This window comes from Nitrococcus mobilis Nb-231 (genome assembly GCF_000153205.1).
Taxonomy (GTDB): domain Bacteria; phylum Pseudomonadota; class Gammaproteobacteria; order Nitrococcales; family Nitrococcaceae; genus Nitrococcus; species Nitrococcus mobilis.
Map to the genome: position 1 here is coordinate 1,706,326 of NZ_CH672427.1, position 57,671 is coordinate 1,763,996.

The 57,671-nt window shown below is 58.9% G+C and carries 42 protein-coding genes and 3 pseudogenes; 14 read left to right on the forward strand and 31 right to left on the reverse strand.

Translation table 11 applies throughout. The features are described 5' to 3' along the window. Positions 1–221: 221 nt before the first annotated feature. From NB231_RS16795 to NB231_RS17610, 4 genes are all read right to left on the reverse strand, one after another. Positions 222–998, reverse strand: coding sequence for a group II intron maturase-specific domain-containing protein (locus tag NB231_RS16795; RefSeq protein WP_005001408.1), 777 nt, complete (start codon positions 996–998; stop codon positions 222–224). A gap of 43 nt (positions 999–1,041) precedes the next feature. Beyond that, positions 1,042–1,485 (reverse strand): reverse transcriptase domain-containing protein, encoded by a 444-nt coding sequence (locus NB231_RS16800; RefSeq protein ID WP_005001410.1) that lies wholly within the window; start codon positions 1,483–1,485, stop codon positions 1,042–1,044. A gap of 1,067 nt (positions 1,486–2,552) precedes the next feature. Then, the gene (locus tag NB231_RS17605; protein ID WP_005001415.1) at positions 2,553–3,344 is read right to left on the reverse strand and encodes an IS66 family transposase; all 792 of its coding nucleotides are present in this window, start codon (positions 3,342–3,344) and stop codon (positions 2,553–2,555) included. Between the two features lie 264 nt (positions 3,345–3,608). Beyond that, complete coding sequence (locus NB231_RS17610) at positions 3,609–4,181, reverse strand: hypothetical protein (RefSeq protein WP_005001416.1); 573 nt, start codon at positions 4,179–4,181, stop codon at positions 3,609–3,611. 189 nt (positions 4,182–4,370) lie between these two features. Between NB231_RS17610 and NB231_RS07910 the strand changes: the two genes are divergently transcribed. Next, positions 4,371–5,591, forward strand: coding sequence for an IS4 family transposase (locus tag NB231_RS07910; RefSeq protein WP_005001418.1), 1,221 nt, complete (start codon positions 4,371–4,373; stop codon positions 5,589–5,591). Positions 5,592–6,213: 622 nt separating this feature from the next. Further along, positions 6,214–6,990 (forward strand): reverse transcriptase N-terminal domain-containing protein, encoded by a 777-nt coding sequence (locus NB231_RS07915; protein WP_005001420.1) that lies wholly within the window; start codon positions 6,214–6,216, stop codon positions 6,988–6,990. Here NB231_RS07915 and NB231_RS17615 read toward each other — a convergent pair. Continuing rightward, positions 6,969–8,046 (reverse strand): IS630 family transposase gene (locus NB231_RS17615; protein ID WP_232210525.1). Its coding sequence is split into 2 segments (ribosomal slippage): positions 6,969–7,668 and positions 7,667–8,046, totalling 1,080 coding nucleotides; the frame shifts between segments, so codons are not numbered across the junction. The genes NB231_RS07915 and NB231_RS17615 overlap by 22 nt on opposite strands. Positions 8,047–8,198: 152 nt before the next feature. On the opposite strand from NB231_RS17615, the gene NB231_RS07930 reads away from it, so the two are divergent. Both NB231_RS07930 and NB231_RS16805 read left to right on the forward strand, forming a co-directional pair. Next, positions 8,199–8,888, forward strand: coding sequence for a group II intron maturase-specific domain-containing protein (locus NB231_RS07930; RefSeq protein WP_269593433.1), 690 nt, complete (start codon positions 8,199–8,201; stop codon positions 8,886–8,888). A gap of 364 nt (positions 8,889–9,252) precedes the next feature. Next, positions 9,253–11,115 carry an IS4/Tn5 family transposase DNA-binding protein gene (locus NB231_RS16805; protein WP_005001444.1) on the forward strand — a complete coding sequence of 621 codons (1,863 nt, stop codon included), beginning with the start codon at positions 9,253–9,255 and terminating at the stop codon, positions 11,113–11,115. 138 nt (positions 11,116–11,253) lie between these two features. Here NB231_RS16805 and NB231_RS19550 read toward each other — a convergent pair. Next, positions 11,254–13,092, reverse strand: a pseudogene (locus NB231_RS19550) (IS1634 family transposase). A gap of 182 nt (positions 13,093–13,274) precedes the next feature. On the opposite strand from NB231_RS19550, the pseudogene NB231_RS17620 reads away from it, so the two are divergent. The 3 genes and pseudogenes from NB231_RS17620 to NB231_RS07950 all read left to right on the forward strand — a co-directional run. Then, positions 13,275–13,403, forward strand: a pseudogene (locus NB231_RS17620) (IS4 family transposase); the annotation flags it as partial. 598 nt (positions 13,404–14,001) lie between these two features. Continuing rightward, positions 14,002–14,844, forward strand: a complete 843-nt coding sequence (locus NB231_RS07945) for a polysaccharide deacetylase family protein (RefSeq protein WP_005001448.1) — start codon at positions 14,002–14,004, stop codon at positions 14,842–14,844. A gap of 126 nt (positions 14,845–14,970) precedes the next feature. Then, positions 14,971–16,122: a carboxylate--amine ligase gene (locus NB231_RS07950; protein WP_050756074.1), complete on the forward strand. Its 1,152-nt coding sequence runs from the start codon at positions 14,971–14,973 to the stop codon at positions 16,120–16,122. Here the strand turns inward: NB231_RS07950 and NB231_RS20260 are convergent. Next, a complete protein-coding gene (locus NB231_RS20260; protein WP_084766273.1) occupies positions 16,066–16,713 on the reverse strand; it encodes an arsenate reductase/protein-tyrosine-phosphatase family protein in 648 nt (215 codons plus the stop codon). The two genes, NB231_RS07950 and NB231_RS20260, sit on opposite strands and share 57 nt — an antisense overlap. 428 nt (positions 16,714–17,141) lie before the next feature. On the opposite strand from NB231_RS20260, the gene NB231_RS07955 reads away from it, so the two are divergent. After that, positions 17,142–19,550, forward strand: coding sequence for a kelch repeat-containing protein (locus NB231_RS07955; protein WP_198007260.1), 2,409 nt, complete (start codon positions 17,142–17,144; stop codon positions 19,548–19,550). A gap of 70 nt (positions 19,551–19,620) precedes the next feature. Here NB231_RS07955 and NB231_RS07960 read toward each other — a convergent pair whose 3' ends face one another. The 22 genes from NB231_RS07960 to NB231_RS08060 form a co-directional block, all read right to left on the reverse strand. Further along, the gene (locus NB231_RS07960; protein WP_005001451.1) at positions 19,621–20,493 is read right to left on the reverse strand and encodes a sulfotransferase family protein; all 873 of its coding nucleotides are present in this window, start codon (positions 20,491–20,493) and stop codon (positions 19,621–19,623) included. Between the two features lie 42 nt (positions 20,494–20,535). Further along, positions 20,536–21,495, reverse strand: a complete 960-nt coding sequence (locus NB231_RS07965; RefSeq protein WP_005001452.1) for a polysaccharide deacetylase family protein — start codon at positions 21,493–21,495, stop codon at positions 20,536–20,538. Between the two features lie 7 nt (positions 21,496–21,502). After that, on the reverse strand, positions 21,503–22,888 hold the full coding sequence (locus NB231_RS07970) for a phenylacetate--CoA ligase family protein (RefSeq protein ID WP_005001453.1): 1,386 nt from the start codon (positions 22,886–22,888) through the stop codon (positions 21,503–21,505). Continuing rightward, entirely contained in the window at positions 22,885–24,054 is a 1,170-nt protein-coding gene (locus NB231_RS07975; protein WP_005001455.1) for a glycosyltransferase family 4 protein, read from the reverse strand. The genes NB231_RS07970 and NB231_RS07975 overlap by 4 nt, the downstream gene beginning before the upstream one ends. Then, entirely contained in the window at positions 24,047–25,279 is a 1,233-nt protein-coding gene (locus NB231_RS07980) for a TIGR04063 family PEP-CTERM/XrtA system glycosyltransferase (RefSeq protein WP_040663547.1), read from the reverse strand. Before NB231_RS07980 ends, NB231_RS07975 begins: the two co-directional genes overlap by 8 nt. 2 nt (positions 25,280–25,281) lie before the next feature. Beyond that, the gene (locus NB231_RS07985) at positions 25,282–27,222 is read right to left on the reverse strand and encodes an XrtA/PEP-CTERM system amidotransferase (RefSeq protein WP_005001457.1); all 1,941 of its coding nucleotides are present in this window, start codon (positions 27,220–27,222) and stop codon (positions 25,282–25,284) included. Positions 27,223–27,266: 44 nt separating this feature from the next. Next, the gene (locus NB231_RS07990) at positions 27,267–28,439 is read right to left on the reverse strand and encodes a TIGR03088 family PEP-CTERM/XrtA system glycosyltransferase (protein WP_050756157.1); all 1,173 of its coding nucleotides are present in this window, start codon (positions 28,437–28,439) and stop codon (positions 27,267–27,269) included. 43 nt (positions 28,440–28,482) lie between these two features. Then, the gene (gene xrtA, locus NB231_RS07995) at positions 28,483–30,105 is read right to left on the reverse strand and encodes an exosortase A (protein ID WP_005001459.1); all 1,623 of its coding nucleotides are present in this window, start codon (positions 30,103–30,105) and stop codon (positions 28,483–28,485) included. Continuing rightward, complete coding sequence (locus NB231_RS08000) at positions 30,102–31,436, reverse strand: TIGR03087 family PEP-CTERM/XrtA system glycosyltransferase (protein WP_005001460.1); 1,335 nt, start codon at positions 31,434–31,436, stop codon at positions 30,102–30,104. Before NB231_RS08000 ends, xrtA begins: the two co-directional genes overlap by 4 nt. A 4-nt stretch (positions 31,437–31,440) precedes the next feature. Then, positions 31,441–32,502 carry a FemAB family XrtA/PEP-CTERM system-associated protein gene (locus tag NB231_RS08005; protein ID WP_005001461.1) on the reverse strand — a complete coding sequence of 354 codons (1,062 nt, stop codon included), beginning with the start codon at positions 32,500–32,502 and terminating at the stop codon, positions 31,441–31,443. A 2-nt stretch (positions 32,503–32,504) separates the two neighbouring features. Further along, complete coding sequence (locus NB231_RS08010) at positions 32,505–33,323, reverse strand: XrtA system polysaccharide deacetylase (RefSeq protein WP_408634402.1); 819 nt, start codon at positions 33,321–33,323, stop codon at positions 32,505–32,507. 73 nt (positions 33,324–33,396) lie between these two features. Then, positions 33,397–34,569 (reverse strand): non-hydrolyzing UDP-N-acetylglucosamine 2-epimerase, encoded by a 1,173-nt coding sequence (gene wecB / locus NB231_RS08015; protein ID WP_005001463.1) that lies wholly within the window; start codon positions 34,567–34,569, stop codon positions 33,397–33,399. 10 nt (positions 34,570–34,579) lie between these two features. Then, entirely contained in the window at positions 34,580–36,238 is a 1,659-nt protein-coding gene (locus NB231_RS08020; protein WP_084766274.1) for a TIGR03016 family PEP-CTERM system-associated outer membrane protein, read from the reverse strand. Then, the gene (locus NB231_RS08025) at positions 36,169–37,068 is read right to left on the reverse strand and encodes an XrtA-associated tyrosine autokinase (protein WP_005001466.1); all 900 of its coding nucleotides are present in this window, start codon (positions 37,066–37,068) and stop codon (positions 36,169–36,171) included. The genes NB231_RS08020 and NB231_RS08025 overlap by 70 nt, the downstream gene beginning before the upstream one ends. A 21-nt stretch (positions 37,069–37,089) precedes the next feature. After that, positions 37,090–38,646 carry an XrtA system polysaccharide chain length determinant gene (locus NB231_RS08030; protein ID WP_005001467.1) on the reverse strand — a complete coding sequence of 519 codons (1,557 nt, stop codon included), beginning with the start codon at positions 38,644–38,646 and terminating at the stop codon, positions 37,090–37,092. Positions 38,647–38,718: 72 nt separating this feature from the next. Next, positions 38,719–39,318, reverse strand: a complete 600-nt coding sequence (locus NB231_RS08035) for an XrtA/PEP-CTERM system exopolysaccharide export protein (RefSeq protein WP_005001469.1) — start codon at positions 39,316–39,318, stop codon at positions 38,719–38,721. A gap of 320 nt (positions 39,319–39,638) precedes the next feature. Then, the gene (gene prsT, locus NB231_RS08040; protein ID WP_040662063.1) at positions 39,639–42,446 is read right to left on the reverse strand and encodes an XrtA/PEP-CTERM system TPR-repeat protein PrsT; all 2,808 of its coding nucleotides are present in this window, start codon (positions 42,444–42,446) and stop codon (positions 39,639–39,641) included. 58 nt (positions 42,447–42,504) lie between these two features. Further along, entirely contained in the window at positions 42,505–43,872 is a 1,368-nt protein-coding gene (gene prsR / locus NB231_RS08045) for a PEP-CTERM-box response regulator transcription factor (protein ID WP_005001471.1), read from the reverse strand. After that, positions 43,865–45,973 carry an XrtA/PEP-CTERM system histidine kinase PrsK gene (prsK, locus tag NB231_RS08050; RefSeq protein ID WP_005001473.1) on the reverse strand — a complete coding sequence of 703 codons (2,109 nt, stop codon included), beginning with the start codon at positions 45,971–45,973 and terminating at the stop codon, positions 43,865–43,867. Before prsK ends, prsR begins: the two co-directional genes overlap by 8 nt. 367 nt (positions 45,974–46,340) lie before the next feature. Next, the gene (locus NB231_RS16810) at positions 46,341–47,813 is read right to left on the reverse strand and encodes an ExeA family protein (protein ID WP_005001475.1); all 1,473 of its coding nucleotides are present in this window, start codon (positions 47,811–47,813) and stop codon (positions 46,341–46,343) included. A 98-nt stretch (positions 47,814–47,911) separates the two neighbouring features. Beyond that, a complete protein-coding gene (locus tag NB231_RS20020; RefSeq protein ID WP_005001476.1) occupies positions 47,912–48,178 on the reverse strand; it encodes a sugar transferase in 267 nt (88 codons plus the stop codon). A 37-nt stretch (positions 48,179–48,215) separates the two neighbouring features. Next, positions 48,216–49,322, reverse strand: coding sequence for a sugar transferase (locus NB231_RS08060; RefSeq protein WP_005001477.1), 1,107 nt, complete (start codon positions 49,320–49,322; stop codon positions 48,216–48,218). A gap of 385 nt (positions 49,323–49,707) precedes the next feature. Here NB231_RS08060 and NB231_RS16820 point away from each other — a divergent pair, with 385 nt between their 5' ends. The 3 genes from NB231_RS16820 (at position 49,708) to NB231_RS08070 (ending at position 52,014) form a co-directional block, all read left to right on the forward strand. Beyond that, positions 49,708–50,499 carry an acyl-homoserine-lactone synthase gene (locus NB231_RS16820; RefSeq protein WP_005001478.1) on the forward strand — a complete coding sequence of 264 codons (792 nt, stop codon included), beginning with the start codon at positions 49,708–49,710 and terminating at the stop codon, positions 50,497–50,499. Between the two features lie 296 nt (positions 50,500–50,795). Then, positions 50,796–50,969: a hypothetical protein gene (locus tag NB231_RS18485; RefSeq protein ID WP_156776943.1), complete on the forward strand. Its 174-nt coding sequence runs from the start codon at positions 50,796–50,798 to the stop codon at positions 50,967–50,969. A 58-nt stretch (positions 50,970–51,027) separates the two neighbouring features. Then, positions 51,028–52,014, forward strand: a complete 987-nt coding sequence (locus NB231_RS08070) for a fatty acid desaturase (protein ID WP_005001479.1) — start codon at positions 51,028–51,030, stop codon at positions 52,012–52,014. A gap of 36 nt (positions 52,015–52,050) precedes the next feature. Here the strand turns inward: NB231_RS08070 and NB231_RS08075 are convergent, their stop codons facing one another. Then, positions 52,051–52,851, reverse strand: coding sequence for a PEP-CTERM/exosortase system-associated acyltransferase (locus NB231_RS08075; protein ID WP_005001480.1), 801 nt, complete (start codon positions 52,849–52,851; stop codon positions 52,051–52,053). A gap of 272 nt (positions 52,852–53,123) precedes the next feature. On the opposite strand from NB231_RS08075, the gene NB231_RS16825 reads away from it, so the two are divergent. Both NB231_RS16825 and NB231_RS16830 read left to right on the forward strand, forming a co-directional pair. Then, positions 53,124–53,693: a hypothetical protein gene (locus tag NB231_RS16825; protein ID WP_005001482.1), complete on the forward strand. Its 570-nt coding sequence runs from the start codon at positions 53,124–53,126 to the stop codon at positions 53,691–53,693. Between the two features lie 264 nt (positions 53,694–53,957). Continuing rightward, positions 53,958–54,746 (forward strand): IS66 family transposase, encoded by a 789-nt coding sequence (locus NB231_RS16830; protein WP_005001486.1) that lies wholly within the window; start codon positions 53,958–53,960, stop codon positions 54,744–54,746. A gap of 266 nt (positions 54,747–55,012) precedes the next feature. Here the strand turns inward: NB231_RS16830 and NB231_RS08085 are convergent, their stop codons facing one another. Further along, on the reverse strand, positions 55,013–55,468 hold the full coding sequence (locus tag NB231_RS08085) for a hypothetical protein (RefSeq protein WP_232210422.1): 456 nt from the start codon (positions 55,466–55,468) through the stop codon (positions 55,013–55,015). 208 nt (positions 55,469–55,676) lie between these two features. On the opposite strand from NB231_RS08085, the pseudogene NB231_RS20145 reads away from it, so the two are divergent. Next, positions 55,677–56,549 (forward strand): annotated as a pseudogene (locus tag NB231_RS20145) (ThiF family adenylyltransferase); the annotation flags it as partial. Between the last annotated feature and the right edge of the window lie 1,122 nt (positions 56,550–57,671).

Consider the following 57,671-nt stretch of genomic DNA (forward strand, 5'->3'; position numbering starts at 1 on the left):
ACGGTCATCCAAGAGCTGATGCTACTCGCCGCCGCGGTGAGCCAGCACGCTCGGCAGCGCTTTCTCGTCTTCGGCGCCCACTGCCGAGCGCTCGCCTGTTTTCAGTGTCTGCACCGAATGGCACTTAAAATCTGGTAGGAGATAGCCCGTAGGCTACCCCCTCCCTACGGAACGGCACGTACCGGCCAGGTATACCGCTCTTCGATCAGCAATCGAGCCCATCAGGCTCGGGAGAAAGCCGTTGTAAAGTCATGCAGGAAAACTAATCCCTGCTGCCTGAACCAGCCCAGGTCCAGCACAAACCGCACCGGCGGTCGCATTACCGATTGCCATCGGTTCATCTTGATCCAGACACGGTTCGCCTCTTTCGGGTCGAAACCCGCCCTGATCATGACCCGTTGGAACTTTCCGGGCTTCTTCCATTTCTTCAGCTGCGTCGACCTCAACCGGCTTCGAATCCAGGCATCAAGGTTGCGAAACAGATATTTGAACTCCTGAATCCCGAAATATCCTACCCAGCCTCGCAAGTATTTGTTCAGCTCGTGGATCACTTGGTACATCGGGAGCGGGTTGTTCCGGCGCGTCATCTCCCGCACGCGCGCTTTGAATCGCCCTTGGGCCTGGGTACTGACTCGGATCCTACCCCGGAGGAGTTGAAACCCCAGAAAGATCACATCCTTGATCGGGGCCACCTGGCTCTTGTCCCGGCTCACCTTCACTCCAAGCCCGCCTTCCAGGTAGGCGACCGTTATCTCCATGACCCGCTGCGCGGCTCTATGCGATCGCACGACGATCACGAAATCGTCCGCCCAGCGGCAGTACCCGAGGTTTCTCGCCTCCAGTGGGTGGTCCAACTCGTTCAAGACAATGTTGGACAGTATCGGCGAGAGCGGTGAGCCTTGCGGACAACCTTTGGTCGTCTTTTCAAACACCCCTTTCACCACAACGCCTGCTTTCAAGAGGCGGGCCAGCAAGGTCACAAATTGCTCATCAGCCACCTTGCGGCGGATCAGTTGCAGGATGCGCCCATGGGGAATCTCGTCAAAAAAACGATTCGAGATCGACCGCTACCGCCCAGTCTCTCCCCTCTTTCGCCAGCCTCTGTAGATGCCGTATGGCCTGATGCTGGCTTCTGCCCCGGCGGAAGCCGAAATTGGACTCGGTGAATTCCGAATCGAAAATCTCTTCCAGTACGCTGTGCATACTGGTGCCCACCACCCGATCCATCACCACCGGAATGCCCAGCTTCCGCTTCTTGAAGATCCCAGGTTTGGGTATCAGTACCCGCCTGGCCGGTTGGAAGCGGTAGCTCCCTGACTTGAGCTTGTCATGAATCAGCGCCAGGAAGTGTGCTTCCCGTTGCGCAAATTCCTCTACCGTCATCCGGTCGATCCCCGCTGCTCCGGCATTTACTCTGACCTGTTGCCATGCCGCCTGCAGGCGTCCCGGTTCACAGACCTTCACCAGCACGTCGCTGACTTTCACCTCGCTTCCTCCGTGATCTGCCCTGACACCGAGGATTGCCGGGCGGGCGGGGGCTTTTCGCCGGGACCGGACTGCCTGTTTGACCCCGGTGCGTTCGCACCCGGGTATCGCTGCGCGATTCGGCCGCCCCTTGTCGTTTTCTGGTCCTGCTCCGTCACAGCTCTAAATCGGCTCCTCAGTGCGATCACCGCTGCCTTTCGTCCACGGCTTCCCCTATCCCGATGACGCCCTCGGGATAGCCAGGCGGCGGCATACTGATTGTTACTAGCATGTTCATCCCCCTCTGCCTGGTCTCCAGGGTTTTGCCCTCCACACCGTTACCAATGCTTCATCGGCCCTGAGTCTTCGGTACTGCCCGCGGATCTGCCACCCTCTGCCCCTCCTCGCTTCGGGGCCTCCTCGTCGATTCGGTTTTCTGCCGTCTCTGGCAACATCAACGACAGGACAGGAGGGCTTCCCTGGGTAAGACGCACCACCTCCCCGTATCCCGTCCGGCTTCATGTCGGTTCAGTTCTCCGGATATCAGGCCTCGCCTAGTCACGTCGGCTCGACCTCATCCCCAACACCATATAGCCGGTTCGCTGTTCGCTACGTACACGGGTTCTGCCTCATGCTTCCTTCAGACACTCCGTTTCCGGTCATGCCCTTGCCTTGTCGGCGTCGTCCTTCCGTCCGGTAACGGCGGACCCTCTTGTCCCAGGTTGCCCCTGGAACGCCGGCCTGTGCGTCATGCCAGGCACACGTTAGTCACACCGCCATAGGCGGTGGCTTACGCTGGTCGAGTTAGTAACTTCTCATTAACCCCGGGCGTGCCGACGCTTAGGTACTGAGCTCCACTGCGCACATGATGCACCGGAACTCGCGCCGTAGGGGATAGACCCAGACGGCTTTCTTAGGTATTTAGTCTTGGCATTTGATGGACGTCGAGCTTGCCCTGATCCTGGGGTCCCACCGACTCGATGCCAGTTCGCGGCTTGCTCGGCGGTGCCGCGCAAGCGCGGCCGCTCGACGAAGGTCTCTAGGCGCGCGGACCGATAACCGTAACGCGGCTGGGCAAGCGCACGGCTTCAGGGGCCGGCCGAGGGATGTGCGTAGTTGATCGCAGCAGGCTCGCTGTGTGCGCCGAAGATCGCGCTCGGCAGCCACGGGATTGTGCTGGCGCCGGCGAGCCGGTCGAGCAGATAGGCCCAGAACGAGAGGCCATGCTTGCGGCAGGTCTTTTTGAGACTGGCGAGGGTATCGCGGCAGCGCCGGCCGGCGGCGCTGCGGGTCGAGCCGCTGATCTTACGCCTTTTGACGTACTCGCGGATGTCGCGCTCGGCGAGATTGTTGTGCAGCGCGAGCTCGGGGCTATCGAGGGCGCGCAGCAACTCGGCACCACTGTTATGCAAGCGCTCGAGCGCGCGGTTAAGACTCTCGAAGCAGGTCTTGGTGGTGCACAGCGCCTCGAACCGGGCCTCGATCGCACCACGTGCCGCGGCGTTCGACTCGGCCTTATAGGCTTTGAGCGCCTGATAGATCGTCCAGGGCTCGCTACGTGCCCAGGCGAGTGCGGCGCGCTGATCGGCGTTGAAGCCGAGCAGTTTCTGGATGCCGCGCTCAACATGGATCCAGCACAGCGCGTGAGTCAGGACATTGAACTGTCCGGCGTCGTCGCTGACGATGACCCGCTCGGGGTTGATCCCGGTGGCGATCACCGTGCCGAGCAGCGCGCCCTCGGTGACGATGCGCACATGGCGTTCGTTGCTGATCCCAAGGCGCTTGAGCGTGGCCTGCCACGCGGCGTAATCCTCGATCGCACTCGGCTCGAGCGCCGCGAGCCTCGCCAACGGGGCTTGTGGCAGCCCTTGGTCACGCATGTAAGCATGCGCCTTATCGTTGATAAGGTAACGTTCGTCGCCGGCACGCAGCAGCTCGAGGAAGTTGATACGGCTCTTGGAGGCCGTGCTCGCGAAGAAGGCGAACAGCTCATTGCCGATGTGGGTGCAGAAGCTGTTGCGACCCTGGTGACGGGCGCCGGTGTCGTCGACATGGACGAACTTGCTGCATTGCAGGGCGACGCGCAGCAGCGCCTCCTTCTCGGTGTGAAAGGCCGCGTGCGGCTCGGTGATGAGCCAATTGAGCTAGCCGGCGGAAATCTCGATGCCCCATTCGCCGAGCTGCTCGCGCAGCAGCGGCTGGGTGACGTGGGCGTGGTGGTACTGATAGAGGATGAACGCGCGCAGCCGCGGCCCGAAGTGTCCGCCACCGAGCTGCACCGGCAGCGGCCCACGCAGCATCTCGCCCTGTGGCGTCACCCAACGTTCGAGCCGATAGCGGGTGTTGTGTGCGCCGATGTGCAGATCCTGGACGGTGAACTCATCGTAGCCCTTGAACCGGCTGCCCGCAGGCGGTGCCGGCACGGGCGCGACCACGATCTCATCGTGGATCTCGAGGCGCTGGGTCTTGCTGCGTTTGTGCTTACCTCGGCGTTTGTCCTTGTGCCTCTCGGCATCTTGTTCCGCGCTCTCCAGCTTCGAGGGCTTAATCGGCGGCTTCGGGTTGCCGCCTTTCAAGCGCGCGATCTCATCGCGCAGCGCCTGGTTCTCCTCATGCAGCTGATAGCAGATCTCCAGTAGCAGCAGGACCGCCGGGGTGACCTCCTGCGGCGGAAAGTCGCTGATCTGAGGAAGCTTGCGAGAACCGCTCGTGCTCATGCTTCGCAGTCACGCACGATCGGCGAAGTATGTCCAGCCCCCGGAACCCCTTTTTGACACTTCTGTGCCAGGGGTTAATGAGAAGTTACCTTAGTTAAGCACAAGCAATTGAACTATTTATAAAAAAGACCGGTCCAGTGGTAGATGGCAAATCGCCAGGCTCACCCCTACCACCGGTAGCCGATCTTCATGCAGGCTACCCCTACTACCGCCCCTTGGCAACGCAACCGCATCAACGCCCATCGTGCCAACTGCGGCAGCTATAGCTTCTTCAAGCTACTCACCAGCGAGGCGCTGCTCGATAGGGTTGAACAGGGGTTGCCACGGGGACACCGAAAGCGTCTGTATCCGCCGACAAGAGCACTCTCGCTGTTTCTTGCGCAAGCCCTAACCGCGGATCGCTCCTGCCAGAATATTGTCAATCAAGCCGCCGTCGAGCGCCTGGCGGGAGGGCTTGCTACCGGCAGCACCCACACCGGAGGCTACTGCCTGGCCAGGCAGCGTGGCCAATCACCCGGATTGGGCTTTCCGATCGGCCGGCTGGTGGGAATCACCTACCTGGCCAGCGGTGCGCTGCTCAATGCTGCGATCGGGCGTTTTCAGGGCAAAGGCGGTAATGAGCAGACCTTGTTGCGATCGATGCAGGAGAGTTTCGCTCCCGGCGATATCCTCATAGGGGATGCCTTCTTTGCCACCTATTTCTTCATTGCGGCGATGCAGGCCAAGGGCGTTGATATTCTCATGGAGCAGCACGGTTCGAGAAAACGCTCCACCGACTTCCGCCATGGACAGCACCTGGGGCCGCGCGACCATGTGATCGTCATCCACAAACCAAAAAAGCGCCCGCAGTGGATGAGCGAAACCGAGTATGCCGCCGCGCCGGCCACCTTGACACTGCGTGAACTCAAGGCGGGTGGTAAGCTCCTGGTCACCACCTTGCGGTGTCCAAACACGGCTCCGAAAGGGGCGTTGAAAGCCCTTTACCAGAGCCGCTGGCACGTGGAGCTGGACATTCGCCACATCAAGGAAACCCTGGGTATGGATGTCCTGAGCTGCAAAACGCCCGATATGACCAGGAAGGAAATCTGGGTGTATCTGCTCGCCTACAACCTGATCCGCCTGATGATGGTGCAATCGGCCCGGTTGGCGGACATTGCACCACGAACCATCAGCTTCAAACACTGCCTCCAGCTGTGGCTGATATCAGCCCAGCAGCTCGACACAGCGGACGATGGGCAACTGCGTACGCTATTGTCATTGCTGGCTCAGCAGCGCGTGGGAAACCGCCCCGGGCGCATCGAGCCGCGTGCGGTAAAACGAAGGCCGAAACCTTTTCCCCTGCTGACTAAACCACGACATGCCGCAAGGGAAGAAATCAGAGAAAAAGGCATCCAAAAAAAGCTTAACTAAGTGCTATTCGTGCGACACGAAGTCGCACGCGTATTTATCAAGGAGTATGAGATCCGGTGTTCTGCCACCGGTACCCTACCGGGCCATGCGTCGGGAGTAATCCCGGGGTGCGAAGCGTCCGGGACACTGTGGCCTCCGCCTGATACGCGGGCAACTGAACCGCGAGGGGACGTTGTGACTGCCAGCCTCAGGGCGGTCGGGAGCTGGGGTTGAAGGGTATGGCCAACACAGGTGAACCACTGTTGAGGCGTCGTTACTTACAACATGCCAAAAGAGGCTGTCAGGCATGGACCAAAAGGTAGGCAGCCAAGCCGGGGTGTCGGATGGTCACCCCGCGCAGATGCCGCGCTGCCGGCGCACAGGTGGAGCCTAACCCCTTCAGGATGGTACGCGTGTGGAACGTGATAAGCCCAATCGCTCCCACAAGGATGGTGGAAAGTCACCCGCAAGGGTGCACCGATGGGCGAGGGGGTAGAGGATGTCGGAACAAGCGAAGGCCGGTCTGTAACGGATCGGATAAGGGTTCCAGCTTTGCCCTACCTCGAAAGGGGGCTGACTTCCGACGGGTCTTGGATCACGAAAAAAGGTACGGAAAGGCTCAACCCGTGAGGTTACTTGGACGATGAACGCCCTGGGCGTCATTGAAGGCCCGCAGGATGCGGCGGCACTCTGGTCAACCATCGATTGGACCAGAATAAATCGTCATGTCAGCCGATTACAAGCCCGGATCGTGAAGGCGATCAAGGCAGGTCAGTGGCACCGCGTGCGGTCGCTGCAACGCCTGCTGGTCAACTCGTTCGCCGCCAAGCTATTGGCGGTCAAGCGGGTGTGCTCCAACCGGGGCAAACGGACCGCGGGGGTCGATGGCGTTGTGCTCGACACCCCCGAGGCCCGATGGCGACAAGCCCAACGGTTGAATGCGAAGGACTATGTGCCACAACCGCTCAGACGGAGCTATGTTCCCAAGAAGAATGGCAAACGCAGGCCGTTAGGCATCCCCACCCAAGCGGACCGGGCCGAACAAGCCCTGGAACTGCTGGCATTGGATCCGGTGGCGGAACACTTGGCCGATACCTGCTCTCATGGCTTTCGCAAGGAACGCTCCACACAGGATGCCATGGCAGGGTGCTTTCTCTCACTGTGCCGACGGCACAGCGCCGAATGGATTCTGGAAGGGGATATCCGGGGCTGCTTCGACGAGCTTCCCCACGACTGGCTCCTCGATCATGTCCCTACTCACAAGGGAAAACTGCGGGCGTGGCTCAAGGTCGGGTTCATGGAACGAGGGGTGTTTCATCCCATCACGGGCGGAACGCCGCAAGGCGGCATCATCTCTCCGACGGCGGCCAATAGGGCGCTGGATGGACTAGTGTCATGTCACTCATTAAAGGTCGGATAAAGGCGCTTCAGTTTGATGCGTGCGTCTTGCGCGGTGAACTGCCAGTTCACCTTCGCCTGGAGTTGATCGCGATGCGCCTGCCAGGCTGAGATCTGCTCGCGCAACTGCGCAATGGTGTCGATTCGTCGATTCAGGCATTGGCTGATCATCACATTGAGCTCGATTTCGGCGACATTGAGCCAACTGCCGTGCTTCGGTGTGTAGACGAACTCAAAACGGTCCCAGAGGGCTTTGGCCTGATCCGGGGGAAAGGCTTCGTATAGCGCTCCCGGTCTGTGGGTATTCAAGTTGTCCATGATCAGCGTGATCCGCTCGGCATCAGTGTAACGCTCGGCAATGTCCTGAAGGAACTGCGCCCAGTCGATCTTCGTCTTGCGATCCGTCACCTTGGTCATCCGGGTTCCGGCCAACGGTTCAGTGGCCATGAACACGTTGCACACACCGCATCGCTCATACTCATAGTCATGGCGTTGCACACGCCCAGGGCCGGGTAGGAGCGGCGAGCGTGTCTCTCGGATGAGCTGTCGCGGCGTCTCGTCCATGCACACAACCGGATTCGCACCATCGTAAGGGCGTCGATACACGTCCAAAACCCGCTCCATCGCGGCGACAAACTCGGCGCTGCCCCCCGGTGGAATCACCCAACCGATCCGCCGCCAGGGTTTGATTTCGTTTTTTTAAAACCCGACGGACCGTCTCGTAGGATAGGCTGTCGACGTACTCGAGTTCGACAGCACGATCGGCGAGTAACCGAAGCGACCACTGAGAGTAACCCTTCGGCGGCTCACTACAACTCAGCGCGACCAGGCGCGCTTCCAGATCACCGTCGGCCTTGCGCTCGTACTGCCGCTGGCGCGGCCGACCGCCCAAAGCCGTCTCCAGTCCCTCTTCGACAAATCGTTTTTTGACCCGATCGAATCTGCGCAGGCTGACCTTCAGCACCTCGGCCACATCCTCGCCCCGCAAGCGCCGCTGATTGAATTCGCCTTCATCGCAGTTCAGCAAGATCAATGCGTTGATGACCTTCCGAGATTGATGCGAGCCCTTCTGCGTCATCGCCTCGAGCGACTGCCTCTCCTCCGCCTGTAACGTCACTTTGTATTTCTTGACCAAGGGTCTCTCTCCGTCTGTTCAGACGGAAAAACAGCCTATCACACCATAAGCACATACGACGCTTTACGAGTGATGCGACACTAGAGCGACTTCTGCTGGCGCGTTTCAAAAGGCGCCATAAGGTCAATCTGATCCGCTACTGCGATGACTTCGTCGTCACCGGGGCATCTCGTGTGCTCCTGGAAGAAGAAGTCAAACCCCTGGTGGTGCAGTTCCTTAAGGAACGAGACCTGGAGTTGTCCGAGGAAAAGACCCGTATCGTCCACATCGACGTGGGGTTCGACTTCCTTGGCTTCAACTTCCGAAAATACCACGGAAAACTGCTCATCAAACCGTCCAAGACCAGTATCGCGGCCGTGAAAGGAAAGATCCGGGCGATCATCAAAGCGGGCGGTTCGCTGCCCCAGGACGCCTTGATCCGCCGGCTCAACCCCATCATCCGGGGCTGGGGCAGCTACTATCGGCATGTCGTGAGCAAGCAAGTCTTCAGCGACATCGATCACGCGATCTGGCGCATGACATGGAATTGGGCCAAACGGCGGCATCCCCAGAAAGGTCAACGATGGATCAAAGATCGTTACTTCGCCCACAGGGATGGACGCGACTGGGTGTTTACCGATGGATCGGACACGCTCTTTCAGATGGCGAGCATTCCGATCCGACGCCATGTGAAAATTCGGGGCCAAGCCAATCCCTATGATCCGGATTGGGCCGCTTACTTCCGGCGACGCTATGTCCGGCAAGGTAAGCCAACCCCATACCTAGCACATTGGTTGTCAACGTGACCCGCCGTCGCCACACTTCAACAAATCGCCGGGTGCTTCGCGGTGCCTTATCGAGGCTTGAGCCGAGTGCGGTGAAAGTCGCACGCTCGGTTCTCAGGGGGCGGGGTGACGGTAACGTCACCTCGCTACCCGACGTGTCTGCACCGGCAATGGGCCGGTGCCCCATAAGTCGGTAACCAATAACGCTCGGAGGGGTTCTGACCGATGCTAACCGTTGTCGGCAGGGATTCGCTCGCGCCGCTCCGCCTGCAATGGACGAATTGCGGTTGCTATGAGCGCAGCAAACCGGGGATAGACGTCTCAAACCTGACATTATCCCACATCCTGGCTGAATATTGCCGTCGCGCTCGGGTAGTCTGCGGCCATGGTCGTGGACAGGTACAGCGTTGGGCGAGTACACGGCGCGCGGTGGCGCACCCTCGGCGCCGGTCTGGGTGTTGGCGTCGTACCCGGCGAGCCGAGCGTCACGCTGGCCGATCTCGGGCGCATCGAGTGCGTACCGGTAGTGGATTCCGAGCCGGCGCGGCGCTGGCAGGCGCTGATGACCGCCGAGCGTTTCCTCGGGGCCGGACCGTTGGTGGGCGCACGGCTGTGCTATTTGGTAGAGAGCGAGCACTTTGGCGAGATTGGTGCGCTGGCCTTCAGTGCCGCGGCCTGGCGACTCGCCGCGCGGGATCGGTTAATCGGCTGGGACGAGCCGGCACGCCGTACGCAGCTGGGGCGCATTGTGTGCAACAGCCGTTTTCTCATCCGCCCCACGTTGCGCATCCCGCAGCTTGCCTCGCATGTGCTCGGGCGCTGCCTGCGCCGATTGCCTGGCGACTGGCAGGCCCGCTACGGCGAGGCACCGGTGCTGGTGGAGACCTTCATCGACCGTTGCCGCCACCGCGGTGGGTGTTATCGGGCGGCGAACTGGCAGTATGTCGGTGACACCCGTGGGCGCGGGCGCAATGATACCGAGCATGCTCGTGCGCGCTCGATCAAGGCGATCTATGTCTATCCGCTGTGCCGGGACTGGCGCCGACGGCTCGGTGTGGCACAGACACCGACGATTGCGCCCGGTGTCGATGACTGGGCGCGCCACGCGTTCGCCCATGCGCTACCCTGGGATCGGCGCCTGCGCGAGCGGGCGATCACCATGAACCGGGACTTCGCCGGCGCATCCACCGTGCCGCTGCCGCAGGCCTGTGGCAGCCGGGCGAAGGCCAAGGCGGCCTATCGGTTCTTCGACAACCCGAAGGTCACCATGCAGGCGCTACTGAGCTCCCACCACCAAGCCACCGCCGGGCGTTGCCGGAGGCAGGGCGTGGTGCTCGCCGTGCAGGACACCACGAGTCTTAACTACACCGCGCATCCGGCCACCGAGGATCTGGGGCCGATTGGCACCACGCGCGTGCAGGCCCAGGGGCTGATCGTCCACGATACGATGGCCTTCACCCCGCAGGGCGCGCCGCTGGGGTTGATCGACGTGCAGTGCTGGGCACGCGCGATCCCGAGACCCTCGGCCAGCGCCATCGGGGCGGCGATACCCGCCGCCTCGATGAGAAGGAAAGCGGCAAGTGGTTGGACAGCCATGCCGCGGCCACCGCGCTCCAGCAGCAGTGCCAGGGTCCGCGCGTGGTCAGCCTCGCCGACCGCGAGGGTGACCTCTACGAGCTGCTGCTCGCCGCAAAGCGGCTGGGTGCTGCCGATGTGCTGGTGCGTGTCAAGCACAACTGCGGCCTCGCCGTCGGCCAGGGGCGGCGGCTGGTGGCCCACCTCGATGCCCAGGGCGGCGCCGGCGTGCGCGAGCTCGCCATCCCGCGCCGTGGCAAAGTGGCCGCGCGTAGCGCGCCTGGCCGTACGCTATGCCTCGGTAACCCTCAAACCACCGCGCGAGAAGCACACGCGGCCCGATGTGGCGCTCTATGCCGTGCGCGCCACCGAGATCGACCCACCGTCTGGCGTCAAGCCGCTCGCCTGGACGCTGCTGACCACGGTGGCCACCGAGATCTTCGCCGATGCCTGCGAGCGGCTTGACTGGTACGCCACGCGCTGGCAGATCGAGGTTTACCACCGCACGCTCAAATCCGGCTGCCGCATCGAAGATACGCCAGCTTGGCAGTGCGCAGCGCCTGGAGAGCTGTCTTGCGATCGATCTGGTGGTCGCCTGGCGGGTCTTCCATCTGACCAAGCAGGGTTGCGAGTAGGCCAACGCCTCGGCCAGCGTGTACTTCGAGGACGATGAGTGGAAGGCGCTGCTGATCCGCACCGGCGCTAACCCAAGTTTAACGTCCCCAAAAATAACTTCGCGATACTCAGAGAGTTAAGATCGGCCGCGGCGGCGAGTGGCACTACATTACGTTCATTTTATAAATCAGCGGGCTCACACGATTGTTTTCTGCACGCCGCCCGGGGCGGGATCGGCCCCGAGGGCCTGATAGATTCGCGCCTGATCGGGCTCGGCGCGGGTGGCCTTGCGCACGTGCAGGGTGCGGCCATCGCCGCGGTTGAACGTGGCGGTGACCCGGCACTGGCCGGCGAGGGTATCGCGTAGCGTGCTCCAACGCTCGCAGATGCCGTGGGCGGCGAGGCAGTGGCGGATGAGCTGGACGAACTGATAGGCGAGCACGGTGATGAACAGGTGCCCCTCGGCGCGCTCTTCCTTGTGATGGAAGATCGGGCGCAGGCCGAGCTCCGATTTCAGGCTTCGGAAGACCGCCTCAAGGTCGGTGAGCATGATGTAGGTGCGCCACATTGTCTTCTCGTCCCAGCCGGTCTCGTTGCTGCGCAGGCAATAGACGCCCGGCTCGGTGACCAGAGAGCCTTTCACGGGCAGGCGCTGCCAGTGGATCGCACGGGCGCGCTCGCCGCTGTCACCGGCGATCACTTCAATGTGGTAGTGCTGGCCGAGGCCGCGGCTTTTCTCCTTGAGCCGCCCGATGCGCTCCCAGAGCTTGTCGATGCGCTTGGTGGTGCCCCGCCGGCTGAGTCCGGTCGCAAGCTTGTCGAGCCCAGCCTCGAAGCGGTCCATCAGGCGCCCGGCGATCGCTTGCTCCTTGCGCACGCGGCCCTCGGAGCGACAATACAGGCGCACCTCCTGGCCATCAGCCGAGGGCACTTTGAGTAGCTCCACGGCCTGCCCGCCGGCGTTGTCGAGGGTGATGGCCTCTTTAAAATCGACCGCGCGGCGGCGCTCGCGCTGACCACCAGATAGCGGTAGCCCTGCTCGGCCAGCCAGGCGAGGTTGGCCTCGGTGGCCACCCCGCGGTCCATGACCACAAGCGCGCCGGCGGGCGCCGCGAGGCCGGTGAGCATACCCCTGGAGGGTCTGCGCCTCGGCCGCATTGCCAGCGAAGACCCGCGAGCGGCGCACAAAGCCGCAGGCATCGAGCACCAGCGCCAGGGTGAGCAGCGGGCAGTCGCTGCGCCGCTCCTTGGAGTGGCCGTGGCGCGCGGCCGGATTGACCGGTGCCTCGCCCTCGAAGTAAGTGTTGGTCAGATCGTAGAGCGTGATTGTCGGGGCGAGCGCGAACAGATCGCTCACCCGGGCGAACAGATGCCCTTCGAGGGCCGCGCGGTGGCGCAGCAGGATATCGGAGGTACGGTAGAGCTGCATCGGGCTCATCGCCTCGAAGTCCACCTCCAGCAGCTCGCCGAGGCCGCTGCGCCGGGCGAGCCACTGATACGTCGCCCGCTCCGAGCCCGGGGCGGCCATGCGGGCAACGATCAGCCCCAGCGCCGCCGCACGTTGCGGGCCGGTCAGCCCCAGCGCTTGGAGCTGCTCCTCCAAGCCCGCCTGGCGCAGCGCCCACAGGGCGAGCTGCTCGACGCCCACCGAGCGCGGGCGCACCAGTGAGAGCGAGTCCACGTCCACCGACTGCACGTCACCCCCACCGCCGGGTACACCGCCAGCATCGGCCGGTGCCGGCGTACCGCCCTGCTCGGCGAGCAGCCGCGCCGCAATACGCTCGGCCTGGCGCTCGACGGCGAGCGGGAGGCCCTTCCCCTCCTCGTCGAACAGCGCCGCCTGGCCGCTGAGCCGTTGCTCGATGCGCGCACACAACGCCGACCAGTGTGCCTGCGCCACTGGGAAGTGCCGCCCCAGGTTCAACAGGGTGCGCTGGCGGACCTTACCGGCGCGCCGCTCGGAGCGCACCAGACGATACGTGACATACGACTCGCCGGTGGCCGTGCTGCGGGTCTGGGTGCGGCGGATGAACATGCCCGCGAGGCTAGCGTGGGCGGGCGCTCCGCACAAGGGATAACAACAAATATTATGGCACTACATCCAGCGCGCCACCCTCGCCACTATACGAATCAATAACTTCTCTTCGCATACACGCCCAAATCAGCCCGAAATCAGGCAGAGAGCGTTAAAGATGGGCTAAGGCCGACCCCCAGCCCGGCGATGAGCCCACCTTGCGCGAGGCTATGCGCTTGGTTGCTCAGCTCGGCGGCTTTCTCGGGCGTAAGGGCGACGGCGAGCCCGGCACCCAGACCATCTGGCGTAGCCTGCAGCGACTCGATGACCTTACGGTGATGTACCGGGAGCTGACTCGGATCCTCACGGCCCGCCAACGTCCGCCCTGATGTCAGCGAACTTATGGGTAAGGGTCAGGTCTCAAACCGTGGCAGACGACCGGTTCCGGTCTAATGGAGGGCGCGGAGTCCAGCGTAGACTGCTTTGTTGCACTGCCGCACGTTCGGCCGTCACGGATTTAGGTATATAGCCTACTGATTATAAAATGCTTATGACAATCACCGGGAATTGCTGTACAACGAGCACTTGCCGCAACGCGCACTGAAACACCAGACCCCGTTGCAGGCATTGCACTCTTGGCGTACTGTGCACTCAGAGTTGTTTGTCAGAAAACTAAAGAATCAGACGGGACTTTACACATTAAGCACCAGCGTCGTACACCGCGAACTCATGGCACATTGAATGCTGTAGATTGTATGGATGGTTTAAGCATTGCGTCCCAGAATGAGTGACTCCGCCCGCACGGAAGTATTTCTAACAATTGATACCGAAATCTGGTGTGAGAGCTGGTCGCGACTCGAAGAGTCGTTTCCTGATGCTTTCAGGCGGTATGTATACGGGCCAACCTCCCGAGGTAACTTTTCCATACCCATGATCCTGGATACGTTTCAGGACCATGGCCTAGCCGCCACCTTTTTCGTCGAACCGCTCTTCTCATTTCGGTTCGGACTGCCGGCTCTGGAAGAAATCATTGGCTTGATTCTTGAAAGACATCAGGATATTCAATTACACGCTCATACTGAATGGCTAGACGAAGCAAAGCCAGCTATTTTGCCTAGGGTCCGGGAAAAAACTGCCCGTATTTGCGACTTCTCCGAGGATGAACAGGCCAAAATATTGCAAATGAGCATTGCGCGACTCCACGAGGCGGGTGCCCCGAGAGCCAAAGCCTTTCGTGCGGGAAGCTATGCGTTTGACCGTAATACCCTTCGCGCCTTGCAAAAATCGGGAATAACCATCGATACAAGCTACAATGCCGCATCCCTGGCCGGTACAGCGGACGTTGAGCCGCATCGTCTACTGTCACAACCCACGCGCTGCGACAGCGTCTACCTTTACCCAGTGACCACTTTTCATGACGGAAGTCGCAGAAACATCCGCCCCCTAGCCCTTACAGCAATTTCCTCAAAGGAAATAGAATACGTTCTGACGTATGCCGCCGATCATCAATGGAAAACGGTTGTCATCGTGCTACACAATTTCGAGCTGCTTACGCCGGACAAGACCCGTCCAGATCCAATAGTAGTCAACAGATTTCGACGGTTGTGCCGTTTTCTCGAACGCAATAGCGACCGATTCAACGTCTCCACTTTTGGATCGACATCGCCCAGCGAGAGCGCCTCTCAGCCGCCACTGCCCGTCACTTCACGATTTCAAACGGCGCTAAGAACTTTAGAGCAGGTTCAGCGACGCATTCTGTTCAAAGGCGTATAGGTGAGTCGTCGACTCATGAAGTCCGCAGACTCATCACACTCATGCGAGTTACGCACCCTCGTGCTAGGCATTGACACACAAATTGGGCTGACCGTCATTCGCGAACTTTGTAAGCATGGAGTCACCGTGCACGGTATCGCTTCCGATGCTACCGGAGTCGGCCTTTATTCACGGTATTTGGCTACTGGACACATCCGCAGCGAAACAGAAGATGGCATCATTCAGCAAATCAACACGCTGGCTCGACAGACTGGCACAACTTGGCTGCTGGCCGTGGGAGAGTCGGACATCCTTCTGATCAATCGACGACGGGACGAGCTTATCGGCATCACTCCACTGATTCCGGAAGCCGATGAATTCGCCAAAGTTCTGGACAAGCAAACAACCCTTGCGGCCGCCCGATCCGTCGGAATCATCACACCACAATCTTGGGCCTTAGATAATCTAAACGATTTCGAGAAAATCAAGCCGCAGCTGCGGTTTCCAGTGGTAATCAAGTGGCGCAACCCGCATCGAGTCGTGCGTCGTTTGGGTAAATCGGGCAAGACGCTGCAGAAATACCGGTACGCTTACGATCCGGACGAGTTAATCGAATATCTTGGTAAATTCGAGATAATCGGCGAACTTCCTTTGATCCAGGAATATTGCCCCGGATACGGGGTGGGGCAGATGCTTTTCCTGCACGAAGGGAAGACGGTGCTGCGCTTCCAGCATCGTCGGATCGCGGAATGGCCGCCGGAAGGTGGCGCATCCGCCGTATGCGAGAGTCTGCCGATAGAAGCGCACAATGAGATGATGGCGAAGTCGGAGGCGTTACTCAGGCTGCTTGGCTGGAGCGGACCGGCCATGGTCGAGTACCGCTATGACCCGGAGACGCAAAAAGCAATGCTCATGGAAGTCAACGGGCGCTTCTGGGGAAGCCTGCCCTTGGCACACCATGCCGGCGCCCATTTCGTCTGGCTCACGCTCGCGATAGCCGCATTCGGGCAGGTACCGGAGATGCGCCCGTATACCCCTGCGGTTCGCTGTCGATCAATAGTCCCCGAACTTAAGCGACTTCTTCGGGTTACCTTCCATCCTGAAATGATTCAAGACAAAATGCTGCGGCCGAGTTGGCCGCACGAGTGGCTGCTATTTCTGGTCCGCTACCTCGTTCCGAGGACGTATTATTATGTTTTCTCCTTTGATGATCCGCGCCCGTTCATTATGGACAGCTGGCTCTCAGTTCGAAGGGTAGTCACCCGCCGGTTCGCTGGGGGAGCGCGTTACTTCGGCTGAATCACCTGCTCTCGCCGCCCACGAGGGCCGTGCCCGTTGCCACGCCGCGACCAGATTATCAACGGCAGACTCTACAACGCGAAAGCAGGTATTAAAATATTCCAGCGACAGTCCCGCAGGATCGTGAATGTGAGGCCGCCGCGGTGTCGCCCATAGGCCCAGAAGAACAACCTGAGCACCCGCCGCGCGCGCCACGGGTTCGATGCGCCGAGCTTGACGGACTTCCATCACAAGCAGAAGGTCTCCCTCCTCGATATTGAAATCGCTCTGATCCGTGGAGCGATGCTCGCCAAGATCATATCCCCGCGTGTGCGCGGTGGAGATCGCATCCACATTCGCACACATGCCTGTCGATGCCGAGAGACCAAACGAAAGCCCCTGAACGCCCTTTCGCCGCACAACGGCCTCTGCATAGGCACTGCGGCAGACGTTACCAAGGCAGACAAAAACGAGCCTCTTCACGCATGCAAGATCCGTGTTACTAAAACGCTCCAACCGACCCACCGCCAGTTCGAACCATGCCAGGCAGAGGCGAATAAAGCCTCTGTGAGTTCCGAAAGGAGTTCGAACCCAACGCTTCCATAGCTCCATAATGCCTTACTTCCTAAACGTTTAAATTGAATCGACGGATTTGCATCACTCGCATGGTGAACGGGTCAGCTAGCAACCGTCCGATCACCGCTTGTGCCAATTATAGCGTCAAGCATTTACGGTGGCGCGGCTCCTGGCAACACTCGCAGACAAAATTAGCTTAGCAGTGCGAAAAAACCACCGGAGCAACGCGCAACGGCCTGTTTCGCAGGCGATGATTCGGTTAGAGTATTCAACTGATACCTCGTTTGCGACTCAGGCAAACAGAAGCACTTCACCGACGTATGTGCCCAAAGGCTGGAGTCAGGAACAATTGCTTAAGGGATCGCGCAGCGAAATCGCTCATAGAACCTTCGGGGTGTTCCAAGGAAGCCCTCTGTTTTGGCAAGAGCTGGAGCGCCGATATGCAATTCTTTAGGGCTGCCTTGATGACTGTTTTTTTCCTGGCCATGGCTAGCGAGGCCAGCGCGAGTATTCAGACAAAAGGACCTTTCCAAGATCCCGCACGTTATGGTGCGGGCTGGACAAGCGCTCATTACGATGACGTGGACGGCTGCATCGTTTATCTGCAAGGCCACGTCTCCTCCGGAAACCCTGACAACTCCGTGCGGTGTTTTTACCCAAAGACGGAGAAGTTTGTCTTTTTTCAAGAAGACACGGAAAGCGGAGCGAATGAAATTGATGGGGACGGAATTAACAGCAGGGACAATCAGCTATCCCTGGGAATACCTGGCCACGGCATTTTCATCACTGGTGGAGCGTACTTAAAAGATAAGCCCTACAATTGGGGTTTTTTCGATTACAGCAAAAAAAAGTGGACCCATCGCGGTCCAAGCTCGAACATTGGCGAAGGCATTATAGGGTGGGGTAATTATCAGACCTTTAACGCCGCGTCTGCCTGGAGCAAGAAACGAAATATCGGATTAATATTCAACGGTGAATCGAGCGGGAACACTAAACGGCAAATGGTTGAAGTGCGTCCCAATGGCAATGGAACCTTCCGCACGAAGGAACTGAGAGACGTTGCGGGCACACCAAACTGCTTGCGTGCTCGCAACTCAGCGATTGCCCTCGGAGACTGGGTCTATTTCTATGGTGGGATCTGCAAGGCAAGCGGGAAAATGGTCGATACGAACTCATTCTATCGGTTCAACCTGATTTCCCATTCATGGCACAGACTGCCCGATGCCCCTTACGCCCGGCGTATGCCGCAGATTACTTATGATCAGTCCACCCATGACATCGTTGTATACGGCGGAGGCAAGAACAAATTTACGCCCTCAAATACGGTAATGACATGGAACGTGGACTCACAGGGTCCGTGGCGAGATCGCACGGACGAGGCGAAGATGCCGGCCGTCAAGATGCCCAATGGCGCGTACGATCCGAAAACAGGGTTTCATTGCTACCGAGGCGGTCTGTATCGCGATGGGACGAGCGGCCACGTATGGTGCATGCGCTTTGCGCAAGGGCCAGGCAGCGTAGCGAAGAAGGCACCACCGCCCCCCGTCCCACCGTTAGCGAATACCACCGCTTACTCACTGCCTCGGTACGGCAGTGATCCAGGTATTTCTACCGATAACGTGAGCACCCCGCCCCCGGCCAAAACCGACAGGGTTTCGCTACCGCCGCCGGGCGCTATTGCGAATTTTTCTGCCCGCCGCGAGAGTGCGCCGCGCGCCCCTGAAACTGACACCGTATCATTGCCGCCACCCAGCGTAATCTCGACCTCGCCGACCGGTGAGCGAATACCAACGCCCCCAAAAAAATCGACGGCCAAGCCCAATAGCAGCAATTCTATCAGCAGCACAGCCGCTACGGCGATGGGTACAACACAGCCGAAAGTTATTGTTCGAGACATCCCTCCAGTAAGCAATCGGGTATCGCCGGTCAACGTGGCAAAGCACATGCGTTTTACGGAGGCGACGACCGGCGATAGACGGCTGTATGTTGTGAGTGGCGACTGGGGATTTGCCGATCATTGGCCACAAAGCGGTCGCCAGGATACATTTGCCTACGACATTTTCTCTGATAAATGGGAGCGCGTTGTTCCCTACTGCACTCCGAATGAACAGCAACCGAGACATACCGATGAGGTAGTACAGGCTTGGGACACCAAGCGCAATGTGTTATGGATCGGACCCGGTGTCTATTACGGCCCGAAGGATGCCTGTTCCGGTTTGGCCCCCATGATGAGGTTAGACCCAAAGACTAAGAGGTGGTCACGCCCAGAGCAGCCAAAGCTACCTACATTGCTGCGCTCCTATCGTACTGCGACCCAGGGGCTTTACGATCCGTCCACCGACGCGGTAATCCTCATCCACGACCGACACACGGTTGAGTGGTCGGTATCAGGTCGGGCCTGGAGGGTGCTTAATCATTCCCCAGGCGGCATGTTCTCTGAGAGCCCGACGGTGCGCATTGGCCGATGGATCTACGTGATTAACGAGCGAAACTACACTCTATTTCGGTGGAATATCGACACGCATATCTTTGAAGGGTTAGGGGGGTTGCCGAACGCGCTGAGGGACGGCGATCACGACGATCATGGTCGCGTGTATATCAGTTCGCTGGGTCCGTATATAGCCATGTATCAGGAAGTAGACAAGGATATGAAAATTCAGTCCGACATGTACGTCCTGGACACTCGCGATATGGCTTACACGCGCGTTAAGCTCCCAGACGGCGTGCGTGGCAATGTTTTCACATGGCACAGCAGCGGCTGGGGGTTTTTGTTCGGTGGAACCATCGGCTTTGACTGCTGCAAAAATCCCATGAGGCACTTTTACCTGATCGACCTGCGCCAATTCGGCGGCACGGGAGAGTCGTTGAAATAAGCCCTCAAGATACGAAAAGGCCAAACGCCGCCGCGTCGCGCAGGTCAAACTCGATTATCAAGACGTACTGTCAGCTTTCCTTACTGCCGCATAGCCGGCGCCACTCGGGAAAGTCACGGCCTAGCATCTGCGAAAGCCGGGAAACCTCGCCAGCAAGGATTGGCCGGAGATAGGCTTCGACTTGTTCCACCGGCTGTACCGGTCGGTCTTCCCGCCTTAGGGCGAGCCGCGTTGCTGCCTGCCGAATCATCGGCGGTACGCTCGGTGCGACCTGCTCCCAAAGACGGGAGTAACGAAATCGATTGAGCAGGCCGCCACCTCTTGCCCTCTGGAGTTTCTGGGGGGTCACGTTCATTTGCACCGACAGATCCAGCGACTCCACCGCCGGGTCAACCCCGAGCCAAACGAGCAAATCCCGCATGGCGTCGCGCGGTTCTCGATGCAGCGCTTCGAGCGTCATAATGTAGATCCGCTCTCTGCCGAAACGGCTCAGATAGGGCTCGAGCTGTACCGCGTAGCGGCTAAAATCCACGTAGTTCGGATTCTCTCGCACGGCCGTCATCATGTCGCGGCGCTCGCCATAACCGGTGACGGCATACCAGTAGTGGCTGACAATACGGTCGATCGGATCCCGGAGCAAATAGACGATCCGCGCCTCGGGCGCGAACCGTTCGAGCTTCTCCACCACCCCAGTATACTTCGGCTGCATCGTGTACGTCGTGCTGGATTCGCCGACGAACCGCTCCGAATCCGCCCCCGCGAAGAGACCCAGGTACCAATCCTCTCCCTTGGACCAACGGAGCTCTTCATTGAAGTAGCAGGGCTCCTTATAAGCGGACATGAATATCTGCGGGTGCTCAGCTAGGTAGGCGTGCAATGACGTGGTACCCGCCTTCATTGCACCGATGACGAATAGGTTCGGCCGCCGCCGGTTCAGTGCCATAGCTACAGTGTCCAGCAAGAGTCTGCGGAAGCGTAATTCTCACTAAGCATGTTCGTTGCGGTCGGTCGTATCGAAGGCCGCTCGCAACGTCGATATTGGTGGGGGACGCAGCCGCATCAACGATAACCGTACCAGATACCGCGGCAGTGACCGGTCCCAGGGTGTGAACCGTGGCAGCTGATACCGATCGCTCGCAATACTGGCGCTGCCCCATTTCGTACTCACCGCGGCGTCGAAACCAAGCTCCCGCACTATCGCCACGTGATCTTCGACATAATCGAGCCCTGGCTTGCCGTTGGGATAGGCAAATAGGCGCACTCCGCGCCCTGTTATCGACTCCAGCGTTTTCCGGCTTTCCACGATCTCGCTTCTTGCCTCGGCCACAGACAACTGACTAAGAATGGGATGGTTGACGGTATGGGCGCCAAGGCCCATCCCCGCCTGCGTGAGTGCCCGGACATCGGCCTCGCGCATCATAAGACCGGTCGCCCTGCTCGCCGCCTGCCCTTCGATAAGCGACACGCCGGCCTCGCGCTGCGCGAAGGGCAGATATTTTATCGCGCGCAGTATGGCCTGCAGGACCGAACTTCGGGCGTGAAGCTCAGCAGGGAGCTCGAACCGCTTGCCGGTAAATTCCCTCAGATCGAGGCCAACACCGTTCAGCCTCCGGACGGCCTCAATGACGCGGTCGTTCCACATGCAGGTGCCGTTGAGAAATCCTGTGGCGATAAAGAAAGTGGCATGAACGCCGAGTCTACGGAGAATCGGCAGCGCGATATCGACGTTGTCGCGATAGCCATCATCAAAGCTGACAGAAACTGCACGGCGCGGCAAAGTGCCGTCGCGCAGCCTATTTACCGCCTCGAGGAGCGGCAGCACGCGAAAAAACCGGGAGACTCCCCACATCTGCCGTTCGAAGATAACGCGGTCCACGATACCGGGCTGCAGTGGGTCGGGGGCCTCGAGCACACGATGGTAAATCAGGATCGATAGCTTCTGCATTCCTTGCCTACCCGACCACGCTCGTAGCGATACGACTCACCACATAGCGGAATTTACCGGATCGCTCCGGCGGAATCGACTCAACCGGCTCCACTCTGACATCCACCTGCGATCCAAGCCGAGCCCGGAAACCGGCACGAATTTTTTCCGCGATACCCTGGGTCAAATCACCGCTCGGAATTACCAACACCCGCACCAGATCCCGGCTCTCCTGCACGATCTTGAACGTGCGAATTCCCGGCAAGGCACGGACGGTATAAATAAGTGCGAGCCCGTGCATGAGCGTCCCGTCGGCGGCAACCACAAAGTCCGTCGTCCGTCCGTGGATTTCGCGCAGCACGGGGAGACTCCGGCCACAAGGGCAATCGGCCGCGCCGAGAAGCCCAACATCGCCGGTTCGATAACGGATGAACGGAAACTCGCCGGTGGCCATGTGCGTGACCACGATCTCCCCAGGATGGCCGGCCGCCACCGGATCACCCCGAGCATCTATGGTTTCCACCACGATATCCTCAGCGCTCAGGTGCATACTGCCCCCTGGACACTCGTGAGCGATGAATCCCGCATCCCTCCCTCCGTAGCCGTTGGCAACACGGCAGCCGAAAACACCGGCAATGCACTCTTTTTGCTCAGGATAAAGCCGTTCACCGGTTACAAAAGCAACTCGAATACCAAGATCGTCCATGCTCATATCCCGGCGTTCGGCGCTGCTGGCCAGCAGCGCCAACGCGGAAGGATAGCCAAATAGCATGCGTGGTCGAATGCGGCGGATATCTTGGAGAAACCGGGTCATATTAGTATCGGACATGGCAAACGCCGGCAGAAGTCTAGTGCGTAGCAGCCGATCACGAATTGCCTTGAGGCCATCCTGGGCACCCAACTCGATCGGCGAGCCCCAGAGCACGACCTCCGGATCACCGATATCCACCCCCCACCAGCGTGTCGCACGCCACTTGGCCGCGACATCGTGAGAGACGCGCTCGCGCGATAAAAAAAAGGTCAGCGGCTCACCGGACGAGCCACCGGTATTGAACGCGGCCAGCCCCTTGGCCCCTTCGGCCTTCAATGCATCCAAATTCGCCCTTATCGTCGGCTTGTCGAGCAGCGGCACTTTGCACAGATCGCCAACGTCGCAAAGTTCCTCCGCTTGGAACCCGATTTCCCTAAAAAGCGCTCGATAATACGGCACGGTACGCTGCGCATGTGCCAGAAACTCTCTGAGCCGACCCAGCCTATGCGCTTCCAGCGTCTCCGGTGACCACCATTGGCTGCGTTCCAAATCGTGTCGCCATGCCACAGAGCGGTGGCCCTTCAAGCGCTCGTGCAGCGGGAATATTGCGCGCGAAACCGTCGCGCGCCAAAAATCCCGCAGCCCTTCCCGCGCAGCTGTCATACCTCCCACCCCAAAACTCGTCGGTACAAAGACAACCACTGCTGACGCACGGCCTGCCAGGTATACTGGGCAACAGCCTGCCGCCCTCTCTGGGCCAACCCGGCGGCAAGAGCGCGATCGTTCAATATCCGAAGTACGGCGGCGGCCGCCGCTTCGGTATCACCGGGCTCGATAAGCAGAGCCGTCTCTTTATCGCGGACCATATGGGGAATTCCGCCGACCTTGGTACTGACGACCGGCACGCCGCTGGCAAGCGCTTCGAGTATGGAGTTCGGCATATTGTCTACACGACTGGTGTTCAGCATGATATCCGCGCTGTGGTATAGCTCCGCCATCCCCTTCACACTTAGGGAACCCGGAAAGGTAACCGCATCGCCGAGCCCCGATTCGGCGACCATCTGCTCCAGTGCCGAAAGCTCGGGACCGGCCCCAGCAATGGTGAGTGTGGCACCGGGCACCTGCCGGTGCACGAGCTGAAACGCGCGCACTGCGGTCGCCACATCGTAGATGAGTTCCAGATGACGAGTAACTACGATGCGGGGATTCAAAGGCCGAATAGTGGGCGGCTCCCGCCAGTGAAAGCGCTCCGTATCGATAATGTTGGGAACGATCCGCACCGGTATGCCATGCGGGGAAAAAATCTCCCGGAGAAAAGTCGAAGGCACGACGATCGCATCAGCGCATCTCATGAAAGGCTTCACCGCCCAGCCGAAACGATCCAAAAACTCCCCCGCACAACCACCCCGATAGTTAACGACACAAGCCACCCTTCTCAGACGACCCAAGACGAGCGGCGGAACGACGAACAAAAACCATGACCAGCCCGAGTTGGCCATTATGTGGACCACGTCCACTCGATCGAGAGCTCGCCAAACCATCGGGATATAGAACAGCAGCCGAAACACCGCCCGAACACCACGCACTCGGCCGATCCAAGCGGCCCGGTACGGAGGATTGACCGGAACCAAATCGACACCTAGACCCTCCGCGCGCCACAATTCGACGAGCTGCCGAGTCTGGTTCGCCATGCCACCGGCGGGCGGGGCGATCGGCCCGATTACGACAAGCCTCGGCGCCCGCAGGTCTCCCGAAACCTTCTTACCGCTATCAGCTATAGCCCCCGCTTCCCCTTGCCGCTCATAGACCGCCTTGCCGGCACTAGGCATGATCCATCAGCCCCGCCGGTCTCTGCAGCAACGGCCGATACACGCCAGCGTAACGCCCGACGCTGACTGTCCAGTTTCGTTCCGTCTCGACAAAATGCCGGGCGGCCGCACGGATTTCGGGCCAACGCTCGACCGCAGAGAGACAATGGGCCAGGCCCTCGACTACGCCATCGACCGAGCCCGCCGGGAAAAGAAATCCATTCTCACCGTCCCGAATGAGCTCACGATGCCCACCGACATCCGAGGCTACAACCAATCGCCCCTGTGCCATCGCCTCCAACGGCTTCAGCGGCGTAACCAGTTCGGTGAGGCGCATCGGCAACCGGGGATAGAGAAACACATCCACCAGACTGTAGTAACGGGCCACCCGATCATGGGCAATGCGGCCGGCAAACAGGACCGCGTCTGCAAGACCCAACTCGTGCACCAGTCTGCGTAGAGATTCCTCCTGAGGACCGCCGCCGACCAATAGCAAACGCACCCGCGGATACCGTCGACGAATGGCACCAAGCGCGCGTACCGCAAGCTCCAAGCCCTCGTAGCCGTAGTACGAGCCGATGAACCCCAGCACTGTGGCGTCGCCGCCTAGTCCAAGTTGAGTGGCCAGCGCCCCATCGCGCGGTAGATCGAAGCGGAAACGAGCCGGATCCACCGCATTGGGGATAACCGTAATGCGCTTAGCAGGAATACCCCGGGCGACGATATTCCCGCGTAATCCCTCGCAAATACAGGTAACTGCATCGACGCGCCGTAAGACATATGTCTCCAGAGCGCTGGTAAGCCGGTAGCGCACGCTGCCCGGCCGGGTCGTACCATGATCGACAGCGGCATCCTCCCAAAGCGCGCGCACTTCGTAGACCACAGGCAGCCGCCAGCGGCGTGCAGCGCGCAAGGCGGCCAAGCCGTTGAGGGCCGGAGAGTGCGCATGGATGAGATCCGGCTGTACCTTGGCGATCACCTGCTTCAACCGTCGTTCCAGACAATGCACCACCGCCAGCTGATTGAGCACCGGCGCCCTTGCTTGCCAACCCGGCAACGGCATGCAGCGGTAGAAATGCAGGCCGTCGACCTCCTCCTCACTGGCCTTGGTGCCATAATGTTTAGGACCGGTGATATGCCACGTGAGCCAACCCAGAGCCCGTTGCTGCTCGAGAATGGCGCGAGTACGAAAGCTATAGCCGCTGTGCAACGGTATGGAATGATCCAAAACATGCAGCACGCTCAATGTCATCCATCCCCTCCGACGGCCACCCGAGCATTGTCCACCGCAGAGTTCGTGGGTTGCTCGACGTTGCGGTAGGTTTGTTCGAGCATTAACAGTGTCCACATGAGCGCGCTGTGGTCCCGCCGCCCAGCCGTATGCTCGGCGACGATGCGCTCCAGGTAACGACGGTTGAACCAGCCCGTATCCGCGAGTCGCTCGCCGAGTAACGCCTCACGCGCCCGCTCACGCAAAGGTCCACGGAACCAGGCGGCCAAGGGCACCGCAAAACCCATCTTGCGACGGTAGAGAATGTCGTTCGAGAGCAGCGGTTGAAGGGCTTGCTTGAACAGATACTTACCCTCGCCATTCTGGAGCTTGAGCGACGGAGGCAATCCAGCCGCCCACTCCACGAATTCGTGGTCGAGGATCGGCACACGCACCTCCAGCGCGTGTGCCATGCTGGCACGGTCCACTTTGGTCAAAATATCGCCGGGCAAATAAGTCTTGAAATCGAGGTATTGAACTCGGGATAAAGGGTGAGCCGGCGCCTGCCGAGCATGCCGGCGCAAAACCTCGATGGCCCGATAACCGCCCAAGGCCCGGCGAAATTCATGGCTGAAAAGCGCGTATGACTGAGCCGCATTGACTATAGAAACGCTATGAAAGTACCCCTCTACCGGATCCTGCGCCAGAGCCTGTAAAGTAGCCTTGGCGCGCAGTACGCGCGGGGCCCAATCGAGTTTGGGATACAGGCGACTCAATACCCCGAACAAGGACCGGCGTAGACTCAAAGGCAGTAACCCGCGTACCCGTTCCTCCCGCAGATACCAGAGATAGCGCCGGTAACCGGCAAAGGTCTCATCACCACCGTCCCCGGAGAGGACGACCTTAACCCCCTGGCGAGCGAGCTGACAGACCCGGTAAGTAGGCATAGCGGAACTGTCCGCAAAGGGCTCGTCATAAAGCCCGGCCAAGCATTCGACCAAGCTGAAATCATCCGGATCCACCTGCCGGACCCGGTGATCGGTGCCGTAGCGCCGGGCGACCTCGGCGGCATAGCGAGACTCGTCGAACTCCGCCTCGCCGAACGAGATCGATGCGGTGTGTATCGGGCGCCGACTCTCTCCCGCCATCATTGCCACAACCGCGCTGGAATCGACCCCGCCGGAGAGGAAGGCACCGACCGGAACATCGGACACCAGGTGGCTGCCAACCGCCTCTCGCAGGCGCTCGCGCAGCTCGCCATCGGCCACGCTCTGCCCAGCGCTGCGGCGCTCGCTAAAATCGAGGTCCCAATACCGGCGCGGCTCGCCTACCGGGCAATCGGCCTTGATCGCAAGGGTATGGCCTGGGGGAAGCTTGAATGCGTGGCGATAGAGGGTTCGCGGCTCCGGTATATAGCCGTAGGCAAAATATTCCTCCACGGCCTCAGGGATGATCGTTCGCGGTAAATCCGGGTGGACGAGCAGCGCCTTGAGCTCAGAACCGAATAGTAGACGCCCTTCCGGCAATATGGCGTAATAGAGCGGTTTGATACCGATGCGATCGCGAGCAAGAAAAAGCGTGCGGCGGTTGCTATCCCAGACCGCGAAACCGAACATGCCGCGAAAACGTTCTACGCAGGCTTCACCCCACTCCTCCCAGCCATGTACGATCACCTCGGTATCGGTGCGGGTGCGAAAACGATGGCCGCGCGCGGCCAGTTCGGGAGCCAGCTCCTGGTAGTTGTAAATCTCGCCGTTGAAAACCACAGCGACCGAACCGTCTTCGTTGAACAATGGCTGATGGCCACCAGAAAGGTCGATTATCGATAATCGCCGATGGCCGAGACCCACCCGCGGTTCGACGTAAAGCCCACCGTCGTCCGGGCCCCGATGGAAAAGAGACTCATTCATCCGATGCAGGAGATCCCGATCAACCGAGCCCGCGTTTGCATAATGGAAAATCCCGACGATGCCGCACACTACACTGCTCTCACTCTTTCGATGAACGTTGTCGGCTCAGAAAATCATCTCAACCTTGGTGGAATCGCTGCGGCCGGCCGGGTCTGCGTGCAATTAATTCCACGGCCCTCCAGAAGCGTTGCGTAAAGTTCCGCATAAGCGCCGACCATGGCATCAAGGCTGAAACGCTCTTCGGCACGGCGGCGTCCGGCCAGCCCGTGGGTTCTAGCCAAGCCTGGATTCTCGAGATAGCCACGCATCGCATCCGCCAAAGCAAGCGGGCTCGCAGGCGGCACCAGGCGGCCCGTCACTCCGCCTTCTACCAGCTCCGGATTGCCGCCGACGGCCGTCGCCACAACCGGCAGACCGGTTGCCATGGCTTCCAGAATGGTGTTGGAAATGCCCTCCGCTAACGACGGCAATACGAAGAGATCGAATCCGCGCAGCAACGCCGGTATATCAGCTCGGTTGCCGGCCAACCAGCACAGATGCCGAATACCGCCTGCTTGCAGGACGCTTTCCAGTGCCTCCTGTAACGGTCCGGCGCCGACCACGACCAGCCGGGCACGCTCGGCCAGCGAAGGCTGGCTGCGCAACAGCTGCAAAAACGCCCGCGCGAGGTTCAACGGATCCTTGACCGCCTGCAAGCGCTCAACGGTACCGATCACGAAGACGCCGGCGGAGCCGAAGCGCTCGCTTACCCAGGCTCGATCGATTTCGGGTCGGAAACGCTTGGTATCCACACCGTTATATATCTGGCTGATACGGGTCTTGGGGACGTTGATCCGCCGCTGCAGATACTCACTGATGTGCTGGGAAACGGCTACGTATCGATGTGTCAGCGGCCGCATTGCCCGGCGCAGCCGCTGGTTCTTGCGGCTGCGGGCAGCCACGTCGTCGGCCTCCCAACCGTGCTCGCCGTGTATCCTCACGGGTACCCCGGCAAGCAGCGCCGGTAATTGCGCCTCCAGCGTCGCCAGATTGCGGGTGTGCACAATGGCCGGCTGCAAAGTCCTGAAGGTGCGCCACAGCTTCAGATAGAGCGCCGGGTCTTTGCCCGGCTTTTTGTGCAACGCAATGCAATCGACATCCGGCCGTTCGATGCGCTGCCGGAATTCCGTAACATCGGTCAAAGATAGCACGCAGTGGTCAAAGGTTTCTGGTGGTAACCGATTGGTCAGATTAACGACACCGTTTTCCAAACCGCCGATGTCCAAGCGATACACGACATGCGCGATCAACGGGCGTCGACTCCGACTGCGCAGCGATGGCTCGTCCAACTCATCCCCCCACAGCCGCAGTCAGATTTTGTTCAATCGCTGGCAATGCCTCCTGAATGAAGGCAAGCACCTTTTGTTGGGGGTCAGGCTCGCTCTGGTCCACAGGGACATATACTGTGACCAACGCCGCCGCATCGAAACGGGCCATGAGACGAGCCCCGAGCGTCAATGCCTTGGCTACAAGCTTGCTCGCGGTAAACTGTCCAGCAACCCAATACCAATGCCACACATCCAGATAACGCTCGTCGTTAGTGATCCGGGTCACGGGCACGGTCAGTGCCTGGCCATTCGTTAGCCTAATTGAACGTTGCCACTCGGCAACCCTATACCACTTGCCACGTGAAGTGTGTTTATTGAAAACGATTTCGTTCTCCCAGGCGATGAGCTCCGCTCCTTCCTCCTGATCACGGTAAAGCCCTACATACAAGCCGATCGGGCCCGCCGAGCTCACATAGCTCTGAGCCCGCGCCTCGGTGAGGCCCGTGTAATGCGGAGCCCACTCGACGAAGGGCTTTGCTTGCGTCCGCCACCCCCGCAACTCTGCGGGAAGCGCCAACCCGGCACCTGTGGCCCTAGCCTGACTGGATTTCACATGAGTGACATAGAATGGCACGGCTGCCAGCAGGATGGCGACCAGTCCGATCAGCATCGCCATTCGGACCATAGCCGACCACTTCCCGCCGAGCGTGGCGGAATCCAACGGGTATTCGCGAAATCCACCGACTCGATCGGGATACTCTTTGGTATCCGCAGTATCCTCCCGCCAAAAACCACCGATCCAAAATAAAATCAGCATCACCATCCCGAAAAAAACCCAGCCATAAATAATATGATCGATGCCGGTGGCAAGCCGCATGCTGCTGAGATGCCCAATCATCACAATGAGATAGGCACGCAGCCCATTGGCAATAATCGGGACCACGATCGAGGCAAGAACAAAGAGCGCACGGCGCCCCCAACTACGATAGATTAAATAGGCGTAGAGGCAACCGAGCGTGAAAGAGGCGATCAGATAGCGCAGACCACTACACGCTTCGATGACCGACCAGGTCCCCGTCGGCAAGGTAAAGGTGAGCCCTTCGCGGTAAACGGGAACGCCGCTCAGTCGCACCAAAGTAATCGCCCAGTCAGCGGTGAACTGCATGAGCGATGGCACCAAGAAATAGCCGAACGGCACAGCGAGCAGCAGAAAGAACAGCGGGAAACCGCAGGCCCGCACCAACCGGGGTCCGGCAACCAACCAAACGCTCGTAATCAACATGGCCACGACCGCGTATTGCTGGACCAACTCCACGGTCGCGAGCTCACCCAGTATCCATACAAACCCTAGCGCAACCATGATAGGCACGGCCCATGCGTCCGGCCGAGGTACGATCTTGAGCAGCGCCTCGCGGCGGCGCCAGATCAGCCAGGCGCTAATGGGGACGATGAAAAAACCGTGAGCATAGGTCTCAGCGTTTGCCCATTTATCAACAATGGACCAGAGGGTCTGATGAAACAGCCCCAGGATGAACAGCACCAAGAGGGTAAGCCCCACTAAGTGGGGCAACCAGACATGGCGGACAGTAGCTAAAAGCAACTCATTGCGTCCGAGGCCAGGCGAGCGCTCCAGCTGAACGCTCATGAAATCAATCCTCCGCGAAGAGCAACCGGGCACGGCGTCCTTTCAGGACGATCATGGGCAACATTCGAGTGCCCGGGTGAACGCAACAACTCGAGCAGCCGCAACCCGGAAGACGCCCAGGTGTAATCCGTTTCGATCCGAGCCCGTCCCGCTTCGCCCATTTCTTTTGCGATCACCGGCGAGGTCATCAGATCGATCACCCAGTTGGCAAAATCCGCTTCCCCATCCGCCATGGCGATCTCACGGCCGACCACAGCATCGAGCCCCGCCAGTGCAGCACTGGTACAGACCACCGGACGTCGCATCGCCATGGCTTCCAAGACCTTGTTCTGTATGCCACGAGCCATTCGCAATGGCGCCACCGCAAGCGTTGCATGGGCGAGATAGGGTCGCACATCGGCCACTCGTCCGGTTACGGCGACTCCGGGAAGACGCGCAAGCGCCTGCACCTTAGGCGCTGGCCGCCCGCCGACGATACAAAAACGCGCTCCACTTACCACCGCTTGCACGCGCGGCAGAATCCCGCGGGCGAACCATACGACGGCTTCGACATTGGGGCGATAATCCATAACGCCGGTGAACACCATCACTGGGCCACCAGCGGAATAAGGGTCGGCATACTTCGCCTCGGGAGCAAAATAGTCGGTATCCACCCCATTACCCAGCCAGGCCGTCTTCTCCGCTTGCTCCGGCGCCATCCGCAGAAAGCACTCGGTCTCCGGTTTCGATACAAACAATACCGTGTCGAAATTCTCGGCCGCCGCACGTTCAAAGCGCGCCAGACGGCGCGCTTCCAAACGATAGAGCCAAGCCATGGGACCGCCCGCTTTGCCATATTGACGCCATTTCTCGGAATCCACATCGACATAGTCCGCCAGCGCAACCGAGGGGGGGCGGGGCGGATCGACCACCAGAGCCGAGCTAGACGGTTCCGGCCGCGCAGTTGCTCCCCCATGAGAAACGCGCGGGACGTATTGCGCCATCGCCGAGGAGTAGACGAGCATGTGCTGAATGCCGGAGGCGAGCTTGGCCTGCACCCAGCGCTGCAGCTCCGGACTGTAATAGTAGGCAAGGCTCAAGGAGTTTGAGCCCATCAGCGCCGCCAGCGCGCGTATTCTGGAGCGATTTGGGCGCAACTGCAGCAACTTGATCTCTGTGCATAAGTTCTCCAGAACCTGGAGACCATCGAAATCGGCCGGATCATCGACAAATGCACCCAAATGGATACGCCAATGCTGCGATAAAGTGCGCAACCAATGATACGCCCGGATTTTCTCCCCTTTGTTCGGGGGATATGGAATGCGGTGGCTGAGAAAAAGCAAATCCTCCATAAGCCTACCCCAGGTTACGGACAATGTACGGCCCCAGCGCATTCACGACGGGTAGAGGCAAGCGTCGCCAGAGCGCTATGAACAGCCGGTATTTCGGGTTCATCGGGCTATTGTCCGGTAAAGCCGTAGCGCGTATCAGCCGGCACTCGTAATGCAACGGCTGGGGCTCGAATCCCCAGTGCTTCTTGAAATGATAGGAGCCAGCACCGCGTTTACTGCGACCAAAATCAAAAAAACGGTAGCCGCGCTCCCGAGCGCTTTCCATCAGTTGCCAGTACATAAAATCGTTGCCCGCGAACTCCCGTGCTAGAGCGGTCCCTCCACCATAGAAAGGCAACACCTCATCACGAAAATAGAACGACAACACACTGGCCACCAGCCGCTCGCCGTGACTCACGGTCAGCACATCGCAGCTGCGCCCAAAGGTCTCGCGTAGCAAATCGAAATAGCGGCGGGCAAATACCGGCGTTCCCAACTGGTGCACACTGTAGGAATAGGCCTGGAAGAAACGTTCGTTGTCGTCGTCGAATCGGCTCTGTAGCCCCGCACGCATGCCCTTGCGAACCATCGCCCGTTGTTTGCGGGGGATGGCAGCCATATTTGCTTGCGAATCAGGTGCGATCCGACCGCGGAAAGTGACATAGAGATCCTTGGTGGGCCAATCCGGATGCATGGGTTTGCAATGCCGATATTCCAAATGCCCGACCCCGAGCCGTTCGGCCAGCACCTGCGCCGCCTTGTCCAAGGCATCAGCCGCCTGCTCGGTACTCGCGGCTATGCCCCCGTAAACCGCGAACGGCAACGAAATGAGCGCATCACCGAACAGACGACTGCGCAGCCGAGCCAGCGGCAGGACGCCCTCGATCGAATCACCGTTTTCGGCCATCAGAAAATAAGTTGAATGCCCAAAAGCCCGCTCGATGATCTCTTTCCAACCCGCCCGGTGAAAGAAGGTGGCGCCTGGACAGGCGTCGACGAAGGCGTCCCAACGCGTAATGTCCTGCGGGGTCAGTTCCATAATCCGCACGGTGGTCGACTCCGTACGCTCCACCGCTACAGCACGCATATTCAACCCCCTAGAAAGATCCGATCAATGCGATCCCAATGGAAGTCCCGCAGCAAACGCTGGAGACGGGATTGCATCCGGTGCAAGTTCACATAATGACGAAAGCGCGTCTTCAGGCTTATCTTTGATGGGCGCGGCTGCTGTGGGTCGATCTCCCAGGGATGCAGGTAAAAAATAAACGGCCGCCCGTCGCAACGATTGATCCGGCGCAGCGACCAATGACTGAGCGTATACGGCAACAGGCGAAAATAGCCACCACCGGCCGCCGGCCAATTCCGCCCCGCCAAGCGCAAAGTGGCCATCGGCAGCTCCAGAAACCCGCTGCCCGGGCGCGGCTTAAACGGCCAGCGCGGTGCCTGCGGCGAACCGTAGTGATCATGCGCGATCGGATAGAGGCTGGAGCTATACCGGTGGCCCGTTTCGAGCAGGCAATCCATAGCCCAAGGCGTGCGCTCGTCGATGGAAAAGCTGGGGGCACGGTAGCCGATGACGCGCACACCGGCGCAGTCCTCCAAAATACCTTTAGCGCGAGCAAGATCCTGACGAAAGGCTTCAGCATCGAACTCGCTCACCCGTTGGTGATCGTAGCCGTGGCTAGCCAACTCGTGCCCCCCTGCAACCATGCGCCGCACCAGTTGCGGGTAGCGCTCGGCAATCCAACCCAGCGTGAAAAAAGTGACCTGGACCCCATGCTCGGCAAAAAGCTCGAGCAGAATACTCATATTGCGTTCGATCCGCGCCGGCCAATCATCCCAGTTTGTTCGTGACACGGTACCGGCAAAGGCCGAGACCTGAAAATAATCCTCGACATCCACGCTCATGGCATTGCGCAGCCGAGAGCGAGCCGCTGACTCCCCTGCGCCGTACGCTTCGGAACGGACTAGGCTATCCATATCATGCGGTCCTTCGCTGTCGTTTTTTGAGCCAAAGTGCCACTTCTTTGGCAATACGTTCCGCGGCATGACCATCCCACCGCTCGGGAACCCGTCCCGACTTACCGCCGGAGGCCAGGATTTGCTCTACATTTGCCAAAATGCGTGCCGAATCCGTGCCGACCACGGTATTCGTACCCTGCTCTACGGTGATCGGACGCTCGGTATTCTCGCGCAACGTCAGGCAGGGGATACCCAGGGCGGTGGTTTCCTCCTGGAGGCCGCCGGAATCGGTTAACACGCACCTTGCCTCGCGCAACAGCCCCAGCATGGCCAGATAATCAAGCGGTGGCAGGGCGTGCACCCCCGGCTGGGCAAACCAGCCCTGCTGACCGATGGCCTCGACCCGTGCTCGCGTGCGCGGGTGGACGGGGAACACCACGGGTAGCCGCTCCGCGAGCTCGGCAAGGGTTTGCAGCAACCGGCAAAGGATTTCGGGGTCGTCCACATTGGACGGGCGATGCAGCGTCACGAGCGCATAACCCGACAGACACTGGCCACTCAAGGTCTGATCCGCCGGGATTGCTCGCGGGATGTGGCGCAACACCGAATCGATCATAACGTTGCCGGCGAAATGCACACGCTCCATGGAAATACCCTCGCGCGCAAGGTTCTCGGCGGCGGCCGCCTCCGTTGTGAATAGCAACTCGGCGAGTTGATCGGTCAGGACCCGGTTGATCTCCTCGGGCATCGTTCGATCGAAGCTACGCAAACCGGCCTCCACGTGAAACACCGGCACTCCTTTTTTGGCCGCCACCAGAGCGCATGCCACAGTGGAGTTGACATCCCCGACGACTAATACGGCACCCGGGGCAAACTCATCCACTACCGGTTCGAACCGGCGCATAATTTCAGCCGTCTGCACGGCGTGCGAGCCCGAACCGACACCTAATGCGATTTCCGGCATCGGCAAGTCCAGGGCCTGGAAATGCTGATCGTTCATGGCCATATCGTAATGCTGGCCGGTGTGCACTAACCGGGTCGGTACACGAGGCTGCGCTCGTGCGAAAGCCTCCAGCAAAGGCGCCATCTTCATATAGTTGGGTCGGGCGCCGATAACACAGAGCACCTCCGGTAAGCTAGCACTGCCGACGGTCCACTGCTTAATACTCTGTGATTTATCGATGCCCTTCATTTTAGCTCGTTCAATAAGGCCCCATTCCAATTCCAGTTGAAGGTCCAACTCCGGTTGAGGACCCATTTTCCCTCGAAAAACGTATTGTGATAGCCGCTATGAGGGCATTCTCATTGTATTCAATGAGCCCCGCCGTACCGTTCCGACTCTGGTGACGGTAACTAAGGCTAGCACTGGTGAGCTGGCCAAGGTCGCGAGTTAAGCCCAGTTGCATATACCAGAGATTGCCCTCCCCGTCTTGACGTAACGGCTGCATTTGCATCCAGCCTCCTGACGTTATGAATTGAGCATTTTCCCTAAGTCGCCAGGTCCAGCGCAAATTCACGCCTTGTTGGCGGGACTCCGCACCATCGCGCTCAACCGTTCGCCGTATAAAAGAATAAGCGAGGGTGGCCGAATGCTTCACTCCGGATAGCGTCACGGACGCGCGAGCGCGTGCCAACACAAAAATATCCTGAACGGCTTCCGGCCTCAATACCGCGATCTCGTCAATCGGTAGGCAGCTTGGATCCGACGGTGGACAATTCAATGAGAATATGGGCACCGTGCCAGCATCTGTTAAAATAACGTCTCGCAGAGTGGAAATGCTCTGATTGAAGCTTGCTTGCCATAATGTGGCTCGCCTTCGATAGCGCAAATTCAAACTACCCGTCTTACCGAAAAAACGTTCACCATAGCGGGCTGAAAGGCTAGCGCGTCGGTTCGGGACCCAGTCGAAACCGACATCCCAAAAAGGGCCATCAATCGTATTGCGGGTCGACTGGAAATCATTGTCTTGATAGCCGCCGGTTGCGGATACAGAAAAGTGTCGATTGAGCCGATAGCCAATACTAGCGGAAGCCTCAGCGAAAGTGCCGGACTGAAACTGGCCGGTACCGCTACCAGTACCAGAGCCAGAACCAGAACGCTGTGTTTGGGTACGATTGGCATTTAAAGACCAGAAAACCGGACCGAAGGCATCACCGCTTTGTAGAATTCCGCTGAACTGGTTAATTTGGGTATTGGCTATGCTGCTATTATCGATGAAGATACGATCATAACTGTAACGTAAAGTAGCATCGGCATACGATCCGAAATGATTAGTAAAATAAGGACTGACCGAGAGGCCGGTAACTGCGCTGAGATTATTAAAACCCGCCGTATTGTCGATGCCAATCGGTCCCGCCAGATTGGTTGCGAATTGCCGCCTGCGCGCTCGAGCATCGACGAATAAATGCTGCTTTAAAAGCTCTGCTCTGCCATCTGCAATAAGCAGATGAAAAAGCCGATCTTGGTAGCGCCCCGAACCGCCCGTGCTCGAATTGCTCGAGCCGCGCAAAGCAATTATCCCATCCAAAGTATAAGAGAGATTCCCTTGAACGCGCGGCCCTTGACCGACGATATTCACCCCAGGACGGAACCGGGTTACCAAGGCTCCCACTTCGTCATCCCGGGTTAGGTTTACATTATCGGTAAGGATTTCACTAAGCGCGAAGCGGGGTGTTATCTCCCAATTCATCGCCGCACACACTGACCACGGCCCGCTGATTACGGCTGCAAGCAGACCCAGCGCGGAAACCGCAAGGTGCCTCGAATCCCTTCCTGGCATAACGACGATTCTCAGCTCTTGTGGTAGTGACCATAGCCGTAGCCGTAGCCGTACCCGTAATCGATCCCCGGTACACGGCATGCCTTGTTTAGGAGGGTCATGACAACATCACAACGCTTGAGTTGCTCGAGCGCACCGCGTACCGCCTCCTCGGGGACACGCTCCGCTTCGACCACCAGCACGACCTGCCCCATATGCGCGGCGAGCACGCTCGCCTCAGAGGTCGCCAGCAACGGCGGCGAGTCGAATAGCACGATTCGATCCGGATAACGCTCCGCCATCTCCGCAGTGAGCTGGGTCATTGCCTCGCTTGCGAGAAGCTCGGTGGAGCGCTTGTGATTGGCACCGGCCATCACGATGCTTAGATTCGGGATGCTGGTTCTGACAATGGCGTCAGCGAGATCGATATCCTCACCACCCAGAACATCGAGCAAACCGACTTCTGCACGAATGCCGAGATACCTGGGGATCGCGGGACGCGCGACGTCAGCATCGACCAGCAAAACGGTGCGGTCTACCTCTTGGGCGATGCTAAGTGCTAAGTTAATGGTACAAAAACTCTTTCCTTCCCGAGGCAAGGCGCTGGTGATCATCACGAGGTTGCCCGAACGAACACAATCCGCTCGGGTACCGAAGGCATTATTGATGATCGGGCGCTTTACCATCCGGAACTCCTCGGCCAAGGGGCTGCGGCTGTCCTCGGGAGTAAGCAAACCCTGACTCTTCATATGCCCGACATCCAGCACATGGAAAGCAGATCCTTCGGGCAACTCCGGCAGCGTAAGCGGCGCTATCGACTGCGCCGATTCAGCGCGTTGCTCATCTTCTGCATTACCGCGGTCAGGGAGCTGTGCTCGCGCGCTTTGCCGAGAGCGCCCGGATTTCTTCAATGCCTTCTCAATGGTATTCATGTCGCCCTCTCGAGGAATCCCTTACCCGATCAGATAAAACGTAGTCAACGAACCGAATGCAACCAGCAGCGTTCCTGAAGCCAGGGCATAGGCGGTAAGACCTACTCGGCGCGCACGCAGCATCTGCGGCGTTTCGCTAAGTGAGATTGCACCGAGAAATGGCCGATCGCTTACGCGCTCCAGCGTTTGCCGCGACATGATCATCGGGCGCAATTGTCCGAATAGGAAAGCAGCTCCCACGCCGACGCCAAGCGCCGCTAGGAACACGCCGGAGGACAACAACGCCCTATTGGGACCGGCGGGAGTCGATGGAACATGCGGTGGATCCACCACACGAAAATCGACCGTTTTAGTGTTGCTTTCGATGTCGCCGGACAGCGTCGCTTTTTGACGGCTCTCAAGGAGTTTTTGATAATTCCCCTGTACCACGTTGTAGTCACGTGTCAAAGCCTTGTATTGAACCTGCACCGCCGGGATCGTGTCGACAGCAGCCTTAAGCTTTTCATAACGCTGCTGATATTCATTTACCCGAGCTTGGAGCGAAGCGACTTCGCTCTCGGCTTCAGCCAACGCGAATTGCAGTTGCTGGAGATAACTGTCCTCATTGCCTACACTGCCACCATTCACACTGCCGCTCGGTGCATTCCGTCTTCTTGGTTCGCGCCGGCGTTGCGCTTTCAGCTCGGCCAACACTCGCTCGGTTGCAACAACATCGGGATGCTGCGCGGTGTAGCGCAGCCGTAGCTGATCCAGGTTTTGCACCAGTGTTGCAATGCGCGAGTCCAGCTCGGTCGGCGAGGAGCCACCCATGCCCGTATCGGGAATGGGGGTACCCAGCAGCACAGGCTCCGTTCCTTGTAGTCGGCCTTCGTAGCTATCGCGGCGACGCACGGCCTCCTCGAGCTCGAGTTTGGCTTGCTGGAGTTGCTCATGAGCCTGTTGGAGCTGCCCATAATAATCGCTCTCATTCTGGCCGGGGATCATCCCAGAGTGCTCGCGCTTGAACTTTGCGATTCGATCTTCCATCTCATGGAGTTTCTGTCGATAGACGCTGACCTGCTGATCGATGAACTGACGCGAGGTGCTGAGATCTTTGCGCGTCGACCCCAGACTGCTCTCCACGAACATATTCAGCGCGGCTTGGACGACCTTTTGGGCAAGCTGCGGTTTTGGACTTTGATAAGACAACGAATAAAGATTGGAACGCCCTGCGCTGGTTAATTTGATATCGGCAGATAGGCCATTGATTACTTTTTCTAAGGCCGCCGGTGTCTTTGCCGAAAGGTCGAGATCGGCGCGTCGCGCCACCTCTTCCAGATTCGGCCGGCTGAATAGCGTACGGGTCATCATGTCCAGCTGCTGAGCAACTTGCGGACGGACGGCAAGGTCTTTGAGCAGCGGAGCGAGCAATGACTGGGTATCGACATAAACGCGCGCCGAGGCCTCAAATTGATCGGGCAGCTCATAGACCCAGGCCCAACCAAGCACGGCAACAATCCACGCAGCCGCCAGGCTGTACCAGCGATAGCGCCAAGTCGCCCGTATGTATTCCATTATCTGGGCAAAGATCTGATCCATAACCTCTTACGCTTTAAGATGCACGCTGTGGATACAATGTGGATTGCTTAGAGCTTGCTATATAACACGTCACTATAGAAGCGATTCCGGTATGATGAGCACATCACCGGGCAGCACCTCGACATTGGCTGAAATATCCCCCCCCCTAAGCAGGTCGTTCAGACGAACCGCGTATTGTTTGCGCTGGCCATTAACAGAACGAATGATGCTCGCATCATTGCCGTTGGCGAATTCGGTCAGACCGCCAACGGCAATCATGACGTCCATGACCGTCATACCTTTACTAAACTGCAAAGCTTGCGGCTCGGCCGCCTCACCCACCACCCGGATTTGACGACTGTAGGGGCCGACGAACCCTGACAAGATCACGGTAACCACCGGCTGTTTGATATAGCGAGAGAGCGCCTTCTCAAGATCACGGGCGAGTTCGACCGAGGTCTTACCGGTGGCAGGCACGTCTTCCACAAGCGGTGTATTGATGCGCCCATCTGGTGGAACCACGATCGAGGCGGACACCTCGGGGTTACCCCAGACGACGATCTCCATCGAGTCACCTGGACCGATGATGTAGTGATCCGGCGCTCTCTCGGTGAGGGTCGTCGGCGCCGGCGGATAGCTCAAACCGCAGCCCGACGAGATCATCACCGTTAGAACAACTGCCAGGCAAGCCATGGCAGCCCAACTTATCCTTAGCATGGCGAATCCCCCGTTCCATTTTCGCCCGGCTGATAACACCCGGTTACCTGTCATGCCTGAAAGTACGAATCACCGCTCTTTTATGATAGAGAGACGGGCCAATACGCCCGATTGCGTCGAACTGAGCGCTCCAGGGTAAAAAAACGACTGTCGCGATTACTATATTATCGAATACTACAGTACAAGCTTGAGCGCAGCCCCATATACAAACCCGCCACGCATGCGCCGCCGCATCCTATGCGGTGGCAGATCCGCAACGCAGTATGTAAGTAAGTAATAGCTTTGACATCATTGGCTTACAACTTTTCCAGCAGAGCTTGGGCCGCATTTTTCTCCGGAAAACTCTTGTCCTTAGCCAACAAATCCTTTAACTCCTCTCGAGCCGCCGATTGCCGGCCGGCGCGCGCCAGTGCGGCAGCATAATGGTACTGGACCGTAAGCGAATCCCCTAGCCGCTCTTTCGCTGACTCCAATAACGGCAAGCCTTGCTCGACCTGCCCGTCCTCGACCAACATCCAGCCCAAGGTATCTTGTAGAGCGGGGTTCTTCGGTTGCAGACGATTCGCCTCCCGGGCGAGCTTCATCGCCTGCTCGGGATCGTCCAGCCAGCGTGCCAAGGCGAGGTTATTCAGAACTAGAGCATCACGCGGATGATCCTGAATGACTTTCTCGTATATTTCGCCCGCTGCCTTATTACGGCCCATCGCCAGGTAGCGATCACCGAGCGCGCGCGCCATCTGCAGATCGCCGGGGTGCGTTTTCAGCCACGCGGCAAGTATCGTCACGCTCGCCTCCCGCTTACCTGTCGCCCACTGCAGGCTTGCCAACATGCGCATCACTGCCCGAGATTCGGGATGCGCCTTTGCGGCTGAGAGCAGAGTGTCGATAGCCTGAGGAAGCTTGTCCTGCAGTACACGAACCTGCGCCTCCAACAACTGACCCACCGGACTCTTCGGGTGTTGTTGCTCGATCTCGTGTACAAGTTTCAGTGCGCGGCTAAAGTTTTTTGCCTGAGCCTCCAGCAGCAGCAAGGTGACTTTTGCACCCACATGATGTGGGCTGAGCTCGAGCGCCTCGGTTAATGCCTCGCGCGCCCCATCTATATCGTTTAACTGCCTTCGTGCGCGCGCAAGCTGAAGACGGGCTAGCATAAACTTAGGGTGGGCGGCAATCAGTTCCTGATACGTATCAGCCGCCGCCCGATGCTCTCCTTCGGCCAGCAGCGACGCGCCACGCATATAGAGCAGTCCTACATGCTCCGGATTGGTCTCCAGCGCTTTTTGGATAGCTTGCAGCGCTTTTCGCGTTTTTCCTTGAGCAAGCAGTTCCCTAGCGTACAGCCCTGCCGCGATCGCGGACTCAGGGTTGTCCTCCGCGGCTCTCTCGAGCCAGCTCAAAGCGCCAGCACGGTCGTCGGATCGCCTCGCCAAGCCGGAAAGCGCCAGTTCGGTTCGCAGATTACCGGGGTGGGCATCCAAAATGGCCTGGTAATGTTTTTTAGCGGCAGCGAAATCCCGCTTCTGAATAGCCAGCACGGCCAACCCGTGATGTCCGCCGATACTGTCGGGATCCTTCTTGACCGCAGCGGTGAAAGCCTGGAGGGCTGTGTCACTCTTCTTTTGCAGTAGAAACACCAAGCCGCGCAGCACTTCGGGGATGGCGCTCTCCGGAAGTTTCTCCTGTAGACGATCGATCGCCGGCAGCGCCTGGTCCAATTGACGCTTGGCAATGAGTGTGCGGATGAGCGCGACGTCGGCGCGACTGTCTTTTTTGTCGAGCTGCGAGGCCACATCCAGCTCTTCGATCGCTTGCCGCGCATCCCCACTCTCCAGCAGCACACTGGCCAGCGCCATGCGAAACGCCGCTTTGTCAGGTGCCCGCGCCACCGCTTGCTCGAAATAATGCCGACCGGTGGCGCTGTCGCCTGCCGACAGGGCAGCCTGCCCGATAGCCGCCAGCACTTTCGGATCTTCAATGTCCACGCCCTGCAGCTCTCGCAGGGTCTGGACGGCCGCGTCATCACCACCCGCCTGGGCCTGGCTAAGCGCTAATAACACCTTTACACGGACAGAGTCGGGATACTTCTGCAGAAACCGGGAAAAGCGTTGAATCGCCTGCTCATAGTTGTGCTGCGCATAGTTGGTCAAGCCAAGCCACAGAATGGCTGGATCGAAGTCGGGGTTCGCCCTCAGCGCATCTTGATAGGCGAGGGCCGCGTCGTTGAAACGCCCCTGGCGGAATCGCAAGAAGCCAAGTAGATGATTCGCCTGTACAGAAGTAGGTGCCAGCTTGCGCAACGCCTCGATATCCGCCTCGGCGGCATCGAGCTGATTCTCGATCAACTCGATTTGGGCTCGCCCCAACAAAGCGCCCGGTTGGTTGGGCGAGAGCTCCAAAGCTTTATCGAAGGCATCGAGCGCGGCCTTATTCTGCTGCGCAGCCGCTTCGATCCGACCGAGCATGATCCAGCTCTGGGCATGCTTCGGGTGTTGCTGCAAGAGGCGTTTGACGCGCGCCCTCGCCTGGTCGATCCGGTCTTGCAACACATCGCAGCGGACCAGCCCCAGGTCGGCCGATAAATTATCCGCATCCAACTTGGATGCCTGCTGGTAGTCGGCGCACGCAAGCTCAATTTTACCTAGCGCCTGCCCGGCATCCCCTTTGACAATCAAAGCCTCAGCGTGGCGGGCGGGATCCGATTGCCGAGACGGTTGGAGCGCATCGAGCACATCCTGGTAACGCCCTTGTATGAGCATTGCTTTAGCAAGTTCCAGAGCGATCTCCCCCTCGTCCACACCGAGTGAAATCGCCCGGCGCAGCTCTTTTTCCGCCGCCCGTCCCTGCCCGCTCTCCACATAGACTTTGCCCAGTAAGAGCCTTGCCTTGGCATTATCAGGGCTTTGTTGAAGCGCATTCTTCAGCTCGATGACGGCCGCATTGAGCTTGTCCTGATCACGGTACTCAATCGCGTTCTGAATGTGCTCTTCGGGCGACTGTGAGCCAAGCTGGTCACAAGCCGTCAGCGGCAGAATCAACCCTAGAACCAAGATCACGGCAACCCCGATAGATGGGTGAGTGCCTTTCGCCTTCCGGATTCGAAGCATTCCATTCTCCCCCGCCCGGTGTGACCCGGCTTTGGTGCCCTATCCCTTGCATTCCTCTTTAATCCACCGCCACGGTGCCTTTAAGGCCGTATTTGCTGAGCAATGAGTACAGCGTGGGTCGGCTGATACCAAGCAATTCGGCGGCTCGCGCGAGGTTGCCGTTGGCTTGACCGAGCGCTCGTGACACCGTACGCTGTTCGACTTGTTCCCGCGCTTCGCGCAGCCTCAACGAAGAGATTTCAGTTTCGCTGCAAGGCAAAGCCAGGTCGGCGGCCATTATACTGTTATACTCGGCCATGATAACGGCGCGGCGCAAAATATTCTCAAGCTCACGTACGTTTCCGGGCCATTCGTACGCCTCAATCGCCGCCAGTGCATCGGGTGAGAAGCCTCTAAGACTCCGCCGATCCCGCTCGGCATACTTACGCAAAAAAGCATGCGCCAGCAGCGTCGCATCCCCATCGCGCTCCCGTAAAGGCGGAATGGCGACAGTGATCTCGCTGAGTCGATAATAGAGATCCTCGCGAAACTCACCTTCCTCCAACATGGTCTTGAGATCACGGTTGGTGGCGCACACGACGCGGACATCAACCGGTATCTCACCTCGCCCTCCCAGCCGTTCGATCACCCGTTCCTGCAGAAAGCGCAACAACTTGGCCTGTAGCGCGAGGGGCAAATCACCGATTTCATCCAGGAATAGAGTGCCGCGATTGGCGTATTCGATCTTACCTTCGGTTTGGCGATTGGCCCCGGTAAATGCACCGCGCTCGTAGCCGAACAGCTCACTTTCCAGCAGCGTATCGGGAATGGAGGCGCAGTTGATGGCAACGAAGCGCTCGGCCTGCCGAGGGCTGAGCCGATGTAGAGCGCGAGCCAGAACCTCCTTACCGGTCCCGCTCTCTCCCATGAGCAGCACCGTGGCATTGACCGGTGCAACTCGCTCGATCATACGACAGACCTGCAGCATCTGTGGCGAAGTAGCCACGATGCCCTCGAGCGGGCTCCGCGGTGCCTCAATCAGACGACGGTGTTCCTGCTGCAGCTCATAGAGGTTCTTGGCCCGATCGACGATTAGACGCAGCACATCCGCATCCACCGGTTTTTGATAGAAATCGTAGGCCCCTGCCGCCACCGCCCGCAGCGCCGTCTCGCGTTCGTCGTGACCAGTGACGACGATAACCTTCGTATGCCGCGAGCGAACCAGGATTTCCTCCAATGCCCGCAAGCCTTCCGAGGCATTCGCGGCATCCGGCGGCAAACCGAGATCGAGCAACACGACCGGGGGCTCGTGGAGGTCAACGATTCGCAGGGCTTCCTGTCGAGTCGAGGCCATCAATACATGATACTCACGAAAGCACCATTTGAGCTGGCGTTGCAGACCGGGGTCATCCTCGACGATCAATAGCTTCGGATGCGACTTAGCCACGCAAGACCTCCCGATTTCCGCCCCCCCCCGACGTGGTGGGATCCGACTCGTGCACCGGCAACCGTAACACAAAGCAACTGCCTTCGTTGGGTGCACTCGTCACATCCATCAATCCCCCAAGCGCCTCGACGAAATGGAGGGCTTCGTAGACCCCTATCCCCATTCCGGCATTACCCTTGGTGGTTTCGAAAGGACGGAACAAGCGCTCGCGGATGAACTCTTCGGCCATTCCCGCCCCACTGTCCCGCACCTCCAAACGACACCACGAGTCTTCACGTGCAACACACAATTCAATCTCCCCTTCGGGCGGAGTCGCTTGCTGCGCATTGCACACCAAATGCTCCAAAATAATTGCCAGGCGCCCACGCGGACAATCCACGATTAACCCTGGCGTGTCGATCCGCACCCGGGGAACGGGTCGGTTGTTCGTCAAACCGCTGGCGACCTCTTCCAACAACTCGCCAATATCCACCGGCTCTGTAATTGCCAGCGGTGCATCCAGCTTGCGTAGATTCACCAAGACACGGTTCATCCGCTGCGTGGCGCTCTCGATCGTCCGAAAAGCATCCTCGACGAACTCCGGGTCGTCGCGGTATTGCACGGCATTAGCGGTTATCAATGACAGCTGGCCCGAGACATTCTTCAGATCATGCACGACGAACGCCGACAATCGATTGAATGCATCGAATTGCCTCGCATCGATAAGGGCATCGGTCGCGTCCAGATGCGCCACATAACTTGCGATCTGGCGGCCGGCCGTCTTGAGCAAATCGCGATCCTCCCAATTAATCTCCCGCCGCACCTTAGGGCGGCTGAGCACGATAAAGCCCTGAAGCCGATCCTGCAGCAGCAGAGGCAAAATCAACCATGGCTGGCGGAGTCTATCGAACCAATCCGGTAACGAGAGTTCGCCGTAGCGCTCGGGGTGCTCGCGGTATTCATCCAAATCAATGATCCACTCGCGTGATCGGAGGGTACGCACCAGCGAAGTATCGGCCGGCACCGTCACCATACCCGGAAACGAAATGTTCCAAGTAGCCGCCAAGATAAGGTTGCCGTGCTCGTTGGTGCTCCATAGCGCGCCGCTGGAGCTGTCCACGAGCTGTGCGATGGCACGCACGGCCCGTATCCGCAACGCCTCTCCATGAATGGTTGCGGAGAGCGTACCGATAAAACGTAGCCACTCCTCGCGGTAGTCGTATTTATAAGAAAAAAAGTGCTTGGAGACGAACACGCGTATCCAGGCGCGCAGGCTACCGGAGAAAAGCGCGACCAAAAACACGATCAACGCGCCAACCAGAAACATGATTTGCAGGGCACCACCCCAACTACCACCGATATAGCGGATGGAATAGCCGGCAATGGCCATGATCAAAAGGTAGATACCCGCCCCGGTTATGACGACCGAGTCCACGACAATGCGTCGGGAAACCCCGATAGCCAACGACCATTTCGGGTTGCGGGCGGCAGAGACGGCAATGAGCGGCACGGCTACGGCATTGACGAGCCCTCGCGCCGCAAGCACCTGATCGTTCAGCTCACCAAACAGCAATCCATCAGCATAGAGATAGAAGTCGAAGGTAAATACGACTCCAAGACCAAAGCATAAGTGCTTGATTCCCCAACGGTAATCTGGTTCGACTCGGCGGTAGAGTTGTTCGGTCAGCACCATTCCGAGCAGGTTTGCCAGCAACAGCCCGGCAAACCCAAGCATTGGCGGCAAGTGCAACAACCCAGCGGTGATGACCCCTAGCGAGCCGCCGGTAAGCAATATAGCGAGCCCGGCCAGCAGCAGCCAGGGATCCGAGCTCAGTGGCCGCCGGATCGATTGAGGCCACGACAACCGCAGCAGCACCGCCAGAAAACACAGCCAACCGGCGCACCTCAGAAACTCGAGCAACGGGACAAGCCAACGGAAAGCAGCGAATGACCACAAACTGCTTAAGCTGTAAACTGCCCCCCAGCAAGCGCACAACAATACGGCCAGCAGCAGGATGACGCCCCGGGAAAGCCCGCGAAAGCCTGCAAGAAGTAACCCGAACAATAGCGTATAGGCAACTGCCGCAACTCCATAACTAACGGCAGCAACCGATATCGCCACGCCTACTGTTACCCCGCCAAGACCACTTAATAGAATGTTTAACTAAACAACAAGCCGCTTCCCAAGCAAAGGCTCATACACAGCAGATATTAACGTGCGACTTAGCGGCTACCATGCCTCTAAATCACCTTAGGAAATCTTATTCGTCAGCCCGAGGCAGCCCATCCGGGAGCCGCTGTAGCACAAAAGTCATTAATTTTACTAGAGGTACGCACACGCCCATTGGCATACGCTCTTGTTAGCCAGTTAAAGCTGCTCACAAGACAAGGGGGAGGGACACGTCGACCCTACTCACACGCGCTGCTCGGTAACGTGAGAGTTCCGGGATGCAGCAGATTAGTCTCTGTCAAGAACAGTCTACCGTGCCTCAATTTACCGCAGGATCAGGGCCAACGACCGAGCGACCGTTTGCGCTCTTATCCCGCATAGCCGCCCTATTAACGACGAAATCGCGTTTGCTCTGCACCTGCTCACCAAAGCCCAATACAGAGGCGCTCATCTCAGCACCGCCACCCTCTGGAAAAGAAAGATGCAACTGGCTGCCTGCAAAAACGAGGATCGTCGCCAACAGCAAAAAGCCGACCACTCCGAACAACAGCAGCCCCTTGCGTCGGGGGAAACGGCCCAGATCAATAGCCCCAGCCTTACGATTACGCTCGTCCGGAATGATTCGCTGATCCGGATCGGACCTGAGTTCGTGCACAAAAACCCGCTGCGAAGCCGTTACCCGAATGTCCGGTTCCAGTTCTGGTTCCGGGCCACCCGGCTCAAACCCTTGCGGTTGCCATGCACCGCGGGAGTCATGCAGCGCCGTTGAGCGCGAAACAGGCGTCCAATCGGAATCCACTGCTGGATCGGGTAGCGCACCAATTACCGGTTCACGCCGAGTGGACCGGTCCTCTTCTGGCGTATCTCCCCGCACGAAAAGCTCATCATCAGATGGCTCATCCCATCCGCTCCGGCGCTCCTCGGGAGCCTCGGGCAACTCTTCAAGCAGCTTGTCCACATCTTTGATGTCCGCCGAGAGCAGCATCTCGTCGCGTAAATCTTCAATGACTGCCCGCATATCGGCAAGCTGGAAATTACGCTTCTCTTCGACAAAACCGTACATGAGCAAACGGCTCAGCACCTGATTGATGCGCCGAGGAATGCCGCCGCTCAGACGGTAAATCATCGCAAGCAGCGCTGACTCGAAGCTCGGATCACCTTGCCAGCCGACCCGTTCCAGCCGATGACAAATGTAAGCCTCGGTCTCTTGCCCGTTCAGAGGTGCGAGATGGCAGGCCGCAATCATACGCTGATGGAGTTGCTCCATAACCGGTTGGCGAACCATCTCTCGCAGCGGCTCCTGGCCGACCAGAAAAACCTGAAGCAGCGACTGCCCCTCCTTTTCCAGATTGGTCAGGAAACGCAACTCCTCCAACGCCGACTCCGATAACCCCTGGGCTTCATCCACCACGAGAATCGCCCGGCGCTTCGAACGGTAATCCTGATCCAGGCTGCGAATGATCTGGCGCAGCAGCGACGCCTTGTCAAGATTATCGCCCTGCAGCGAGAGCTTGAAGGCGATCATGCGGATGAGCTCACTGCCTTCCAGCTGGGTGCTGTTAAGCTGAATCACCCTGAGCCGGTGTTTACGCAAATCGGCTAACAGATCATAGATCAGCGTCGTCTTGCCGGTACCGGGCCGGCCGGTAACCATGACGAAGCCTTCCGCCCGCTGCACGCCGTACTCCATGTAGGCTTTGGCTTTGCGGAAGCTGCGGTGGCGAAAACAGAACCGATAGTCGGGTGTCAGTCGAAACGGATCACCGGTAAAGCCAAAAAAGCTCTCGTACATAAGCCGTGTCGCCACTCCCTTGCCAAAATGCTATTACGAGGCTATCGGCATAGTCGGTAGCCTTTCTCGCCGTCACCCTGCGTTAGCAAGGGATCAGGCTATCGGGCACCTTTACCCCACAGAACCACCTCCACAGTTTGGAATAGAATATTAAGATCGAACAGCAGATTGTGGTTTTTGGCGTAATAGAGATCGTACTGCAACTTCTCGAAAGCATCACGCTCTGAAGCACCATAAGGGTAGCGCACCTGCGCCCAACCGGTTAACCCAGGCTTCACCCGATGTCGCTCGGCATAGTACGGAAATCGAGCCGACAATGTGGACACAAACTGCGGCCGCTCCGGGCGCGGTCCGACGAAGCTCATTCTACCGGAGAACACATTAAAAATCTGCGGCAGCTCATCAATCCGGTATTTGCGGATAAGAAGTTTCCTGACCCACCCGAGTGATCCGCGAATCACATTTGGATGCCCAGCGGGGTTTGCCGTCGCTCTCGGCATCAACCTGCATACTGCGGAACTTCAGAAGCTCAAAGGGGATCCCCTCTTCGCCGATGCGCATCTGCCGGTACAGCACCGGCCCACGCCCGCCGCTCTCCAGCCAGATAGCCAACGCGGCAACAACCATGACGGGTGCCGTGGCAATCAGCAACATGAGGCTGGCGGCGATATCGAACAGCCGCTTACCCCACCGCCGCAGCAGCCGCCGATTGAAACCCGGAGAGAATATCAGCCAGCCGGCATCCAGAGCATCCAGCTTGAGCAACCCCAACTCCTGCTCGATAAACGTGGCGAGCTCTACGACATCGACCCCCCCGGTACGGCATTCCAGAAGCTGTTCCATAGGCAGGCCCACGCGCCTATCGTCTACGGCAATGACCACCTGATCCACATGGTGGCGCGCGGCATACCGCGGAAGCGGCTGATCCAGGGAAACACAACGCCTGTCTGGCACGACCACCGCCTCTCCCGGCATCTGAACGAAACCGACGAAGCTTACACCGATGAAATCCGTGGAGCGGCGGAATGACAAGATGTGGCTCGCTCGGTTGCCGGCGCCCAACACCAAGACACGGCGGCGATTATTGCCTTGGCGCAGAAGACGCAAGTAGCCCGCGCGCAAGGTTCCAAGTGCAACCAACGCAACGAGCAGCGAGAGGCCAAATACGCCCCGCCCCAAATAAAGAGAGGGAAACGTATAGAACAACAACATCATGAGGATGCCTGCCAAGCTCAGCGCGATTACGAGACGCACCAGCACACCGGGGAAGTTATCCCGGAGTCTTTGATTATATAATCCAACCGCAACCAGACAGGCCACGCCGATCAGTGCGAAGCTCAACGCCCTCGGCCAAATAGGTGTCAACTCGTCCACGGACGCCACGCTCAGATCGCCGAACCGGATCAGCGTGCCAACATACAGCGATGCCCCCAACAACAACGGTTCAATGATAACTAGGATGGGTAGCAGGCGCCGATGGTAATTTCCCACTATCCTTTCCAGAATCATGCCTTCACTGTCTCCACTGTCTCCACCTCGCCACAAAGCCCCCAACCCAGAGCCACCCTCAGCCAACGGATTCAAACACCCAGGCCGCGCGCGTTAGTCCAATGATCAGTATCCTCACGCGCTTTGTGTCGCGACGTCACAGTTGTATCAATGAGCATAGCTCATTTTACTGCCGTTGCTGAACACAAAATGTCGCTGTTTGATGACATCCACTCAACAAACAGGGCCCCACCGCATTTGCATGCGCTAGCCCACCTCCAAACGTTGCATGCCGTCGTTTAATGACGACAGATTTTCCTAGTTTAATTTTATAAGCTTCTGAAAAATAATGTGGATATTTTTATTGGCATAGTCTCTGCTAATACGGAACGAGTCTCGGCGCTCAGTGAATACCGATTTTGACAATAAATTTTCCACACGGAAAGTGAATCAATCCACATTTTATTATGAAAGAAATGAATCAATGCTAAAGAAACACTACGCAGTATATATTGCTGATACGGGCCTAGCGCGCACTATCCACCACCACCTTCGCTACCGCGTCTATTGTGAGCGCAAGCAGTACGAAAATCCCATCGACGCCACAATTCCAGAGGAACACGACAGCCATGATGCTTTCGCCACTCACTTCATTGTACGCAATGGCGGAAACTGGCAAGGAACCGCACGGCTGATCATGAGTACACGCACACAACTCCCCGTGCAGAAGATGGGCGCACTCTACCCACAGGCAGAGCAGCAGCTCCTCAGATTACCGGTTGCCGAAGTATCCCGCCTAGCCGCGCTGCGCAGCGCCTGCCGATGGTCACCGAGCAACCGGCATTTATTACAAGCGACCATAACCGGGCTGCTCGACTACAGCCACCGGCGTAGCATTGAGCATCTGATTTTCCTGATTTCGCCCGGGCTGGCGCGTATTCTTGCGCGCATAGGCGTGCCGATGGAGGAATGCGGACCGAGCGTAGAACACAGAGGACAGCGCCAAGCGTTCAGCGCCTCAGTTGCACAGGCCATTGAAAATATCCCCTGGGTTCGCCGAAACCTAAAGGCCGGGCGCTGCTGCCACTACTTCTCGGAGTCTACGTTTGCTCATGCAGATAATGAGTCTTGGGTCACTGGCGCTGCGCTCGAGGGAACAGCCGGCTTGGCTCATCAGCAGGCCGCACCGGCAATGTGATTATCTTGAGTCGCCGAGATGAGCCGGCACCGAAGCGGCAACACGGTCACGTTTCCGGGGTCCGAACCCGAATGGCACAGTCAAACAGTCCACTCTGGAGCGACGCACGGGACAGCGGCTCACGAACAGGAAACGTAACGGATACGGGACACTAAACGCTCACTAGCGCGCCGGCTGCTCAGGAAAACACCTCGTCCCCAGCAATTCCCGGCGATTGTCATAAGCATTTTAGAATCAAAATACTTATATTATTTGAAGTTTCTTGCAACATAAGCTATTTCAGTGGGGTGTCTCGCATGGTCGCGCCTCTGCCAAGAATACGCCAGGATCTGCCCATACCGGAGTTGCTGCATACGGTGTGCAAGCGCTTTGAGGCAATCGATGATCGGCAAAGCCGTCCCAACGGCATCCGTTACCCCCTCTGGGGGTTCATACCTCCCCTGGAAACCGATGTAGGATACAGCTTCTAGAGTTTCTCCGATCAACACAGGCTTTGCCGCCGCTATCGAACTTAAGGGGTGGTATCCGATGCACTTGGCAAAACTGCTCCCGGTGGCAGTCAAGGAAGATAAGTCCAGGCTCCCGCCGCAATTGCTAGAGAAGCTGAAGCCACTCAAGACACGCCGACCGGGGCGTTTCCTGCTGGAACTCGTTGGTGCCTGGCTGGTGATATTCTCCGTTATCGCTCTCGCCGTGCATCTCGATCACTGGCTTATGACCGTGACAGCCATACTGCTCGTAGCCACTCGGCAGAATATCCTCGGCCTACTAGTACATGATCAGGCCCACTGCACCGGTTTTAAGCCCTACCCGGGCGACATTATTGCAAACCTGTTCGCGGCCTATCCCTTGATGGTTCTCACGGTAGAAGGCTACTCCAGGATTCACCTGACTCACCACGCAAAATATTTTACTGAGCAGGATCCCGACCATATTCGCAAGTCCGGGGAAGAATGGAACTACCCGATGCGGACAGCTCAGTTCCTGAAAATACTGGGGGGAGACTTACTTGGTCTGAATGCCATCAAACTGATCAAGGGCAAACAGGCAGCACCCAAGGGCAGGGTCTTTGTCAGGCAGAATCGAGTGCCCCGATGGTTGCGCCCAGCCTATTACTTGCTGCTCGCCACTATTCTGACCGCGACAGGAACATGGGGCATTTTCCTGCTTTATTGGGTGCTACCGCTGGTCACAGTCTTCCAGCTCATCGTGCGCTGGGGGGCGGTATGCGAACACCAGTACAATAGACTGGGCGCTAGAGTCCAGGAAAACACACCGCTGATCACCATGCGCTGGTGGGAGCGGCTGTTATTGCCAAACCTTAATTTCAGCTACCACATCTACCACCATTATTTTCCCGGCATCAGTTTCAGCCAGTTGCCCAAAGTGCATGATGTTTTTGTCAGGCATGGGCTGGTCGATGACGAGGCAGTATTCCATGGCTATTGGAGTTACCTGAGGTTCATATTATCGCCCGGAACGGACAGTGATCGCGGCGAAAGTACACGACAATAAGAGACAGACCCAGCCGGGTCGAACGCTCCGGATCCCTCATTTCACCGGCTGAGCGGTAGCCCGGGGCACAAACCGGCCTCGATCGGTGACGATTTCCCATATATCGGGGCGCTTGCACAGGATGCCGCCGACGACCGTGGTCGCTGCGGCCAAAGTCGGCCGGCGCAAGCCATGATGCTCGACCAACGGAGCAATGGGCGGAAAATGGATACCAAAACGCTGCAGCAGCCGCAGCAGCGTGGGCTCCATGACCGCGAACCAATGGGTAATGTCTTGGTCGACGGACATACGAACGATCGCGGCAAATAACCCCAAGGTTATGTGCGGGAACCCGCGTCTTCGACTATCCGGCCCCTGCGCATCTGAGTAAACGGCTTGCGCGCTGACACCGGAGACCGTTTCGGCTTCCCCGAGGCGGCGCCGGAACGCTTTGGACACGGCGAGCCGGGAGATCTCGGCCACCTTGTGCCGGTCGAGATCGGCGATCCAGGGTTTGGCCTCCTCATAGAGGCTGTTCGTGCAGGCCTGCTCGAGCGGAAATGCCGTTTCGGGGTGGCGACGGTCCGGCAAAACCAGCCGGACGGCGGCCGCACAATCGCCAGTGCGCTTGTGGCGAACCAGCGTGTGGACGGCTCGGGCGTCGTACTCATCCCACTCCCTGCCATCGAGATGCTCCTGTGGGTTTTCAAAGGGATGCTCGACACAATAGACTTGATAACGCAATGCGAATACTTCATCAAGCAGCGCGCTCGTATCCGCTGGAATGATCTCGAAGTAATTATGGAATGCGCGATAAACTTCGCTCGGTGGATTCGTGGCAGAGCCTTCTAGCTGCATAAACGGCTTCCTACTACCAAGGTTGGCTAAAAGCGGGGCAGACACCACGCCCATTATGTCATGTGCATCCGGTCAGCTACCGAGAGCTTCCCATGTCACAAACAATAACGACCGCAAAGCAGTGCGTTTGAGACCCACCTCTAAGAATGAAAGAAAACAGGTTCTATTGTCTTAGAAGCTGTCGTAACTTCTCATTAACCCCTGGTACAGAAGTGTCAAAAAGGGGTTCCGGGGGCTGGACATACTTCGCCGATCGTGCGTGACTGCGAAGCATGAGCACGAGCGGTCCTCGCAAGCTTCCTCAGATCAGCGACTTTCCGCCGCAGGAGGTCACCCCGGCGGTCCTGCTGCTGGAGATCTGCTATCAGCTGCATGAGGAGAACCAGGCGCTGCGCGATGAGATCGCGCGCTTGAAAGGCGGCAACCCGAAGCCGCCGATCAAAGCCTCGAAGCTGGAGAGCGCGGAACAAGATGCCGAGAGGCACAAGGACAAACGCCGAGGTAAGCACAAACGCAGCAAGACCCAGCGCCTCGAGATCCACGATGAGATCGTGGTCGCGCCCGTGCCGGCACCGCCTGCGGGCAGCCGGTTCAAGGGCTACGATGAGTTCACCGTCCAGGATCTGCACATCGGCGCACACAACACCCGCTATCGGCTCGAACGTTGGGTGACGCCACAGGGCGAGATGCTGCGTGGGCCGCTGCCGGTGCAGCTCGGTGGCGGACACTTCGGGCCGCGGCTGCGCGCGTTCATCCTCTATCAGTACCACCATGCCCACGTCACCCAGCCGCTGCTGCGCGAGCAGCTCGGCGAATGGGGCATCGAGATTTCCGCCGGCTAGCTCAATTGGCTCATCACCGAGCCGCACGCGGCCTTTCACACCGAGAAGGAGGCGCTGCTGCGCGTCGCCCTGCAATGCAGCAAGTTCGTCCATGTCGACGACACCGGCGCCCGTCACCAGGGTCGCAACGGCTTCTGCACCCACATCGGCAATGAGCTGTTCGCCTTCTTCGCGAGCACGGCCTCCAAGAGCCGCATCAACTTCCTCGAGCTGCTGCACGCTGGCGACGAACGTTACCTTATCAACGATAAGGCGCATGCTTACATGCTCGCCCAAGGGCTGCCACAGGCGCCGTTGGCGAAGCTCGCAGCGCTCGAGCCGAGTGCGATCGAGGATTACGCCGCGTGGCAGACTACGCTCAAGCGCCTTGGGATCAGCAACGAACGCCATGTGCGCATCGTCACCGAGGGCGCCCTGCTCGGTGCGGTGATCGCCACCGGGATCAACCCCGAGCGGGTCATCGTCAGCGACGACGCCGGACAGTTCAATGTCCTGACTCACGCGCTGTGCTGGATCCATGTTGAGCGCGGCATCCAGAAACTGCTCGGCTTCAACGCCGATCAGCGCGCCGCACTCGCCTGGGCGCGTAGCGAGCTCTGGGCGATCTATCAGGCGCTCAAAGCCCATAAGGCCGAGCCGAACGCCACGGCACGTGGTGCGATCGAGGCCCGGTTCGAGGCGCTGTGCACCACCAAGACCTGCTTCGAGAGTCTTAACCGCGCGCTCGAGCGCTTGCATAACAGTGGTGCCGAGTTGCTGCGCGCCCTCGATCGCCCCGAGATCGCGCTGCACAACAATCTCGCCGAACGCGACATCCGCGAGTACGTCAAAAGGCGTAACAGCGGCTCGACCCGCAGCGCCGCCGGCCGGCGCTGCCGCGATACCTTCGCCAGTCTCGAAAAGACCTGCCGCAAGCATGGCCTCTCGTTCTGGGCCTATCTGCTCGACCGGCTCGCCGGCGCCAGCACAATCCCGTGGCTGCCGAGCGCGATCTTCGGCGCACACAGCGAGCCTGCTGCGATCAACTACGCACATCCCTCGGCCGGCCCCTGAAGCCGTGCGCTTGCCCAGCCGCGTTACGGTTATCGGTCCGCGCGCCTAGAGACCTTCGTCGAGCGGCCGCGCTTGCGCGGCGCCGCCGACCAAGCCGCGAACTGGCATCGAGTCGGTGAGATCCCAGGGTCGGGGCAAGCTCGACGTCCATCAAATGCCGAGACTAAACACCTAAGAAAGCCGTCTGGGTCTATCCCTTACGGCGCGAGTTCCGGTGCATCATGTGCGCAGTGGAGCTCAGTACCTAAGCGTCGGCACGCCCGGGGTTAATAAGAAGTTACAAGCTGTCTTGTTAAAACGCTGTTATTTATCATATGAATATATTTAAATCTCACACAAGGGATCCGCAACGCCCCGGCTTTCCCCTGCGTTTTGCCGAGGAAGAGCACCCCTTCCTCACCCTGGAACACCGTGAGGTAGCGCTGAGCGAGAGCGTCTTTGCGCTTGCCCTTCTTGAAGGGCACGACGTCGATGCCCCCTTGCCTGGCAAATCGATCTATGGCCGCCACGAAGGCTCGGCTCATCGGCGCCATCAACGACGAGGAGGCGAACGGGTACCCTCGGTGCTGGCGAAAGAAGTAGGCGATCCCGCCTTCGGTTTGCAGCATCGGCTGGTAGACGTTGAGATACATCCGATCAATGCAAGTCACTTCCAGCGTGGTGTGTTCACCGAGAACCTCAGCAACGCTTCGTGCTACGCTCATCTCGGGCTCCGGCTGCATGGCCTCCCTCAGGCCCAATGAGGCCACCATCGCCTGTAGCGATCGATCACACAGTGCCCACACCGTGGCAGCGAGGCACCGGCCGGAGCCCACGCAACACCACACCTATCCGAGGGGCTACAACTCGTCGGCCTGAGGCGAAGCCTCGTTAGTGATAGCACAAGCGACACCAATGCCCCTAAGGACATATGGAATGGAGGCTTATATCATGGATGAGAGGTTCGACTATCAGCTCGCCTTCTCCCGCACCGTTGGCTGGGTTACGCGGGAAGAGCAAGCAATTCTGCGCTCGAAACGGGTAGCCATCGCTGGATTGGGCGGCGTGGGCGGCAGCCACTTACTCACGTTGACTCGGCTCGGCATCGGCGCGTTCACGCTGGCAGAAATGGATCACTTCGAGCTAGAGAATTTCAACCGCCAGGCAGGGGCGTTTCTATCCACCGTGGGCCGGCCGAAGCTCGACGTCCTGAGCGGGATGGCTCAGGGCATCAACCCAGAGCTAAATATCCGCACTTTCCCCGAGGGCATCAGCGGAGAAAATCTTGACGATTTTCTGGCGAATGTTGACCTCTACGTCGACAGCCTTGATTTCTTCGAACTCGATATCCGGCGCAAAGTCTTCGCCGCCTGCGCCGAGCACGGCATCCCCGCCATCACGACGGCGCCGCTCGGCATGGGCACGGCGGTATTGGCGTTCCTGCCTGGGGGCATGACTTTCGAGCAGTATTTCCGACTCGAGGGTCACCCCCCCGAGGAACAGTATTTGCGCTTTCTTCTCGGCCTCTCTCCAGCCAGGCTCCAGATGGGCTACCTGGTGGAGCCATCCGCGGTGGATCTCGCTGCGCACCGTGGTCCCTCGACACCTATGGCCTGTGCACTCTGCGCGGGAATCGCCGGCACCGAAGCGCTCAAAATATTGCTTAGACGCGGCCGTGTCATCATGGCGCCACACGGTTATCATTTCGATGCCTACCGCCAACGGCTGGCGCGTACTTGGCGCCCCCTCGGCAATCGCAACCCGATCCAGCAGACGGCGCTCGCGGTCGGACGAAAACGATTCGGCCAAGCCTTGCGGGCGGAACGCCCGGTGACGACCCCGTTCTCCGAGTCCCCCACGCCGACAGCACTGCGGATACTCGATCTCGCCCGCTGGGCGCCGAGCGGTGACAACACCCAGCCCTGGCGCTTCGAAATCATCGACGGTGATCATATCGTAGTGCATGGCCACGATACGCATGAAGACACCGTCTACGACCTACAAGGTCATGCGAGCCAGCTTTCGCTCGGCATGCTGCTGGAGACCCTATCAATCGCAGCCACGCAATTCGGTCGCCGAGCCGAAATCATGCGCCGACAGCATCTGCCCGACAGAACACCCACCTTCGACGTCCATCTACACATGGAACCACCCCAAGCCGCCGACGTGCTTGCGCCATTCATTTGCGCCCGTACCGTTCAGCGCCGCCCCATGCGCATGCGCCCCCTGCGGCCAGATGAGCGCAAGGCGCTGGAAACAAGTCTACCTAAACCTTACAAGGTGGTGTGGCTGGAAAGGCTCAGCAGCCGTCTGCGGGTAGCCTCGCTGCTGTCACAGAACAGCAAACTCAGGCTGACGATTCCGGAGGCCTACGACGTTCACCAGCGAATCATCCGCTGGAACATCCGCTTCAGCGAAGACGGCATCCCGGACGCAGCCCTGGGAGTGGATATACTCACCCGGCGCCTCATGCGCGTACTGATGAAGAGCTGGAAGCGGGTCGATTTCGCCAACCGCTATCTCGCCGGCACATGGATGCCACGGCTTCAGCTCGACTGGATTCCTGGGATCGCGTGCGCGGCCCATTGCCTGATCGTTGCCGACCGTAGGCCGGCGGGAATCGACGACTTCGTCCGTGCTGGCCGCGCTATCCAACGGTTCTGGCTCACCGCGACCCAGCTTGACCTCCGCCACCAACCCGAACTCACGCCGCTGGTGTTCTCCGAGTATGTGCGGGACGGGATAGCGTTCTCTGAGACGACGGGCTCGATGTCGTTGGCAAAGGCGGTCACGGAGCGACTGCGTCGGCTCGTCGGCGGGGAAAATGCCGAACGGGCGATCTGGATGGGACGACTCGGGGCGGGTAAGATGCCGACGAGCCGGTCGATCCGGCGGCCGCTACAAGATTTGATGATATCATCGACAGGAACCATAGATCGGGTTAGC

Bases quoted from the DNA above. Each gene is read 5' to 3' on its own strand.
- NB231_RS20020 (WP_005001476.1), bottom strand. From the start codon at position 48,178: ATGAGCTTCGTCGGACCGCGCCCGGAGCGGCCGCAGTTTGTGTCCACA.
- NB231_RS16830 (WP_005001486.1), top strand. From the start codon at position 53,958: ATGCTCGCCCAAGGGCTGCCACAGGCGCCGTTGGCGAAGCTCGCAGCG.
- NB231_RS07915 (WP_005001420.1), top strand. From the start codon at position 6,214: ATGAACGCCCTGGGCGTCATTGAAGGCCCGCAGGATGCGGCGGCACTC.
- NB231_RS17610 (WP_005001416.1), bottom strand. From the start codon at position 4,181: ATGAGCACGAGCGGTTCTCGCAAGCTTCCTCAGATCAGCGACTTTCCG.
- xrtA (WP_005001459.1), bottom strand. From the start codon at position 30,105: ATGAGCGTTCAGCTGGAGCGCTCGCCTGGCCTCGGACGCAATGAGTTG.
- NB231_RS08060 (WP_005001477.1), bottom strand. From the start codon at position 49,322: ATGATTCTGGAAAGGATAGTGGGAAATTACCATCGGCGCCTGCTACCC.
- NB231_RS07975 (WP_005001455.1), bottom strand. From the start codon at position 24,054: ATGCCTAGTGCCGGCAAGGCGGTCTATGAGCGGCAAGGGGAAGCGGGG.
- NB231_RS08075 (WP_005001480.1), bottom strand. From the start codon at position 52,851: ATGCAGCTAGAAGGCTCTGCCACGAATCCACCGAGCGAAGTTTATCGC.
- NB231_RS07955 (WP_198007260.1), top strand. From the start codon at position 17,142: ATGACTGTTTTTTTCCTGGCCATGGCTAGCGAGGCCAGCGCGAGTATT.
- NB231_RS07910 (WP_005001418.1), top strand. From the start codon at position 4,371: ATGCAGGCTACCCCTACTACCGCCCCTTGGCAACGCAACCGCATCAAC.
- NB231_RS07960 (WP_005001451.1), bottom strand. From the start codon at position 20,493: ATGGCACTGAACCGGCGGCGGCCGAACCTATTCGTCATCGGTGCAATG.
- NB231_RS08010 (WP_408634402.1), bottom strand. From the start codon at position 33,323: ATGAGCGTGGATGTCGAGGATTATTTTCAGGTCTCGGCCTTTGCCGGT.
- NB231_RS20260 (WP_084766273.1), bottom strand. From the start codon at position 16,713: ATGGAGCTATGGAAGCGTTGGGTTCGAACTCCTTTCGGAACTCACAGA.
- NB231_RS07945 (WP_005001448.1), top strand. From the start codon at position 14,002: ATGATCCTGGATACGTTTCAGGACCATGGCCTAGCCGCCACCTTTTTC.
- NB231_RS08085 (WP_232210422.1), bottom strand. From the start codon at position 55,468: ATGCAGCCGGAGCCCGAGATGAGCGTAGCACGAAGCGTTGCTGAGGTT.
- NB231_RS17605 (WP_005001415.1), bottom strand. From the start codon at position 3,344: ATGCGTGACCAAGGGCTGCCACAAGCCCCGTTGGCGAGGCTCGCGGCG.
- NB231_RS07965 (WP_005001452.1), bottom strand. From the start codon at position 21,495: ATGCAGAAGCTATCGATCCTGATTTACCATCGTGTGCTCGAGGCCCCC.
- NB231_RS08030 (WP_005001467.1), bottom strand. From the start codon at position 38,646: ATGGATCAGATCTTTGCCCAGATAATGGAATACATACGGGCGACTTGG.
- NB231_RS16805 (WP_005001444.1), top strand. From the start codon at position 9,253: ATGGTCGTGGACAGGTACAGCGTTGGGCGAGTACACGGCGCGCGGTGG.
- NB231_RS08020 (WP_084766274.1), bottom strand. From the start codon at position 36,238: ATGCCGTGTACCGGGGATCGATTACGGGTACGGCTACGGCTACGGCTA.
- NB231_RS08005 (WP_005001461.1), bottom strand. From the start codon at position 32,502: ATGCGTGCTGTAGCGGTGGAGCGTACGGAGTCGACCACCGTGCGGATT.
- NB231_RS16825 (WP_005001482.1), top strand. From the start codon at position 53,124: ATGAGCACGAGCGGTCCTCGCAAGCTTCCTCAGATCAGCGACTTTCCG.
- prsT (WP_040662063.1), bottom strand. From the start codon at position 42,446: ATGCTTCGAATCCGGAAGGCGAAAGGCACTCACCCATCTATCGGGGTT.
- NB231_RS08035 (WP_005001469.1), bottom strand. From the start codon at position 39,318: ATGGCTTGCCTGGCAGTTGTTCTAACGGTGATGATCTCGTCGGGCTGC.
- NB231_RS18485 (WP_156776943.1), top strand. From the start codon at position 50,796: ATGGTCGCGCCTCTGCCAAGAATACGCCAGGATCTGCCCATACCGGAG.
- NB231_RS16810 (WP_005001475.1), bottom strand. From the start codon at position 47,813: ATGTACGAGAGCTTTTTTGGCTTTACCGGTGATCCGTTTCGACTGACA.
- NB231_RS07970 (WP_005001453.1), bottom strand. From the start codon at position 22,888: ATGACAGCTGCGCGGGAAGGGCTGCGGGATTTTTGGCGCGCGACGGTT.
- wecB (WP_005001463.1), bottom strand. From the start codon at position 34,569: ATGAAGGGCATCGATAAATCACAGAGTATTAAGCAGTGGACCGTCGGC.
- NB231_RS08025 (WP_005001466.1), bottom strand. From the start codon at position 37,068: ATGAATACCATTGAGAAGGCATTGAAGAAATCCGGGCGCTCTCGGCAA.
- NB231_RS08070 (WP_005001479.1), top strand. From the start codon at position 51,028: ATGCACTTGGCAAAACTGCTCCCGGTGGCAGTCAAGGAAGATAAGTCC.
- NB231_RS08000 (WP_005001460.1), bottom strand. From the start codon at position 31,436: ATGGAGGATTTGCTTTTTCTCAGCCACCGCATTCCATATCCCCCGAAC.